Source organism: Curtobacterium sp. MCBA15_005 (assembly GCF_001864855.1).
In the GTDB taxonomy this organism is placed as follows: Bacteria; Actinomycetota; Actinomycetes; order Actinomycetales; family Microbacteriaceae; genus Curtobacterium; species Curtobacterium flaccumfaciens.
This window is the reverse complement of record NZ_MJGL01000045.1, coordinates 1-57,671: the sequence shown is the minus strand read 5'-3', so window position 1 is coordinate 57,671 and position 57,671 is coordinate 1. Positions and strand designations below refer to the sequence as shown.

General features: G+C 69.3%; 46 protein-coding genes. 25 read left to right on the top strand and 21 right to left on the bottom strand.

What is annotated here, in order from left to right; translation table 11 throughout:
* The first annotated feature begins 253 nt into the window (after positions 1-253).
* Positions 254-3,700 (top strand): DEAD/DEAH box helicase, encoded by a 3,447-nt coding sequence (locus BIU89_RS13275; RefSeq protein WP_139179177.1) that lies wholly within the window; start codon positions 254-256, stop codon positions 3,698-3,700.
* A gap of 75 nt (positions 3,701-3,775) precedes the next feature.
* Positions 3,776-4,567: an HNH endonuclease family protein gene (locus BIU89_RS13270; protein ID WP_254791644.1), complete on the top strand. Its 792-nt coding sequence runs from the start codon at positions 3,776-3,778 to the stop codon at positions 4,565-4,567.
* A gap of 27 nt (positions 4,568-4,594) precedes the next feature.
* On the opposite strand, the gene BIU89_RS13265 is transcribed toward BIU89_RS13270, so the two are convergent.
* Entirely contained in the window at positions 4,595-5,329 is a 735-nt protein-coding gene (locus BIU89_RS13265; protein ID WP_027465179.1) for a hypothetical protein, read from the bottom strand.
* A 141-nt stretch (positions 5,330-5,470) separates the two neighbouring features.
* Here BIU89_RS13265 and BIU89_RS13260 point away from each other — a divergent pair, with 141 nt between their 5' ends.
* From BIU89_RS13260 to BIU89_RS13250, 3 genes are all read left to right on the top strand, one after another.
* Complete coding sequence (locus tag BIU89_RS13260) at positions 5,471-6,136, top strand: GOLPH3/VPS74 family protein (protein WP_071247202.1); 666 nt, start codon at positions 5,471-5,473, stop codon at positions 6,134-6,136.
* Positions 6,137-6,295: 159 nt separating this feature from the next.
* On the top strand, positions 6,296-7,099 hold the full coding sequence (locus BIU89_RS13255; protein WP_071247200.1) for a glucose 1-dehydrogenase: 804 nt from the start codon (positions 6,296-6,298) through the stop codon (positions 7,097-7,099).
* Positions 7,100-7,203: 104 nt separating this feature from the next.
* Positions 7,204-7,620 carry an SseB family protein gene (locus BIU89_RS13250; RefSeq protein WP_175475031.1) on the top strand — a complete coding sequence of 139 codons (417 nt, stop codon included), beginning with the start codon at positions 7,204-7,206 and terminating at the stop codon, positions 7,618-7,620.
* A gap of 108 nt (positions 7,621-7,728) precedes the next feature.
* Here the strand turns inward: BIU89_RS13250 and BIU89_RS13245 are convergent, their stop codons facing one another.
* Positions 7,729-8,103, bottom strand: coding sequence for a hypothetical protein (locus BIU89_RS13245; RefSeq protein ID WP_071247196.1), 375 nt, complete (start codon positions 8,101-8,103; stop codon positions 7,729-7,731).
* A 104-nt stretch (positions 8,104-8,207) separates the two neighbouring features.
* A complete protein-coding gene (locus tag BIU89_RS13240; RefSeq protein ID WP_071247194.1) occupies positions 8,208-11,702 on the bottom strand; it encodes a TM0106 family RecB-like putative nuclease in 3,495 nt (1,164 codons plus the stop codon).
* Positions 11,703-12,029: 327 nt separating this feature from the next.
* On the opposite strand from BIU89_RS13240, the gene BIU89_RS13235 reads away from it, so the two are divergent.
* Entirely contained in the window at positions 12,030-14,093 is a 2,064-nt protein-coding gene (locus BIU89_RS13235) for a nuclease-related domain-containing DEAD/DEAH box helicase (protein WP_071247192.1), read from the top strand.
* Positions 14,094-14,111: 18 nt separating this feature from the next.
* Here the strand turns inward: BIU89_RS13235 and BIU89_RS13230 are convergent, their stop codons facing one another.
* Positions 14,112-14,339 (bottom strand): DUF1653 domain-containing protein, encoded by a 228-nt coding sequence (locus BIU89_RS13230; RefSeq protein WP_027465172.1) that lies wholly within the window; start codon positions 14,337-14,339, stop codon positions 14,112-14,114.
* Between the two features lie 91 nt (positions 14,340-14,430).
* Here BIU89_RS13230 and BIU89_RS18795 point away from each other — a divergent pair, with 91 nt between their 5' ends.
* The 12 genes from BIU89_RS18795 (at position 14,431) to BIU89_RS13175 (ending at position 29,197) form a co-directional block, all read left to right on the top strand.
* Positions 14,431-15,183: a hypothetical protein gene (locus BIU89_RS18795; protein WP_217642834.1), complete on the top strand. Its 753-nt coding sequence runs from the start codon at positions 14,431-14,433 to the stop codon at positions 15,181-15,183.
* 91 nt (positions 15,184-15,274) lie between these two features.
* Entirely contained in the window at positions 15,275-15,781 is a 507-nt protein-coding gene (locus BIU89_RS13220; RefSeq protein ID WP_071247188.1) for a thioredoxin family protein, read from the top strand.
* Positions 15,778-16,257, top strand: coding sequence for a DUF4395 domain-containing protein (locus BIU89_RS13215; RefSeq protein WP_071247186.1), 480 nt, complete (start codon positions 15,778-15,780; stop codon positions 16,255-16,257). Before BIU89_RS13220 ends, BIU89_RS13215 begins: the two co-directional genes overlap by 4 nt.
* Positions 16,258-16,439: 182 nt before the next feature.
* Positions 16,440-17,327: a MurR/RpiR family transcriptional regulator gene (locus tag BIU89_RS13210; protein WP_083404369.1), complete on the top strand. Its 888-nt coding sequence runs from the start codon at positions 16,440-16,442 to the stop codon at positions 17,325-17,327.
* An 8-nt stretch (positions 17,328-17,335) separates the two neighbouring features.
* Complete coding sequence (murQ, locus tag BIU89_RS13205) at positions 17,336-18,259, top strand: N-acetylmuramic acid 6-phosphate etherase (RefSeq protein WP_071247184.1); 924 nt, start codon at positions 17,336-17,338, stop codon at positions 18,257-18,259.
* 42 nt (positions 18,260-18,301) lie between these two features.
* Positions 18,302-19,855 (top strand): PTS transporter subunit EIIC, encoded by a 1,554-nt coding sequence (locus tag BIU89_RS13200; RefSeq protein ID WP_071247183.1) that lies wholly within the window; start codon positions 18,302-18,304, stop codon positions 19,853-19,855.
* Entirely contained in the window at positions 19,855-20,103 is a 249-nt protein-coding gene (locus tag BIU89_RS17810) for an Lsr2 family DNA-binding protein (RefSeq protein ID WP_139179165.1), read from the top strand. Before BIU89_RS13200 ends, BIU89_RS17810 begins: the two co-directional genes overlap by 1 nt.
* A 341-nt stretch (positions 20,104-20,444) precedes the next feature.
* Entirely contained in the window at positions 20,445-21,092 is a 648-nt protein-coding gene (locus BIU89_RS13195; protein ID WP_139179162.1) for a methylase, read from the top strand.
* Positions 21,085-24,396, top strand: a complete 3,312-nt coding sequence (locus tag BIU89_RS13190) for a DEAD/DEAH box helicase (protein ID WP_071247181.1) — start codon at positions 21,085-21,087, stop codon at positions 24,394-24,396. Before BIU89_RS13195 ends, BIU89_RS13190 begins: the two co-directional genes overlap by 8 nt.
* A 2-nt stretch (positions 24,397-24,398) precedes the next feature.
* Complete coding sequence (locus BIU89_RS13185; protein WP_071247178.1) at positions 24,399-25,433, top strand: Eco57I restriction-modification methylase domain-containing protein; 1,035 nt, start codon at positions 24,399-24,401, stop codon at positions 25,431-25,433.
* A 400-nt stretch (positions 25,434-25,833) separates the two neighbouring features.
* Positions 25,834-27,933: a GmrSD restriction endonuclease domain-containing protein gene (locus BIU89_RS13180; protein WP_071247177.1), complete on the top strand. Its 2,100-nt coding sequence runs from the start codon at positions 25,834-25,836 to the stop codon at positions 27,931-27,933.
* A gap of 58 nt (positions 27,934-27,991) precedes the next feature.
* Entirely contained in the window at positions 27,992-29,197 is a 1,206-nt protein-coding gene (locus BIU89_RS13175) for a DUF697 domain-containing protein (protein ID WP_071247283.1), read from the top strand.
* On the opposite strand, the gene BIU89_RS18200 is transcribed toward BIU89_RS13175, so the two are convergent.
* The 3 genes from BIU89_RS18200 to BIU89_RS13165 form a co-directional block, all read right to left on the bottom strand.
* A complete protein-coding gene (locus tag BIU89_RS18200) occupies positions 29,134-29,679 on the bottom strand; it encodes a DUF6998 domain-containing protein (RefSeq protein ID WP_139179153.1) in 546 nt (181 codons plus the stop codon). The genes BIU89_RS13175 and BIU89_RS18200 overlap by 64 nt on opposite strands.
* 232 nt (positions 29,680-29,911) lie before the next feature.
* Positions 29,912-30,403, bottom strand: a complete 492-nt coding sequence (locus BIU89_RS13170; protein WP_071247175.1) for a hypothetical protein — start codon at positions 30,401-30,403, stop codon at positions 29,912-29,914.
* A gap of 258 nt (positions 30,404-30,661) precedes the next feature.
* Positions 30,662-31,594, bottom strand: a complete 933-nt coding sequence (locus BIU89_RS13165; RefSeq protein WP_071247173.1) for an NADP-dependent oxidoreductase — start codon at positions 31,592-31,594, stop codon at positions 30,662-30,664.
* A gap of 138 nt (positions 31,595-31,732) precedes the next feature.
* Between BIU89_RS13165 and BIU89_RS13160 the strand changes: the two genes are divergently transcribed.
* The 5 genes from BIU89_RS13160 (at position 31,733) to BIU89_RS13140 (ending at position 35,962) form a co-directional block, all read left to right on the top strand.
* Entirely contained in the window at positions 31,733-32,305 is a 573-nt protein-coding gene (locus BIU89_RS13160) for a hypothetical protein (protein WP_071247171.1), read from the top strand.
* A 162-nt stretch (positions 32,306-32,467) separates the two neighbouring features.
* Positions 32,468-33,307, top strand: a complete 840-nt coding sequence (locus BIU89_RS13155) for an ABC transporter ATP-binding protein (protein ID WP_071247169.1) — start codon at positions 32,468-32,470, stop codon at positions 33,305-33,307.
* Positions 33,304-34,101, top strand: a complete 798-nt coding sequence (locus BIU89_RS13150; RefSeq protein ID WP_071247167.1) for an ABC transporter permease — start codon at positions 33,304-33,306, stop codon at positions 34,099-34,101. The genes BIU89_RS13155 and BIU89_RS13150 overlap by 4 nt, the downstream gene beginning before the upstream one ends.
* Positions 34,102-34,130: 29 nt before the next feature.
* Positions 34,131-35,333 (top strand): sensor histidine kinase, encoded by a 1,203-nt coding sequence (locus BIU89_RS13145; RefSeq protein WP_139179150.1) that lies wholly within the window; start codon positions 34,131-34,133, stop codon positions 35,331-35,333.
* Positions 35,330-35,962 carry a response regulator transcription factor gene (locus BIU89_RS13140; RefSeq protein WP_071247163.1) on the top strand — a complete coding sequence of 211 codons (633 nt, stop codon included), beginning with the start codon at positions 35,330-35,332 and terminating at the stop codon, positions 35,960-35,962. Before BIU89_RS13145 ends, BIU89_RS13140 begins: the two co-directional genes overlap by 4 nt.
* Positions 35,963-36,023: 61 nt before the next feature.
* Here the strand turns inward: BIU89_RS13140 and BIU89_RS13135 are convergent, their stop codons facing one another.
* The 5 genes from BIU89_RS13135 to BIU89_RS13115 form a co-directional block, all read right to left on the bottom strand.
* Positions 36,024-37,352, bottom strand: a complete 1,329-nt coding sequence (locus BIU89_RS13135; RefSeq protein ID WP_071247161.1) for a hypothetical protein — start codon at positions 37,350-37,352, stop codon at positions 36,024-36,026.
* Positions 37,349-37,669, bottom strand: a complete 321-nt coding sequence (locus BIU89_RS13130; RefSeq protein WP_071247159.1) for a hypothetical protein — start codon at positions 37,667-37,669, stop codon at positions 37,349-37,351. The genes BIU89_RS13135 and BIU89_RS13130 overlap by 4 nt, the downstream gene beginning before the upstream one ends.
* The gene (locus BIU89_RS13125) at positions 37,666-38,949 is read right to left on the bottom strand and encodes a hypothetical protein (protein WP_071247157.1); all 1,284 of its coding nucleotides are present in this window, start codon (positions 38,947-38,949) and stop codon (positions 37,666-37,668) included. Before BIU89_RS13125 ends, BIU89_RS13130 begins: the two co-directional genes overlap by 4 nt.
* Complete coding sequence (locus tag BIU89_RS13120) at positions 38,946-39,263, bottom strand: hypothetical protein (RefSeq protein WP_071247155.1); 318 nt, start codon at positions 39,261-39,263, stop codon at positions 38,946-38,948. Before BIU89_RS13120 ends, BIU89_RS13125 begins: the two co-directional genes overlap by 4 nt.
* A 70-nt stretch (positions 39,264-39,333) precedes the next feature.
* Positions 39,334-39,672, bottom strand: coding sequence for a hypothetical protein (locus BIU89_RS13115; protein WP_071247153.1), 339 nt, complete (start codon positions 39,670-39,672; stop codon positions 39,334-39,336).
* A gap of 242 nt (positions 39,673-39,914) precedes the next feature.
* On the opposite strand from BIU89_RS13115, the gene BIU89_RS13110 reads away from it, so the two are divergent.
* Positions 39,915-41,519 (top strand): DHA2 family efflux MFS transporter permease subunit, encoded by a 1,605-nt coding sequence (locus BIU89_RS13110; RefSeq protein WP_071247151.1) that lies wholly within the window; start codon positions 39,915-39,917, stop codon positions 41,517-41,519.
* A 205-nt stretch (positions 41,520-41,724) separates the two neighbouring features.
* On the opposite strand, the gene BIU89_RS13105 is transcribed toward BIU89_RS13110, so the two are convergent.
* The 6 genes from BIU89_RS13105 to BIU89_RS13080 are packed head-to-tail and all read right to left on the bottom strand — an operon-like array spanning position 41,725 to position 49,437.
* The gene (locus tag BIU89_RS13105) at positions 41,725-43,833 is read right to left on the bottom strand and encodes a glycoside hydrolase family 36 protein (RefSeq protein ID WP_071247149.1); all 2,109 of its coding nucleotides are present in this window, start codon (positions 43,831-43,833) and stop codon (positions 41,725-41,727) included.
* Positions 43,830-44,723, bottom strand: a complete 894-nt coding sequence (locus BIU89_RS13100) for an ABC transporter ATP-binding protein (protein WP_027465156.1) — start codon at positions 44,721-44,723, stop codon at positions 43,830-43,832. The genes BIU89_RS13105 and BIU89_RS13100 overlap by 4 nt, the downstream gene beginning before the upstream one ends.
* The gene (locus tag BIU89_RS13095; RefSeq protein ID WP_071247147.1) at positions 44,720-45,676 is read right to left on the bottom strand and encodes an ABC transporter ATP-binding protein; all 957 of its coding nucleotides are present in this window, start codon (positions 45,674-45,676) and stop codon (positions 44,720-44,722) included. Before BIU89_RS13095 ends, BIU89_RS13100 begins: the two co-directional genes overlap by 4 nt.
* Positions 45,673-46,713, bottom strand: a complete 1,041-nt coding sequence (locus BIU89_RS13090) for an ABC transporter permease (protein WP_071247142.1) — start codon at positions 46,711-46,713, stop codon at positions 45,673-45,675. Before BIU89_RS13090 ends, BIU89_RS13095 begins: the two co-directional genes overlap by 4 nt.
* Positions 46,714-46,727: 14 nt before the next feature.
* Positions 46,728-47,717, bottom strand: a complete 990-nt coding sequence (locus tag BIU89_RS13085) for an ABC transporter permease (RefSeq protein WP_071247140.1) — start codon at positions 47,715-47,717, stop codon at positions 46,728-46,730.
* 34 nt (positions 47,718-47,751) lie between these two features.
* Entirely contained in the window at positions 47,752-49,437 is a 1,686-nt protein-coding gene (locus BIU89_RS13080) for an ABC transporter substrate-binding protein (protein WP_071247137.1), read from the bottom strand.
* Between the two features lie 116 nt (positions 49,438-49,553).
* Between BIU89_RS13080 and BIU89_RS13075 the strand changes: the two genes are divergently transcribed.
* Positions 49,554-52,088 (top strand): beta-mannosidase, encoded by a 2,535-nt coding sequence (locus tag BIU89_RS13075; RefSeq protein WP_071247134.1) that lies wholly within the window; start codon positions 49,554-49,556, stop codon positions 52,086-52,088.
* 73 nt (positions 52,089-52,161) lie between these two features.
* Here BIU89_RS13075 and BIU89_RS13070 read toward each other — a convergent pair whose 3' ends face one another.
* The 3 genes from BIU89_RS13070 to BIU89_RS13060 form a co-directional block, all read right to left on the bottom strand.
* Positions 52,162-54,333: an alpha-galactosidase gene (locus BIU89_RS13070; protein ID WP_254791640.1), complete on the bottom strand. Its 2,172-nt coding sequence runs from the start codon at positions 54,331-54,333 to the stop codon at positions 52,162-52,164.
* The gene (locus BIU89_RS13065; protein ID WP_071247132.1) at positions 54,330-56,345 is read right to left on the bottom strand and encodes a beta-galactosidase; all 2,016 of its coding nucleotides are present in this window, start codon (positions 56,343-56,345) and stop codon (positions 54,330-54,332) included. The genes BIU89_RS13070 and BIU89_RS13065 overlap by 4 nt, the downstream gene beginning before the upstream one ends.
* 105 nt (positions 56,346-56,450) lie before the next feature.
* The gene (locus tag BIU89_RS13060; protein ID WP_071247131.1) at positions 56,451-57,581 is read right to left on the bottom strand and encodes an ROK family transcriptional regulator; all 1,131 of its coding nucleotides are present in this window, start codon (positions 57,579-57,581) and stop codon (positions 56,451-56,453) included.
* Between the last annotated feature and the right edge of the window lie 90 nt (positions 57,582-57,671).

Here is a 57,671-nt window from a genome sequence, read left to right as displayed (position 1 = left end):
CCGGTCAACGAGTGGTCCGGGGAATCGACGGTGTACGTGTCGGTCCGGGTGATGTCGCACACGACCTCGGCGTCGATCCACCCGTTCCAGTGGTCTGCTGAGTCGCGTACCCACCGCAGTCGGTCCGGCATGAGGTTCCAATCGATTCCGTGGACCGCTGTCGTCGCGCTCCGCGTTGGACGGTAGTCCTGTCAGATGTCCGTCGCACAGGGTGGCGGCGGGGATCGTCGGTGGTGACTGGCACGATGGTCCCGTGCCTGCTGCCCCGATGATCGACGCCGTCGACGTCATCCGCTTCGTCGGGCCGCAGACCTTCGGCCGAGCGCGCGACGTCGTCCGCGCCGGCCTCGTCGACGACGCCACCTGGCACGACGACGACGGCACGGTCACTGCGGTCGTGTCCGGCACCGCAGACGACCCGTACGAACTCCGCGTCGACACCACCCCGGCGCGCGGCGACTTCGTCCGCCCGGTCCGCAGCACCTGCAGCTGCCCGCTCGGCGGCGACTGCAAGCACGTCGCGGCCGCGCTCCTCACCATCAACGCCCGCGCCCTCGCCGCGAACGCCGGCCCACGTCCGGAAACGCCGGCTCCGCCGCCCTCGGACTGGAGGCACGACCTCGCCCGCCTCGCCGGTGACGACGAGCGGGCGCCCACTCCGCAGGGCACCCGGATGGGGCTGCAGTTCGAGTTGCGTGACGCGGTCCCCGCCAAGCTCGCCTCGCGAGCCCGTGCCGCCGGCCGCGCCCTGCCCGCGCCGTCCCGCGGCGTTCGGCTGGGGGTCCGGCCGGTGACCCGCAGCGACGCCGGCAACTGGGTGCGCGGGCAGCTGACCTGGGGCACGCTCCCCTACTCGCAGAACCGGCTCGGCGTCGGTGCCGAGCAGCACGCCTGGTTCCTGCAGCTCGCCGCCCTGCACCGCGCCGGGCAGCTCGCGGGCCTGCCCGGTGAGAGCGACTGGCTGCACCTCGACGACTTCCGGAGCCCCCTGCTCTGGCCGCTCCTGCAGCAGGCCGCGGCGCTCGACATCGCGTTCGTCACCGGCAAGCGCGAGGGCGGTGCGGTGCTCGGCACGCAGGCCCAGGTGCTGCTCGACGTCGCCCGGCACGACGACGCCGTGGTGATCGGTGCGAGTGCCGTGCTCGACGGCCGGCCCGTGGTACCCGGAGCAGCGCGGATGATCGGCGACCACGGCGTCTACGTGTTCCGCGAGAGCCCCGAGTTCACGGTCGCCGTCGCCCCGACCCCGGCACCGGTGCCCGAGGACCAGCGCCGCATGCTCGTCGAGGGCACCCGGATCACCGTGCCGACCGCCGAGGTCGACGAGTTCCTGGCCGACTGGTCGCCCCGTTTGCGCGGCGCCCTCGGCCTGGTCAGCTCCGACGGCTCGGTGGAGCTGCCGGAGCGCACCCCGCCCGAGCTCGTGCTCACCGCGACGTTCGAGCCGGCCCGGGCGCCGCGCACCGACGACCGCGTGCACCTGCACTGGCGCTGGCACGTCGACGGGCGGAAGGACCCGGTGTCCCTGCACGGCCCGCTCCCCGACCTGTCCGGGCTCCGTGCCGCCGACGATCCTGCCGGCACCGACGTTCCTGCCAGTACCGATGACGCCTCCGTGGCGGACCCGGCCCCGGCGGTGGAGCCGGCCACGGCGACGACGCTTGCCGAGGACGCGACACAGGCCGGGCCTCCCGTCCGCCCTGCCGGACCCGGTGGCGGGCTGGACTGGTTCCAGGACGGCACCATCGACGGGGCCGACGTCGCGGTGTTCGCGAACGAGTTCCTGCCCGAGCTGCCGTCGCTCGGCATCCGCACGGTCGTGCAGGGCGAGCGCCTCGACTACGAGCGGTTGAGCGGGCGGCCGCACATCAGTGTCACGACGATGCCGTCGGACAAGCACGACTGGTTCGACCTCGGCATCATCGTCAGCGTCAACGGCAAGCAGATCCCCTTCACGCCGCTGCTCACCGCGCTCGCGGGTCGGCAGCGACGGCTCAAGCTCGTCGACAACTCGTACCTGTCGCTGGCCGACCCCGCGTTCGATCGGCTCAAGGAACTCATCGACGAGGCCCGCGACCTGGACGAGTGGGAGCCCGACCAGCCGATCGCCGTCACGCCCCTGCACGCCGGGCTGTGGTCGGAGTTCGACCTGCTGGCCGACGAGACCTCGCACGACGAGCGGTGGCAGGCGATCGCCTCGGGGCTGCTCGGGGCGACTCCCCCGGGTGACGTCCCCGTGCCGGACACCGTGCACGCCGACCTGCGGCCGTACCAGCACGCCGGGTACGCGTGGCTGTCGTTCCTGGTGACGCACGGCATCGGCGGGGTGCTCGCCGACGACATGGGCCTCGGCAAGACCCTGCAGGTGCTCGCGATGGTCGCCGCCCGTCGTGCCACGGAGCCCGACGCGCCCCCGTTCCTGGTCGTCGCACCGACCTCGGTCGTCGGCAACTGGGCCGCCGAGGCCGCCAAGTTCGTGCCATCGCTGCGGGTCGCGACGGTGACCTCGACGTCGCTGAAGGACCCGGGGCTCGTCGCCCGGACCGCCGCCGCGTCGGACGTCGTCGTCACCTCGTACGCGCTGCTCCGGCTCGACGCCCGCGCCTGGACCGACCTGCCGTGGTCGGCGCTGGTGCTCGACGAGGCCCAGTTCGTGAAGAACCCGCAGTCCCAGACCCACCGTGTGGCCTCGGAGCTGCAGGCACCGGTGAAGTTCGCGATCACCGGCACCCCGCTCGAGAACGGGCTGACCGACCTGTGGGCACTGTTCCACATCGTCGCGCCCGGGCTGCTGTCCACCTGGACCCGGTTCGGCGACGACTACGTGAAGCCCCTCGCCTCCCCCGAGCTCCGCGGCGAGGCCCGACAGGAACTCACCGGGCGGCTCCGCCGACGGATCCGGCCGCTCATGCTCCGCCGCACCAAGGAAGCCGTCGCGGCCGACCTGCCCCCGAAGCAGGAGCAGGTCGTCCGGGTCACGCTCGACCCCGCGCACCGGGAGCTGTACGAGCGCACCCTGAACCGGGAGCGCCTGAAGGTCCTCGACCTGATCGACGACCTGTCGAAGAACCGGATGATCGTGTTCCGGTCGCTGACCCTGCTGCGGATGCTCGCGCTGTCGCCGGCGCTGGTGTCGTCCGGGTCGTCCGGGTCGTCGTCGGACTCGGACGTCACGTCGGGATCGACCCCGATCCCCTCGGCCAAGCTCGACCTGCTGCTGGACGAACTCGAACAGCTCGCGGCAGAGGGCCGTCGCGCCCTGGTGTTCAGCCAGTTCACCTCGTTCCTGCGGATGGTGTCCGACGCCCTCGACGCCCGCGGCATCGGCTACGAGTACCTCGACGGCTCCACCCGCAAGCGCCCGGAGGTCATCGAGCGCTTCCGGCAGGGCACCGCCCCGGCGTTCCTCATCTCGTTGAAGGCCGGCGGGTTCGGGCTCACCCTGACCGAGGCGGACACCGTGTTCGTGCTCGACCCGTGGTGGAACCCCGCCGCCGAGTCCCAGGCCGTCGACCGCACGCACCGCATCGGGCAGACCCGGTCGGTCAGCGTCCAACGGTTCATCGCCGAGGACACCATCGAGGAGAAGGTCCTCGCCCTCGCCGCCCGCAAGGCCGAGCTGTTCGCCACGATGATCGACGACGACGCCCTGTTCGCCGACGACCTGACCGCCGACGACATCCGCTCCCTGCTGACCTGACCCGCTGCGCACACCGCCGCGGCACCGTCCCACCCCGCACCGCCGTTCCGCCCGCACCACCTGGAGTCCCACCGCATGACGTCCCGCCGACGCCGCAGCCGCATCACCCTGACCTCCGTCCTCGTCGTCCTGGCCCTCGCCGTCGGCGGCTACGCGCTCGACGCGTCCCGCGTCCTCGGGCCGGACGCCGACGCGGCGGGCACGACCGAGGCGGGCGGTCCCACGGCCGGGGAGACGACCACCATCGGACCGCAGCAGGCGTCGTCGGGGGCGACCCCCGCCTCCAGTCCGACCGTCAGCCGCGGAACCGACGCCGACGCGGTCCGCGCACGCACCCAGCTCGCCGACCTGCCCGTCAAGGGCAAGGCAGCCGGCACCGGCTACGACCGCACCGGTGACTTCGGCAGCGCCTGGCTCGACGTCGACCACAACGGGTGCGACACCCGGAACGACGTCCTCGCCCGCGACCTCGCCGGCGTCACCCGCGAGGGCCGCTGCAAGGTCCTCACGGGCACCCTCGTCTCGCCGTACACCGGCGCGACGGTGGACTTCGTGCGCGGCAACACGACGTCGACGCTCGTGCAGATCGACCACGTCGTCGCGCTCGAGAACGCCTGGCGCACCGGAGCCCAGCGGCTCACCGAGACCGACCGGCAGGCGCTGGCGAACGACCCGGTGAACCTGTTCGCCGTCGACGGCCGGTCCAACTCGCAGAAGGGCTCCGGCGACGCGGCGACCTGGCTGCCCGCGAACAAGGCGTTCCGCTGCACCTACATCGAGCACCAGGTCACGGTGAAGGCGAAGTACCGCCTGTGGGTGGCTCCGGCGGAGCGGGACGCGATGGTGCGGGTGCTGGACGCCTGCTGACGTCGGGCGGTCCGGCCACGCTGGGTTTCAGCGCGGCCGGCGCGGGCGGTCTCCCCGGGCGTGACGAAGCACGCGCCCCTCACGCACCAGCCAGGTGATCGACAGGACGAGCAGCACGAGCGCGAGACGGGCGAGCCAGAGGAGCGCGGGGTTCGCGGCGTCGCGGAACGGCAGACCGGCGAGGACCCCCATGGCCTCGAGGAACCTCCCGGCCCGCCCGAGGTACCCGTGGTCGGTGCTCGGGACGGCGACGGTGACCGCGACGGCGAACACCAGGACGGACAGGAACACCGCCCCGGCCGACGCCGCGGTCCTGCTCGATCCCTTCGCGCCGATCAGAGCGCCGACCATCGACACGATCGGCAGCACGACGAACATGTCGACCAGCCAGGCCAGCAGCAACGCGATCGCGGACAGGAAGCCGAACACCAGCGAGAGGAACCACGCGCTCGGGTCGCCCTCGCGGATCGCGAGCACGCCGCCGAAAGGCAAGCCGAGCACGATGAGGACCAGGTCGAGCACCAGCAAGTCGAGGAACGAGCGGCGCGACTCCCGCGACGTCCGCTCCTGCGCGGACCGACGGTTCCGGGTCGCGATGTCGTTCAGCGGGTTGTAGCGCACGCCCACGACGAGCCCGGCGACGGTCATCGCCGCCACCACTCCGGTGATGCCGCGGCCCCAGTCCGGGTCGTGGGACAGCGTCAGCGCAGCCGTCTCCGCGACCGCAGCGAGCACCGGCGCCAGGGCGATCGCGAGCAGCACGCCGTGTCGTCGCGTCCCGTCCCACATCAAACCGCGCATGCCCACGGGACAGCACCTTATCCAGGCATCGAGCGGTCCGGCGCCGCTGGGTGTCGGCTCGGAGGCCCGGCGCCCCTCCGCCCCGCGTGGCAGGCTGCGGGCATGGCTGAGCAACTCACGGTCCCACAGGCGTACGCGCTCCTGCAGGTCGAGCCCGACGGACGCCACGCGCTCGATGGTTCGACGCTCGACACCGGTCTCGCGGGGGCGGTCCTCGCCGACCTCGCGCTGCGCGGTGCCGTCTCGCTGCAGGACGGACTCGTCACCGTGGTGAACGGCGCCGCAACGGGCGACCCCGTGCTCGACGGCGTGGTCGGCTCCATCGCGGCGGCCGGTGCACCGCGCAAGGCGAAGTGGTGGGTGAGTCGACTCGGCAAGCGCCAGCTGCGCGACGACGTATTCGCCGGACTCGTCGAGCTCGGCGTCATCAGCGTCGAGCAGGGCAAGGTGCTCGGCCTCTTCCCCACCACGAAGCACCCGGAGCGGGACGGAGCCCCGGAGGCGCTGCTGCGATCCGGCATCGCGGACGTGCTGGCTGGCCGGGCAGGACCCACGCCGTTCTCCGCCGCGGTCATCGGCCTGCTCGACGCGACGAACACCCTGCGCAAGCAGTTCGGCGCCGTCGACAAGGACCTGGTCAAGGAGATCACCTCGGGCTCCTGGGCGAGCCCGGCGGTGAAGGCGGTACTCGAGGAGATCGAGGCCGCGACGATGGTCGTGATCATGGCGGCGACCATGGCAACGACGACCTCGATCGTCACGAGCTGAGGCAGGCAGCGCGATGGTGCGGGTGCTGGACACCTGCTGACCGCGTCGTTAAACGACAGGTGTAGTCTAGAAATCTCGATGCAGATGCATCGATCGGACTCGCTGCCCCACCGCGGACCCCGAGCCCTTCACCGTCGAAGACCTCAGGAGGCCACCCCCATGCCCGAAACCAGCACCGTCACCACCCGCTTCGCCGACCGCGTCGTCCTCATCACCGGCGGCGGCTCCGGCCTCGGTCGCGCAACCGCCGTCCGCCTGGCCGCCGAGGGCGCTGCACTCTCCCTCGTCGACGTCTCCGAGCAGGGACTCGAGGCGACGAAGACCGCCGTGCTCGAATCCACCCCGGACGCACAGGTCCTGACCACCGTCGCCGACGTGTCCGAGGAGGCCCAGGTCGACGCCTACGTCGCCGCCACGACCGAGCGCTTCGGCCGCATCGACGGCTTCTTCAACAACGCCGGCATCGAGGGCAAGCAGAACCCCACCGAGTCGTTCACCGCCGCCGAGTTCGACCGCGTCGTGTCGATCAACCTGCGCGGCGTGTTCCTCGGGCTCGAGAAGGTGCTCAAGGTCATGCGCGAGCGGGGCTCCGGCATGGTCGTGAACACGGCGAGCGTCGGCGGCATCCGCGGCATCGGCAACCAGTCCGGGTACGCGGCAGCCAAGCACGGCGTCGTCGGCCTCACCCGCAACTCGGCCGTCGAGTACGGCCGCTACGGCATCCGCATCAACGCCATCGCCCCCGGGGCCATCTGGACGCCCATGGTCGAGAACTCGATGAAGCAGCTCGACGCGGAGAACCCGCGCAAGGCCGCCGAGGAGTTCATCCAGGTCAACCCGACGAAGCGCTACGGCGAGGCCCCCGAGATCGCCGCTGTCGTCGCCTTCCTGCTGTCCGACGACGCGTCCTACGTCAACGCGACGGTCGTCCCGATCGACGGCGGGCAGTCGGCCGCGTACTGAGACCGGCACCTCCGATGCCCGGCCCACGTCCGCGTGCGCCGGGCATCGGCCTGGAGGCGCGGCTCGGCCCAGCCGTGTCCGCCGGCCGTGACAGCATGGTTGGCGTGAGTACCGATGAGACGAACGGATCAGCCTTCGGCCGAGGCGTCGACAAGGCCCCGCCGACCGCCGCTGCCGAACTCCGACGGAGGATGGCAGCCTCGCCCGCGGGCTTCCTGCGCAGCGCGGCGTGGGTCCCCTGGAAGGCGGCGGGTACCCCGGAGGCCGGCAGCGTCGCCCACGTCATGATCCGGGACAAGCCGTTCGTGCCCGTGTTCACCGACCCGGGCGAACTCGCCGCCGGGCTGCCCGACGCCGAGGGACGTCCGGTGCCGATGTCCGAGCTCGTGTCCGCGCTCCCCGAGGAGTTCGGCATCGTGGTCGACCCCACGAGTGCGGCCGAGGCGAACTTCCTGCACGCTGATGTCCTCGCCGAGATGCGGGCGCAGATGCAGGGCGGCGTCCCGACCAGCGACGACTGACCCGCTCCGTCTCACCGTCCGCTCCGGGCGAGTGCGGAGCATTTCCGCTGGGTGATGGTTATGGTTCGCGATCCTCGGGATTCGTGAACCGAAACCGACAGGCGGGAGTCAGGAACCCGACGACGCCCCGATCACCGCGAGCGTCAGTGCGAGAGCAATCGCTACCGCTGCAGCCGTCCCGAGTGCGACGAGCCACCCGAGCGGCCGCTTCCGACGGACCTTCGCTGCGAGGACTCCGCCTCCCGTGCACACGACGATGAGGACGATCGCCTCGACCACTGCGGTCTGGACCCCCATCGATCGGTTGCACACGCGCGTCGAGGACTCCCAGTCGCACCCGTACTGCGACATCGTCCCGAGGACCCAGCCGAACAGCACCGCGAAGCCGCTGAGCATCGCGATGACCACGAACAGGGCGATGGTGACGACGAGGTCGACCGTCCACGCCGCGTTCGGCTTCGGTGCCTCGACCGGGTCCGGCACTGGTCTTCCGGCCGGCAGCGGTCCTTGCGCTCCTGCAGACATCGTCCCCCACTCCTCTGGCCCCCTCGGCCGCCTGCAGCCTAGAGGACTCGGCGTCGCCTCGGTCAGCGAGCCGGTTCGACGAGCTCGATGAAGCGGGACAACAGGGACAAGCCCGCGATCGACGGGGGCAGCCCCGTGGTCAGCGCCGGTGAGTGCACGAGGTACGCCGCCCACTTCGCCCGCGAGATCGCCACGTTCAACCGGTTCGGCATGAGCAGGAAGTCGAGGCCGCGCGGGATGTCCGCCGCACTCGACGCTGCCAGGGACACGATCGACACGACGGCCTCTCGGCCCTGGAACAGGTCGACCGTGCCGACCTGGGTGCCGGTGAAGCCCGCGCGGTCGAGCTCCTGCCGGATCAGTGCCCCCTGTGCGTTGTACGGCGCCACCACGATGACGTCCTCGTCGGTCAGGGCGCGGGTGTCGGAACCGTCGGTCCAGGTGCGGCCGACGACGTCACCGACGAGTGCGACGACCCGGGCGGCCTCTTCAGCAGCGGACGTCGTGTTGCCCGCGTGCACGACCGGCACGGGGTGCACACCCGCGGCGATGCCGTCGAGGTGCCGGCCGGAGACCATCGAGGCGAGCTGCCTGTCGTAGGACAGGGCCGAGACGGATTCGGTCAGCGCGGGCTCCATGCGGCGGGTGCGGGCGAGGAAGTACCCGAACTCGGGCGGCAGGACGTGCTGGCCGTCGGCGAGCCAGCCGAGCGCGGACTCGTCGACGGGCTCGGGGTGCGAGCCCTGCGACACCTGGGGCAGCTGCTGGGGGTCCCCGAGCAGCAGGAGCCGGGTCGCGGCGACCGACGACGCGATGGTCGGGGCGAGGGAGAACTGTCCGGCCTCGTCGACCACGAGCAGGTCGAGGGACCGGCGCTCGATCGTCGACTCGTTCGCGAACGTCCACGCAGTGCCACCGACGACACCGCCGGTGCCCGAGGACTCACACGAGGACAGGAACGCGGCGACCGCGGCACCGTTCTTCACGGGGGTCCAGGCTGCGGCGTCGAGCTCGTCCTCGGTCGCGCCGGACTTCGGCACCTTCACGACCCGGTCCGCGGGGACGCCGGCGTTCACGACCGAGGTCAGGAAGTTCTCCGACGTCGCGTGCGACTGTCCGACGACCCCGACGCGCCAGCCGTACTCGCGGACGAGTCGGGCGACGACGTTCGAGCCGACGTAGGTCTTGCCCGTGCCGGGAGGGCCCTGGATCGCCAGGTACGACCGGTCGAGGTCGAGCAGGGTCGAGACGACGGCCGACACCGCGTCGTCGCCCTGCACCGGCACGATCGGGCCACGCGGGGGCACCCGTCGCAGCAGGTCGAGCGCGGGGTCGGGCAGCATCGCCGGCAGGTCGTCGAGTACGGCCTGACCCCACCACGCGATCGCCTCGGGCTGGGGCTTCGCGCGGGGCGGCGCCGACGGGGCAAGGGCCACGGGGAACTGGTGGTGCGGCTCGCCGCCGACGGGCAGTCCTTCTTTCACGAGGACCTCGACGGCATCGCCGTTGTCCCGGACGTCCACGATCACGGCGCGCGACGAAGCGCCCTTCGACCCGGGGCCCGGGGAGGCGATCGATGGCGGAAGTGGGTCGTCGTAGACCAGGTGGGGCGTGCCTCCAGGCCGGAGCCGCGAGCCGGGCGCGAGCGTCCCTGACAACCGGAGTTCCCGCGACTGCGACCGGGCACGCGGCAGCATGTCCCAGTCGCGCTCGACGGACGCACGCTCCACGACCAGGACGTCACGCGTGTCGGCCCAGTCGTCGACCGGGTTCCGCAGGCGGTCGAAGTGGTCCTGCCAGAAGGTCTTGGCCTCGCGGCGGTGGTAGTCGATCGCGGCCGCGGCGAGCGCCAACGCGGTCTGGTCAGGGGTGCGGTCGAGGGCGTCGACGTCCTCGAGTTGCGCAGCCAGCGCGACGGACACCGGATTGGGCTCGCGCTCGACGGGGATCGGTGGGACCTCGAGCTCGAGCGCCGGGTCGGCCGCATCGGGGTCGTCGGTTCGCAGCGAGCGGAGCCAGTCGCGCAGGCGCAGGGTCGAGCGGCAGTCGTAGGCGTTGTAGTCGGCGACCTGGTCGAGCATCCGCTGTCCCTCGGCCGCGTCGCCGTTCCGGAGCTCGTCGATCGCGTCGACGTAGGCGGTGATGCTGTCCGCGGCGTTCGTGACGTCGCTCTCGCGCAGGTCCGCTCCCATGTACAGCGGTTCGAGCTTCTTGATGGAGTAACTGTGGCTGCCGACGACCAGGGCCTTGCGGACGATCGGGTACAGGTCGACCAGGACCCCGGCTCGCAGCAGGTCGTCGACGGCGTCCTCGCCCACACCGTGCCGGGCGGCGAGCGACAGTAGGTGCGTCCGCTCGTAGGCCGCGTAGTGGTAGATGTGCATGCCCGGGTACTGCTGCCGCCGGGCCTCGATGAACGCGAGGAACTGCTCCAGCGCAACTCGTTCGTCGCGGATGGTGTGCGCCCAGAACGTGGTGAACTCGGCGCGGTCGTCGACCAGGCCGAACAGGTAGTCGAGGCCCCAGTGCACGCCGTCCTCGGTGTGCAGCGGGTCGCCCTCGAAGTCGAAGAACACGTCGCCCGGGTCCGGTGCCGGGATCGCGTCGAGCGCGCGGGCGTCGAGTACCTCGAAGCGCGGCTTGACGGGCTGGTCCGGCCCGTCGGCGCCCTTCCGTCGGGCGTCTTCCGACTCGATCTGGAGGCTCGCCTGACGCACCAGCCGATCCTGCGTCGCGCGGGACAAGCCCGGCACTGCCCGGGTGCGGACCGCCAGGTCGTCGATCGTCCGCACCTCGTGCTTGATCAGCCTCGCCCGTTGGTCGAGGCGCATGCCCGCGACGAGGACGAGGTCGCGGTGCTCGGCGACCTGGGTCGAGCAGACGGCGCATCGGCCACAGGATGAGTAGCGCGGGTCGCCCCACTGCAGTGACTCGTCGGCGGCGATGCGCTCGGCGATGACCCGCTGCAGTTCGGCGCGCTGCGTGCGGTACACCGGCGCGATGTCGGCGAGGTCGTGTGTGGTCGTCGTCCGGTCGCCGAGCACCAGGTGCACCTGCTGTCCGGTGGGGATGCCGTGCGCCTGCATCTGCTCGGCGTACGCGGCGAGCTGCAGCAGGGCGCTGATCTTGGCGTGGCGGGCGAGCTTGGTGTCGTAGACCTCGTACTCGCCGCGGTCGTTGCGGATGATGAAGTCCGCGAAGCCGATGAACCCGGGCTCGTCGGCCGTCGGTGCTGCGTGGAACGTCGGCTGGTACAGCACGTCGGCACCGTCGGCGAAGGCCTGTCGTGCTTCGGCTGCGGCGCGTGCGTAGTCCGGCGGGGCGGGGCGGTCGAACTCGACGACGTCGCGGGTCTGCTTGAGGATGTCGAGGTAGTCGAGCTCGTGCTGGTCCCCGAGCCGAGCCGTGCGTTCGAGCATGTCGTCGTGCACGTCCGGCAGGGCGTCCCCGCGACCGAGCTTGGCGTCGAGGCGGCGGAGGAACGCCCACTCGCAGGCCGACCACGTGCTCAGGTCACTCGGGCTGAGCAGCACGTGCCCGTCGACGCCGATCTGCATGCGCTCCCCCTTGCTCTCCGGTGCGCTGAAAGCCTAGGGGCGAGCGCCGACGTTCACGCTTCACCCTTGCTCGGCAGCCGATCATCTGACATGTTGGTGTGCATCTTCGGTCCGGAGGTCGCTCAACGGAGGCAGCATGATCATCGAGCACGCCGTCGTCCCGAAACGGTCCGCGCCGCGGTGCATGACGCACTCTCGTATCGAATCGCGTCGCCCGAATGGGTGCCTGTTGCGAGCACGCCTCACCCGCAAGACTGGCTCGTGGCTGATCAGGGACGGGGACCCGGCTGGCCATCGAGCTGTTCGCCCCGTGGAGGGACTGTCAGCATGAGCGTCGCGGGCGCATCGGCCGGAGCACGAGCACGGCACTTGTTGGCGGAAGCGGCTGCCGATCCGGCGGGCGCGCTCGCACTCCGAGCAGAGGCTGCTCGCTTTGCGGTGGCGGAACGCACGGAGGCACAGACCCTGCAGCTCCTCTCGGACTTGACCGCCGACGGTTTCCACTTCCTGACTGATCGACGTTGGCCCGGTTCGAAGAACGCTCAGGTCGACCTCATCCTGGTCGGTCGTGCCGGCGTCTTCATCGTCGACACCAAGGCCTGGCGGGAGTTCTCGATCGAGAACGGTCGGCCACACCGCGGCGATGAAGACGTGGCTGACACCTTCGACTCACTCGGCTCGCTTCTCGACGGGGCTCAGGAGGCGTTCGCCGAGGTCGGCCTTCCTCCGAGCGAGGTGCACTGCATCGCGGCGATGACCCTCCAGCCGACAATCACCGCGCAGGTCGGCGTCATCGAGGTCATCGGTGTCGATCGACTGGTGGACAACATCCGCCGGCGCGGCGCGCGGCTCACGCCGGCCGACGCAGAACGAGTCGCTGCCGTCGCACGCGATTACTTCGCGCTCCTTCCGAGCCCGGACCCCACTCCCTCGGCGCTCCTCATCGAAGAACGACCGGAACAAGCTCCACTCTTCGACCTCGCGACGTTCCACCAAGGCCTCCTTCACCTGGACGATGCACCCATCGAGACGTGGATGTCGTACCTCGATCCGGCCCAAGCACGGATCGCCCGGCGGAGCTTCAACGGACCTGCGCGGATCCGCGGCGCGGCAGGGACGGGCAAGACAGTCGTCGGCTTACACCGCACCGCCCACCTTGCGCGCCGGAGCCGGAAGAGGGTCCTGGTCACGACCTACGTCAGAACGTTCCCGGCCGTGCTCGAATCTCTCCTGCAGCGGCTCGAACCGGCACACGCAGCGAAGGTCGAGTTCGCGGGAGTCCACGCATTCGCGCACGGGATCCTGACCGAGCGCAAAGTCCCGTTCCGGGTCGATCAGGGCCTCGTCAACAGCGCTTGGTGGCGCGCCTGGCGAGATCTTCCAGAGTCCCATCCCCTCCGAAGTTCCAAGTTCTCCGTCGGCTACTGGCGCGACGAGGTCGACCACGTGATCAAGGGTCGCGGACTGCTCGACTTCGACCAGTACGCAACCGTCGCCAGGGTCGGCCGCAAGTACCGGCTGCCGGTCGAGCTCAGGCAGCACGTCTGGGAGCTCGCGGAGGCGTACGACCGAAACCTGCGAAGCCTTCGGGTCATGGACTGGGCCGACCTCATCCGAACAGCACGAGATGAGCTTCTCGAGCGGCCGCTCGACCGGTACGACGCTGTCCTGATCGATGAAGCGCAGGACCTCACATCCCTCTCCGTCGGCATGCTGCACGCCCTTGTCGGTGATCGTCAGGACGGCCTCACCCTCATCGGCGACGGGCAACAGTCCATCTACCCCGGCGGCTACACGCTCAGCGAGGTCGGGATCTCATTGGCGGGCCGCGGCGTCGTCCTCGACGTCAATCACCGGAACACACGAGAGATTGCGGAGTTCGCGCGCCGCTTGGTCGCCGACGACATCGTCACCGACATCGAGGGTACAGACGCTCCCGGGGACACCGTGGCGGCGATCACCCGGTCGGGGCCGAAGCCGGTGCTCCGCCGGTCGTCGGACCACCATGAGCTCGACCGGCTCCTGCTCGAGGCGCTCCGTGCAGCGATCGATCGTGGTCGGGCGCGCACCGGCGACATCGGCATCCTGACACCGAGCAACGCCAGCGCCGATCGGCTCCTCAAGATGCTTCGCCGCGACAAATTCGCCGCGATTTCCGTCGAGTCCTACCGCGGGCAGACCTCAGGTGCGATCAAGGTCGGCACGATCAAACGCGCGAAGGGCTTGGAGTTCAAGCACGTGTTCCTCACCGACATCCCCTCGGCGCTGCTGGTCGACCCTCCCGAGGACGCTCCGGACAGCGCGCTCGAACGACGGCGCCTCGATCTCCGGGAGCTCTACGTCGGGATGACCAGGGCACGTGATGAGTTGTGGGTCGGCGTCAGCAACTGAACGCCTTCTCGGCGACGATCACTCGTGTGATGACGGGCGGTGCACGAACCGGGGCCCGTCGTACCCGTCGCGGGTGACGTGCGCGGTGAAGTCGGCGAGCGAGCGCACCCAGTGCCCGCGTTCGCCGTACAGCGCCTGGTACACGACCACGGGCTCCTCGGTTTCCACGTCACGAGCGACGAGCAGCACCTCGTAGTCGTTGCCCTTGAAGTGTCGGTAGCGGCCCGCGGTCACGTCGTCAGTCACCCGACCGAGGGTACGGCCCGAGCGGCGGGACCATGACCGCGCGTTCTGCTTGACTGAGCAGCACGGGGAACGAGCACCACGGGGGAACGACATGACCACATTGAGCACGCGCGAGCGGGACCGTCGCGCACAGCGCGTCTTCTTCGTCGTGATGGCGGTCGTCATGGCGGGGGTGGACGTCTGGCTGCACTTCCACGCCGGCGTCATCCGCCCCTCGGCCTTCTGGGTCCCCACGGTCGTCGGACTCGTGTACGGCGCCGTGGTGTGGCCGCTCGGCCTGCGTCAGGAGTCGAGGTGGTGGCCGAATCTGGTCGGGGCGGGGTTCCTCGGTGGCTTCCTCGTCCTCATCGCGACGAAGACGTTCTCGCCGTACGCCTGGTTCCTCGCGGTCGTGATCGGGACGTTGCTGTTCCAGGCCGCCCTCCCGCCGAAACGACCCGCGGCGCGGGTCGCCGCCAGGCTCCCCCTGACCGACGTGCGACCGTGGACCGGCTCGGGAGTCACGGCCACGGCCGTCGAGCGCCCCTTCGGCAAGAGTCGGACGAAGCCGGCCGTCGCCCTCACCACGCAGGACGGGGCCACCGCGTTCCTGGTGATGGAGCTCGCCTCGTTCTTCGACGGTGATGCGGCGATCGCAGAATCGGCGAACGGCGAACAGCTGACCTTCCTCACCAGGAAGGGCGTCGCGGCGAGGTCGTCCGTCCTCGATGACGCGACGCCGGGGATGGCCGACGGCACGCTGTTCCTGCACTCGGCGAAGGACGAGTCGCGGCCTTCCGCCGTCTTCCGCGACGACGACGCCGCCGCGTTCGAGCAGTGGGTCCGCACGCTCCCCGAGGACTGAGTCCCCGCCGAGCCCGGCGCGACGCGCACAGCTCGGCGTCACATCCGGTCACGTTCGACAGCAGTTCGTCGGCTGCGCGTACCGTCGCCGTGTGACCTTCGGAACCGCAGTGGCCGTGCTCGTGGGGGTCCTCGCGCTCGCGACGGTCCTCGGTCTCCTGCTCCGCCACCGGACCGGTCGAGCCCGGTCGGCGGGCAGCGCCGCGTCGACGAGGCAGAACGCAGACGGCCTCGCGCTCGACACCGATTACGGCACCGCCGCCACGTTCGTCCAGTTCTCCACGCCGACCTGTGCGCGGTGCCCGGCCACCCGGCGCCAGCTCGCCTCCGTCGCCGATCAACACGAGGGCGTCCGACGCATCGAGATCGACCTCGCCGAGCACCCCGAACTCGCTCGCCGCTTCGACGTGATGCAGACGCCGACGGTCCTGCTGCTCGACGCCGACCGCTCGGTCCACACCCGCTTCGGAGGCCCACCCCGCCCACCCGAGCTCGCCGCAGCCCTCGACGCCGTCCTGACCGCAGGCAGCACGGACACCACACGCAGCACAGGCACCTCAGGCACCTCAGGCACCACCGGCACCCAGGAGTCCCGATGACCACCACCACCGACACCGAACGCGGCGTCGACCCGCGCTCCCCCCGCTTCGGCGCCGCCATCACCACGGTGCTCCTCGCCGCGACGATCGTCCTCACGCTGATCCCCGAGACGTGGGTCGCCGGCATCGTGCTGCTCGCGGTCATCGTCGTGCTGTTCGCCGTCGGAGGCATAGCCGGCATCCGCCGCCACCCCTACGGCGCACTCTTCCGACGGGTCGTCCGCCCACGCCTCGCCCCGCCCGCCGAACTCGAGGCCCCGGAACCCCCGACCTTCGCCCAGCAGGTCGGCCTGTTCGTGACCGCGGTCGCGCTGCTCCTCGCACTGCTCGGCGTGCCGTACGCCGCCCCCATCGGAGCCGCGGTCGCACTGGTCGCGGCGTTCCTCAACGCCGTCTTCGACGTCTGCATCGGCTGCCTGCTCTACGTGTGGCTGGTCCGCGCAGGGGTCTTTCGTCCGCGACGCGGCGTCGCCTGACGGCGTCCAGCCTGGAGGCCCGCCGCCGCGCGCACAACCAAAGCGCAACTGTGCCACGCACCTCCGCGGCGCGGACGCACTTTGGTTGCGCGAAACCGAGTCGCACCGACAGCCCACAGCCCGTAACACGCAATTTACTTTCGGCACTGGCGCTCGCTCACGAAAGACGCTTTCATGGCGGGATGACGATCACCGAGCGGTCCGAACGCGCCGACGCCTTCGCCCTCGTCCGCACCCAGTCGGCGAGCATGCCGTCGAGCATGCGCGCCATCGCCGACGCCGTCCTCGGCGACCCGGCAGCCGCGGCCACCACGAACGCCACCGACCTCGCCGGCCGAGCCGGGGTGTCCCCCGCCACGGTCTCCCGGTTCGCCCAGCACCTGGGCTTCGCGAACTTCGCCGCCCTGCAGCGCAGCATGACCCGGGCCGTCGAACGCGAGATCCACGAGCGTGAGTCCACCGAGATCCACGCCGGGGTCGCGGTCGACGACGACGTCGCCACCGTGATCGCGAAGGTCACCGAGGACGTCCGAGCGGTGATGGCCGACACCCGTGCCGCGCTCGACCCGCACGCACTTGAGGCAGCTGCAGCCGCCGTGAGCGACGCCCGACGCGTCGTCCTGTACGGCGTGGGAGCGAGCGGCATCGTCGCCCGCGACCTGCACCTCAAGCTCGAACGCATCGGCATCGTGAGCTCCATCGCCGACGACCCGCACAACGCCCTGACACTGGCGAGCGTCATCGGCGAGCACGACGTCCTGGTGCTCGTCAGCCACTCGGGCTCCACCGTCGAGACCCTCGAGGTCGCCCACGCCGCCCGAGCACAGCACGCCACGATCATCGCGATCACCGGCCACGCCGCCGCCCCGCTCGGCACCACCGCCGACCACGTCCTGCTCGGTGTCGCCGGTGCCGAGAGTGCCCTGCGCCCCGCGGCCATGGGCAGCCGGATGAGCCAGCTCGCCATCGTCGACACCCTGTTCATCGTCGTCGCGCAGCGCACCGACGAGCGCTCCCAGCCGCTCCTCGCCCGCAGCCGCGACGCCGTCCGCACCCACCACCGGAACTGAGCACCACCATGAACCAGACGCACGAAACCCACGACGCCCTCCGCGACGAACTCGCCGCCCTCACCACCGAGGCGACCGACCACGCGCTGGACGACATCGACACGATCTCCACGCTGGAAGCCGCCCAGCGTATGAACGCCGGAGACCGCAGCGTGCCTGCGGCACTGGAGCCGTGCCTCCCGGCCATCGCACTGGCGGCAGACTCGATCGCCGCAGCGTTCGCGCGTGGTGGCCGACTCGTCTACGTCGGCGCCGGCACGCCGGGCCGGCTCGGCGTCCTCGACGCCAGCGAATGCCCGCCCACCTTCGGTACCGACCCGAGCCAGGTGGTTGGCGTGATCGCCGGCGGCGACCCCGCCTTGACCACCGCGGTGGAGGGCGCGGAGGACGACGAAGCAGCGGCCGTCCGCGACCTCGACGCGCTCGGTCTGACGGCCGACGACGTGGTCGTCGGGATCAGCGCGTCCGGCAGGACGCCCTACGTGATCGCAGCCATCCTGGAGGCCCGTCGCCGCTCCGCCCTGTCGGTCTCCGTCGCGTGCAACCTCGACTCGGCCGCGGGGCGGGAGGCGGACATCGCCATCGACGTCGTTGTCGGCCCCGAGTTCATCGCCGGGTCGACCCGCCTGAAGGCGGGCACCGCGCAGAAGCTCGTCCTCAACATGCTCACCACGCTCGCGATGGTGCGCAGTCACAAGACGTACGGCAACCGCATGGTCGACGTGCGGGCGACGAACGCGAAGCTCGTCGCCCGGGCGTTCTCGCTCGTCCAGGACGTCACCGGCGCGCCCCCCGCCGAGGTCCAGGCGGCACTCGACGCCTCGGACGGCGAGGTGAAGACCGCCATCGCCGTGATCCTGACCGGCGCCTCGGCTGCCGATGCCCGCGAGCGCCTCGATGCTGCTGCTGGCTCGTTGCGCGCCGTGCTGTAGACCCCGTTTCCCCGTTCGTTTCCTTTCCCCGAGGAGCACGCCATGCCCGATGCACAGCAACTCGCCCAGCAGATCCTCGACGCCGTCGGCGGTTCCGCGAACATCGCCGACGTCGAGAACTGCATGACCCGCCTGCGGGTCGAGGTCGTGTCCGACTCCGCAGTCGCGCTCGAGGATCTGAAGGCCACCGACGGCGTCATGGCCGCCATCGCGGCCGGCGCGAACCTGCAGATCGTGCTCGGCCCGGGTCTCGTCGACCGCGTGGCCGACGGCCTGGAGGCCCTGCGCGCGGCCGCCCCGCCGGCTGCGGCTGGTGGGTCTGGTGCGTCGCCCGAGGAGCTCGCTGCTCGCGGTGCGTCCATCAAGGCGACCGCGCGGTCCCGTTCTGACGGCCGCACCATGCGCGCGATCCGGAAGATCTCCGCGATCTTCATCCCGCTCATCCCCGCACTGATCGCCTGCGGGCTCATCGCCGGGATCAACGGCATCCTGACGAACCTGGGGTGGGTGCCCGGGGTCACGCCGTTCCTCGGCGTGCTCTCGTCCGGGTTCCTGTCGCTGCTCGCCGTGTTCGTCGGGATGAACGCCGCGAAGGAGTTCGGCGGCACGCCCATCCTCGGTGGCGCGGTCGGCGGCATCATCGTCGCGGCCGGCGTCGCGAACGTCACGGTGTTCGGCGAGACCCTGGCTCCCGGGCAGGGCGGTGTGCTCGGAGCGCTGGCCGGTGGCATACTCGCCGCCTACGTCGAGCGGTTCATGCGCCGGGTCACGCCGGACGTCATCGCGCTCATCGTCGTGCCGACCGTCACCGTGCTCGTCGCCGGTTCGATCAGCCTCGGCGTGCTCATGTCCGTCGCCGGTGTCGTCTCCGTCGCGATCGGGACCGCGGCGACCTGGTTGCTCGCGAACGGCGGGGCGTTCGCCGGCTTCGTGCTCGGAGGCCTGTTCCTGCCGCTCGTCATGACCGGCATGCACCAGGGACTCATCCCGATCCACACCACCCTGATCGACCAGACCGGGTGGACCGTGCTGTTGCCCGTCCTGGCGATGGGTGGTGCCGGGCAGATCGGTGCGTGCATCGCGCTGTGGGTGCGGTTCCGGTCGAACGCCTCGCTGGTGCGGACCATCCGCGGTGCGCTACCGGCCGGCTTCCTCGGCGTCGGCGAGCCCCTGATCTACGGCGTGACCCTCCCCCTCGGCCGGCCGTTCATCACTGCGTGGATCGGTGGGGCGTTCGGCGGCGGTGTCGTCGGGTTGTTCGACCAGCTCGGGCACTCCGTCGGGGCGATCGCCATCGGGGCCTCGGACCTGTCGCTCATCCCGCTGCTGAACGGATCGTCCGGGTACGGGTGGGCGTTGCTCGGGTACGGGTCGGGCCTCGTGGTGGCCTATGTCGTGGGGTTCGTGGCGACGTTGTTGTTCGGGGTGTCCGCGTCGGTGAAGGCCGACCTCGAGGAGCAGTCTGCTCCCGGGGCGCCGCTCGACGTGGTGTCGTCGGCCGTGCCGGCTGATGCGACCAATGCGCCTCCTGTAGCCGGTGCCGCGGGTCCTGCCACGGCGGGTGCCGGTTTCGCTCGGGCGGCGGCTTCGCGCTGATGCGGTTGGGCGCGAGCGCGTACATGGCGCATGCCCCACGCGATGCGCGAAGCGTTCTCCGACTACGTCGCCGCCGCCCGAAAGGTCAGCGGCTGCTCTGGTGGCGCAGGCGCCGGCAGGGCGCCAAGCGTGGCAACTCCGACGAGCTCGCGAAGACTCGCGAGTGGGCGGACGCGAACGGCCACGAAGTCTCCTCACGCGGCCGCATCAGCCACGCCGTCCGCGACCCGTACGAATCCGCGCACTGACGCCACTCCCCACACAGAATAGCCAAAATAGCCGACCGCCCCGTGGTGGTCGGCTGTTCTCGTTCGCGCCCGCATGGTGCTCCTCTGTCGCTTCTGGCCCTGCCCCCCCCCGAATATGATGTAGAGGCTTTGAGCACAGACACGACGTCTGGCACCCCCCCTGACGAAGAGGTTTCATGACTCCTACCGCCCCCGCGACATCTCTCCCTGCGGCGGAACCGGGTCACGAGTCGCGCCGCAGCGCCAACCCTCTCGTAATCTTCGAGGAAGCCACACGAGACGGTTCTCCCTTGCGCGACGACGCTTCGGGGTCCCTGACCTCCTACCGACGGAAGATCGCCATGAGCAAACACGACGCCGACCGCCTGTTCGTCAAGTCGCGGCACCGCGTCAAGACCTACGGCGAGGTGTTCACCCCGCGCTCAATGGTGGATCAGATGCTCGATCTCGTGAGCGACGATCTCGAGCGCGGTGAGGGTTTCATCGACAGGACCTTCCTCGAACCAGCGGCCGGCGACGGAAATTTCCTCGTCGCGATCCTGCAGCGCAAGCTCGCCGCGGTCGAAGAGCATCTGGCCCCGTCAACCTGGCAAAGGGAATCGCTGTTCGCGCTCGCGTCCATCTATGCGATCGAGCTCCTTGAGGACAACCACCGGGACGCGCAGGCTGCGCTGGTGGGCGAATTCGTGAAGTTCCACACCTCGTGCGGCACGCCCTGCTCACCGCGCACCGACCTCTTCCGCGCTGCAGTCTTCCTCGTTGAGACGAACGTCCTGCGCGGCAACACCCTGACTGGCCGCACGGCCGACGGCGACGAAATCGAGTTCTCATGGTGGACCCGCCAGGCGGACGACCCCTCGAAGGTCAAGAGAGAGCCGTTCACTTTCAACTCGCTGCGCGAGGACGGTGCTTTCGACTTCACCGTGTACGCCGCCTACGAGCCTTGCCCGGTCCACCACGTTCACAAGAAAGCGAACGCACATGCCTAACCCGACGATCAGTACGTTCCGGGAGATCACGCCGCAGATCTACTCGTGGAGCACGACCGACCTGCCCAAGTACGGCGGCTGGGAAAAGATCGGCTACACGGAGCAGGAGGGTGGCGCACAGGCGCGCATCGCTCAGCAGGCCTCGCAGCTGTCGATCAGCAAAAAGATCGAGTGGGTATTCAAGGCGACCTACATGACGCCCGACGGCGGGAGGTTCACCGATCACGACTTCCACGCATTCCTCAAGCAGCAGGGCATTGAGCGTGACGGCGTCCCGGCGACCGAAGGCCGGCCGAAGCGCACCGAGTGGCACCGTTTCAACGATGCTCCGAAGAGCTCGCGCGAGTACTTCCTCGACTTCGCCTCGGGCAACTTCGAGATCGACACCTCGGGCGTCGTGGCGCAGGACTACGAGCTCCGCCCGGAGCAGAAGGACGCTGTTGCCCAGACGCTCGAGGCGTTCGGTGCCGGGAAGGCCGAGGTGCTATGGAACGCCAAACCGCGCTTCGGCAAAACCCTCACGACATATGAACTCATGCGCGAGCTCGACGCGCGCCGGGTGCTCATCGTGACGAATCGTCCGGCGGTCGCGAACTCGTGGCTCGACGACTTCCTACGCTTCGTCGGCCACCAGACGACCTACCACTTCGTGTCCGAGTCTCCGTCACTGAACGGCCGTCCGACGATGACGAGAGAGCAATGGCGCTCCTACGCTCGCGAGCACCTCGATCAGGACCCGCGCATCGTTGAGTTCCTCTCGCTGCAGGACCTGAAGGGTTCGATGTACTTCGGCGGAAGCTTCGACAAGCTCAAGCACATCGCGCAGTTTGATTGGGACCTGCTGGTCATCGATGAGGCTCACGAAGGTGTCGACACAACAAAGACCGACGTCGCTTTCGACCAGGTCACGCGTAAGTGGACGCTGCACCTGTCAGGCACGCCGTTCAAGGCTCTCGCTTCGGGAAGGTTCGACCAGGACCAGATCTTTAACTGGACCTACGAGGACGAGCAGGCCGCACGCGCCAGGTGGGATAACCCGAACCAAGAGAATCCCTACGAGGCGCTACCTACGCTTAACTTGCTCACCTACCAGGTTTCGCGGATGATTAGCGACCGTCTCGCTGAGGGCGTGGCGATAGCTGAGGACGAGGCGAACATCGACTATGCCTTCGACCTGGGCGAGTTCTTCCGCACAAAGGACAACGGATTCTTTGAGCACGAGGCGGACGTGCAAGTGTTCCTCGACCGGCTCTCTGCAAATGAAAAGTACCCGTTCTCAACGCCCGAGCTGCGCGACGAGATCCGGCACTCGTTCTGGCTGCTGGACCGCGTGGCGTCGGCGAAGGCGCTGCAGCGTCTACTGAACAAGCACCCGGTGTTCAAGGACTACAAAGTCGTCCTGGCCGCCGGCGACGGGCATGGTGGGGAAGACGACAGCGACCTCGTGGTTTCGAAGGCATCTCTGACGAAGGTCCGCGAGGCCATCGCCGAGGCCGAGAAGACCGGCGGCAGGACGATCACGCTGTCGGTCGGTCAGCTCACCACGGGCGTGACCATCCCCGAGTGGACGGCGGTCGTAATGCTCTCGAACGTGACCTCGCCGGCCGTCTACATGCAGGCGGCGTTCCGGGCGCAAAACCCGTGCACCTTCGAGCGCGGCGACAAGGTCTTTCAGAAGAAGAACTCCTACATCTTCGACTTTGCTCCCGAGCGCACGCTCACAATCGTCGACGAGTTCGCGAACAACCTTCACCCGAATCCTTCGGGCGACCCGGTATCGCGGCAGGAGAACATTCGCACGCTGCTGAACTTCTTCCCCGTGATCGGCGAGGACGCCGAGGGTCGGATGGTCGAGCTCGACGCCGCGCAAGTCCTCACGTTCCCGAAGGTGTTCAAGGCTCGCGAGGTAGTGCGCCGTGGGTTCCTGTCGAACCTGCTGTTCGCGAACGTCGCCGGGATCTTCCGCTACTCCGAGCACGTGAAGCAGATCCTCGACAAGCTCCCGACGGCAGAGCAGGGCAAGCTCAAAAGGAAGGAGCTCGACCTGCCCGAGCCGTTGCCGAACGTCGACCGCGACGGCATCGCCGAGGTCGACATCGAGACCGTTATCAATCCCAAGATCGCCGAGCTGGGCGCTCCCTTGTGGCGCGTCGAGGAAATCCCGACGGCCGATGCGCAGGCTCCTACGGCCGAGGTGGCGACTAAGCTCGCGAAGCTCGTCACCGGGAAGACGCGCGACACCCGCGACAAGCTCCGGGCCGAATATGGCCTGACGAACAAGCAGGTCGAGCGCGATGAGAAGGCCACCGAGTCAGAGGTCGTTCGCAAGTATGAACGCGTGCGTGTCGAGCACGAGATCACCTCGAAGCACCTCGCCGACGAGCTGGCCGAGGCCCCCACGGAGGCCGACGCCGCCGTGCTCGTCGCAAAGAAAGCCGAGCAGGAGAAGGCCTTCCAAGAAAGCATCGCAAACATCCTGATGGAGACGACCGAGGCGGTCACCCGGACCGTCGTCGAGCGCGAGGAGAGGAAGAAGGAGCAGAGGCGCGCCGACCAAACCATGGACGACGCACGTTCACACCTCCGTGGCTTCGCTCGCACGATCCCGATGTTCCTCATGGCCTATGGCGACCGGGATATCCGCCTGTCGAACTTCGAGGACTACACCCCCGACCACGTCTTCGAGGAGATCACCGGCATCAGCGAGACAGAGTTCCGCCTGCTGCGCGACGGGCAGGAGGTGACCGAGGAAGACGGCACCGTTTCCAGGATCCCCGGGCTCTTCGATCAGGCGGTGTTTGACCAGTCGATCCAGGAGTTCCTCGACAAAAAAGAAGTCCTCGCAGACTACTTTGACGACGTGCAGACGGAGAGCATCTTCGCCTACATCCCGCAGCAGAATACCTCGCTCGTTTTCACTCCGCAGCTGGTCGTCAAGCAGATGGTCGACATTCTCGAGGCCGAGAACCCCGGGATCTTCGCGGACCCCGAGAAGACCTTCGCCGACTTGTTCTCCACTGCAGGGCTTTTCCTGATGGAGCTCGTGCGCCGCCTGGACACCGGTCTTTCGCACCAGATCCAGGACCAGGATGAGCGGCTCAAGCACATCCTGACCTCGCAGCTCTTCGAGATGAGCCACAACGAGATCCTCCACGAGATCACCCTCGAGGCCGTCTCCGGCGGGGTGCCCGAGCGCAAGAAGTGGCTCAAGGAGTCCGGCCACTTCAGAGTCGGCAACCTCGCGAGGATGACCAACGCACAGCGCAAGCAGACGATCAACGACATGCTGACGGAAGGCAACTGACCGTGGGGAAGAAGTTCGATGTAGTGATTGGTAACCCTCCTTACCAGGAGGAAGCGCAGGGCGACGGCACCCGTGACACGCCCGTATACCACCAGTTCATGAATGCCGCGTACGAGGTCGCCAGTAAGGCCGTGCTTATCACGCCGGCGCGCTTCCTCTTCAACGCCGGATTCACTCCGAAGGTGTGGAACGAGAAGATGCTCGCGGACCGGCATCTAAGCGTCCCGCACTACGTCCCCAACAGCAACGATCTCTTCCCAGGCACTGACATCAAGGGTGGGATCGCGGTCACGTACTGGGACGAAGAGCGTGATGTCGAGCCGATCGACACGTTCACCAGTTATCCAGAGCTGAACGAGATTCTCCACAAGGTGAACGAGGCGCACAACGCGTCGATCGCTCCCTCCATCACGAGCTCGCGGTCGTTTCGATATACCGACGCGCTGTACAACGAGCACCCGGAAGCGCGAGCACTCCGCCCCGACGGCAATGCAGCACTCGTAAACACGAACACGTTCGAACAGTTCTCCTTCCTCTATCACACGGAACACCCCGACGACGGGCAGGATTACGTACGCGTTCTTGGACTGATCAAAAACCGTCGGCTATCGCGGTGGATTCGTAGGAACTACGTTGCTGGGCCGGCGAGCTTCAACAAGTACAAGGTGGTTGTGGCGGCAGCGAATGGTTCCGGCGCTCTTGGCGAAGTGCTCTCCAGTCCGCTTGTAGCCGAGCCCGAGGTCGCCGTCACCCAAACCTTCATCACAATCGGGGCGTTCAATGACGCGGCGCATGCTCAGGCTTGCCTCAAGTACGTGAAGACTAAGTTCGCGCGCGCCATGCTCGGCATTCTCAAGATCACCCAGCACAACCCGGCGAAGGTCTGGACGCACGTTCCACTTCAGGATTTCACGGGGAAGTCGGACATCGACTGGGCCAAGTCGATCCCCGAGATTGACCAGCAGCTGTACATCAAGTACGACCTTGGTGACTTTGCGATCAAATTCATCGAGGCGCGGGTGAAGCCGATGGCTTGACTTTTGCCGACGGCTCAAAGCCTGACGACCTTCAGTAGTTTCGTCACGTTTAGGTGAACCCCAGCGCCACAGTCGCGGCTGGCTGTGCGCCTGTGATTCTAGGATCCTCCTCGGGCCTCTGCCACACATCTGTGCGCTGGGCCACATCCTCAGTGGCGTAAAGCAGTGGCGAGGCCCGTTATCGGAGACTAACGTGAGGGCCCCTGCTTCGCTGTGCATACTCGAGGGGCAGGTGAGGGTGCCCAGGACACCGGGTCGGACGAACTCTGGCTGACCACGCTGTCTAGGAGGAGGTAGCCACGGTGCGGCGATCGAGCGATCGTTGCCGCAACTATCGTGGCGCGAAGCCGCGATCCGTACACGAAAGTCGCCAGGCTGGCATTTCGTAAGGACTACGATCGTGGCTAGCGTGCGCCGAGAGCCCGCGTTCATGAAGTTGAAGGGGAACAGCTTGGCCCAGCTCAGTGCGCACGAAATGTCCGTCTCGAAGATTTTCAGCTCTGATTATCAGTTTCAAATTCCGGAGTATCAGCGGCCGTACTCGTGGGGAGGAGCGCAGGCTCGTCAGCTGCTCGACGATCTCAGCGATGCGCTCGCTCGAGAGACCGCAACCGAGCCGTACTTCCTCGGGTCGCTCGTTCTTATCAAGAGCGATGATTCGCCGTTCGCCGAAGTGATCGACGGCCAGCAGCGACTCACGACACTAACGATCTTGCTGTCGGTGCTCCGTGCACTGTCAACTGGGGACTTCCGATCTGCACTGAGCGCCCTAGTGATCGAACCGGGAAACAGCTTGCTCGACCTCGAGCCGAAGCCCCGGCTGCGTATTCGCGACCGCGACGCCGAATTCTTCCAAACCAGGGTCCAGCAGGCCTCCGATCTCGCAGGACTGATGTCCGCACCAGATGGAGCCCTTGCCACCGACGCGCAGAAAAACATCCGTGACAACGCGCGTCTCTTTCACGAGGCCCTCCGGGATTGGGAGGATGAGCGTCGTATGGCGCTCTCGAAGCTCATCAGCTCCCGCACCTACCTCGTCGTCGTAACGACCCCAGACATCGCGAGTGCGCACCGGATTTTCAGTGTGATGAACTCACGCGGTCTTGACCTGTCGGCTGCTGACATTTTCAAATCAGACGTGATCGGCAGTCTTCCGCCCGAGTCGAGAAGCGTCTTCGCCAACAAGTGGGAAGAGGCGGAGATCGACCTCGGTCGCGCATCGTTCCAAGACCTCTTCGCACACATTCGAACGATCTATTCGATGACGCGGCCCACCAGAGAGCTACTTCAGGAGTTTCCGGAGCAGGTCCTTCGGCGGTTCCTGCCCGGCGACGGGTCGACGTTCATCGACGACGTTCTGCTGCCCTATGCAGACGCCTCCGCGATCATCGACAACGAGAACTACTCCTGGCCCCACGACGCCGAAGTCGTCAATAACTGGCTTCGTACCCTCAACCAACTCGACACTGGCGACTGGCGCCCTGTCGCTCTGTGGCTGTTGAAGCAGCACTCGGAGGACCCCATACAGCTTATCGAGCATTTCTCACGGCTCGAACGACTGGCTGCCTCGATGCTCATCCGCCGGGAGTACGCGACACCGCGCGGGACCCGATATGCCAACCTCCTCCGGAGCCTCACCGCTGGGCTCGGGATCGACTCCCCGGAGTACGAACTTTCGGACGACGAGCGGCGAGAGACTCTTGCTCAACTGCGCGGACCGATCTACAAGTCTGCGCCGGTCCGTCGCTATGTTCTGCTCCGCCTGAACGACCTGCTCAGTAGCACGAGCATGCAATTCAATCCGAAGATCATCACGGTCGAGCATGTTCTTCCGCAGTCGCCGGCAGAGGGCTCGATATGGAGTGAGCTGTTCGACGACGAGCTCCGCGACCACTGGACGCATCGGCTTGCGAACCTGGTGCTCCTCGACCGCAAGAAGAACTCTGAGGCGCAGAACTACGAGTTCGAGACCAAGAAGCAGCGGTATTTCAAGTCAGCAAGCGGTGTCACGACCTTTGCAATCACGGTCGGGGTCTTGAATGAGTCCGTTTGGACGCCCGAGCGGTTGGAGGAACGCCAGAGAGAATTGCTCCTCAAGCTCGCGGCTGCCTGGGACATAGAGCGCACTGAAGACGGCACGTCGCTCGTCGACCTCGACGAGTTCGCCCTCTCTGCCCCGACCGTCCGCACAGGCCCAGGACGGCCGAGGACAACCGTTCGTGATCTCATCTCCGCAGGGCTAATCGAAGCTGGTGCGACCCTCGTGTGGGAACGTCCGAGAGTCGGCGACCAGTACAGCGCCGTTGTTCAGGCAGACGGCTCCTTCGAGCTGCCTGACGGTCGGACGTTCGACACTCCCTCCCGGGCGGCTCGTGAGGCAGCCCAGGTTCCCACCGTGGATGGTTGGCGTAAGTGGACTCTTCCCGACGGCCGCAGGCTTGACGATCTTTGGCGTCTGCACGAGGGGCGTCGAACACAAGAGTCTTTCAGCGAGCACTAGATTCGCACTAGACCAAAACTCCGGCCACGACCCCGCTGGATCGAAAGGACACATGTTCATGCTCCCGAAGTCCCCAGGCGATGCCGACCACGAGCGGGCGATCGATAGTGAACCGTTCCTGACAGCAAATGCGAAAGCGAAGGGTCGGTACGGACGGTTCAACCTCGCCGTGGTCGGGGGCACTGGCGTAGGCAAATCTTCCCTTGTAAACGCGATCTTCGGCCGTGATCTCGCGAAAGTCGGCAAAGGGCTCCCAGTCACAGAGGGTGTGCACTACTACTCTGATGAGGCGCTCGGGGTATGGGACTTCGAGGGGTTCGAGATCGGCTCGTTCAAGTCGCCGGCAGGTTCACTGCGTGACCACCTCAAGATCGTTGCCAGCAAGCCCACCAAGGAACAAATCTCAGTAGTGTGGTTCTGCATAAATTCAACCGCGGACCGTCTCACACACGCGGACATCGAGATCATCCGTGAGCTGGACAACGCTGGCCTCCCAGTCGTACTGGTGCTGACGAAGGTCGACTGGGAGAAAACGGTCACTGGCAAATTTAAAGCACCGGAAGGTGTGCAGGAGTTCCAGGCATGGCTCGAAGCGCCTACTGACGCGAACGGGCGAGCGGTTGATTTGCCGGTAAGGAGCGTCGTACTTACGTCCGTTGTCGGGAAGCACGGGAAGGGAACGGGTCATGGGCTTGGTGATCTGCTCGTCGAGACGCTCGCACTTTCACCCGATGACACCAAGGATGCGTTTCGTGTCGCTCAGCGGCTCAATCTTCCGTGGAAACGCCAGCTGGCCCGACCGGTTATCGCCGCGTCTGCCTCCGCTGCTGCTGCGGCGGCCGCGGTCCCGATCCCAATAGCTGACGCGCTCACACTCGCGCCGATTCAGCTCACGATGATGGGCCGGATCGCCGCGATCTACGATCTGGATTTCAAGACGATGATGTCGGTTTCCACTGTGGCTCAGCTCAGCGCGCAACTCGCTGGACGCGCATTGGCGCGCAGCTTCATCAAGCTCCTACCGGGAGCGGGAACGGTGGTCAGCGCATCCGTCGCCGCAGCACTCACGGCCGCAGCCGGTGAAGGATGGATGCGGCTGTGCGAGGGCGTCCATACCGGCAAGGTCGATATCTCAAGGATCGACGAGACCTGGCAGGACTACAGCCCGACGCTCGTTAAGGTCATCCGGAATCTGGTCAATCAGCGAGCGTCGAGGGTCGAACCCGGAGTTGATCCCGACGCTGGCTCGTCTATGCGCTCGTAGGCATCTCGAATTAGGTCTGTCACGTCTAGGCCAGCGCGCAGCACATCGCGAACAGCCACCGTGGAGGAATTGGTGTGCTCCACTCTGCGCCCGATGCTAACGGTCGCGTCGCGACTCAATTCTCGCGCCCAGATCAGGTCGTAGGTCGCGGCGTCGAAGAGCAGGAAGAGCGCTTCTTCGAACTCCCATGACCGAAACGCGGAGAATGCTTGCGTTCGTCTATCGAGAGGATTGACAACTCTTGCCTTCACTTGAACACGGTGCCCGTCAGGTCGTCGCAGGTCGTAACTCTTCTCCGAGTTCGGCGCGAGCGCACCGCCGTACGCGCGCAGCGCGAGTGACTCGGCGAGGTCACCGAGCGGGGAATTACGAGTTCTGACGAGTCCCCGGCGGAGGAGCTCGTCGAGGACGCCAACGTACGAAGCGAGCAGCTGGCGGACGGTGAGCTCTGAGGGCTCGAACGGTAGCTGCGTTGCTGGCATGCGCTCAGCCTATGGAAGGGCATCGCAATCGCAGCCAATGGTGACGACGCGATCCACGAGAACGAGTACTCCTGGCGCACGTCGATCCGTGACACTTGAATGCAACTCCGGCCCACCCATCCGGAACCGAACAAGAGCGAGGGCGCCGGGAGCTCCACGTCGGGATGACCCGGGCACGCAACGGCCTGTGGGTTGGCGCGCTTAGCGGAGTAATGCGCGGCGCTGAGCACGGTCAGACCGGTCCCTGCAGCGTCTGCAGGGCACACTCCGCCGTCGCCGGCTCCTTGAACGCGACGACGAACGTTCGCCCATCCCGCACCTCGATCCTCACAGCCCTCTCCCCGCCCACCGAGTACAGCCGTCCCTTCGAGTTCCGGGCCGAACCCTTGATCCCCCATCCGCCGAATTCGGCGTAGGTGTCGATCCGGACGACGGCGACCCGAATGACCTCACGACGAAGCAGTCGTGTCCTCCAGAACGGCACCAACCCCACCGTGATCCACTCAGGCGAGCACTCGACGAACGCAGCCGCTCGCGTGACGAGCACCATCGCCCAGAGAACTCCAGCGAGGACGAGACCGAGAACGATGAGCGACCCGGCGTCGAACCCATGCGCCGCAGCCCCCGCAGCACACATCACCCCGACTGGGGTAAAGATGAAGAGCGCCCCGATCGCGGCAGCGCGGTCCGCCGGGCTGCGGAACGCCTTGTCAGTCTCGCCCACTTCGCCTCCTCGTTGACCATGACATGTACTGATGTTTCAGGGGTCACACAAAAATGTATCGCTTTGCCGAACAGCGTTCCGTCCTCGTCGGGAACAATCACAACCTGAGCGAACCGAGTCGTGAAGAGCCGATCGAACGAGCGGTGGGTGTACGAAGTCGGACGCAGCGTCCAGCCAATCTGACAGGTCGAGGCCAGACGGACGAAAGGCGCGGCACCAACCGGCACCGCGCCTCCCGTCCATCACCACGTCATCAACTCACCAACTGAGCACGAACCGCCCCCGCGTCCCCCCAGCCTCCAACCGCTCATGCGCCTCCACAGCCCGAGCAGCCGGCAGCACCTCGGCGACCCGCGGCGTCAACGTCCCACTCTCCACCGCGTGCCGCAGCTGCTCGAGCTTGTCGAACGACCGGTACTCCGAGAACACCATCACCTGCACGAACTCGATCCCCCGAGCCCCGTTGCCCTGCCACCCCCGCACGTCGAAGAAGACTCCCCCGTCGCGAACGGCGTCCACGACCTCGTCGCGCTGCACGGCAGCGTCGGCGAGCGCGTCGACCCCGTCCGGCACGAGCTCCCGGACAGCGGAAGCGAAGGAAGCACCCCTTGGCACCACGTGGTCCGGCCCGAGCGACCGGACGAGTGCTTCGTCGGCCGGAGCAGCATCCGCGATAACGATCAGCCCGGCGGCCTTCGCCAGCTGCACCACGTAGTTCCCGAGCAGCCCAGCAGCCCCGGTCACGGCGAGCGTCTGCCCCGGCGCGAGCGAGGCGTGCGACAGGATCTGCAACGCCGTCAGCCCGTTCATCGGCACGGTCGCCGCAGCCTCGATCGACGTCCCGCGAGGGATCCGCGTGAACGACCCCACCGGCGCAACGAGCTCCTGCACGTAGGCGCCACCGTGGGCGCTGAGCGGCAGCGCCATCGCCATGACCTCGTCGCCGACCTGCCATCCGGTGACGTCGGGCCCGACTTCGTCGATGACGCCGGCGGCGTCCATCCCCGGCACGTACGGCGGTGAGGCCTGCGAGCTGTCCCGCTGCCCGGCGCGCACCCCCGTGTCGGTCGGGTTCACGGCGAACGCGTGCATCCGGATCCGCACGGATCCCGCACCGGCGTGCGGCTCCGGCACCTCGTGGACGGCGAGGGCCTCGGGCCCTCCGAACTGTTCGACTCCGACGACCTGCATCCTCCCGGTCTACGCGCACGTTGCTTGACGCAACCTGACGCGACCACCCCACGGCCTGGAGGCCCTGCACCACCCCGCCCCGCGCCTCCCGCCCGTCGGGGGTGCGGTCCACGGCACGTGGTGCGCCATGCTGGCACGATGCGTTTCGACGAACTCCTCACCCGGTCCGACGGTCCCGCGATCGCCGAGGAGCTCGCCGCCCTCCGCCGACCCGCACGGTACGTCCTCGAGGGCATCCACCAGGAGTCCCGGCAGAAGTCCTGGCAGTTCCGCGTCGACATCGACGAGCCCGCGCAGACCTGGACCTTGGTCCGACAGCGTGCCAAGCCGGTCTCCTACCGCGACGGCGTGCTGCACGAGCCCGACGACGGCCCGATCGAGGTGTCGTTCGTCCGGGGCATGGTCCCGTCCCCCGTCGTCCGGATGGCCGTGCCCGATCTGATGCTCCGGTGGGGCCGCGCCACGGACGACGTCCACCCGATCTTGATCCAGCACGTCGGCGAGCGCTCGATCCTGGTGACCTTCGAGCACGGCGAGGACCCGGCGTTCCGCTCGACACTGGTGATCGACGAGCACGACGGCATCGCCCGCCGTTCGTACGAGCACGGCGAGGCCACGATCATCACGAGCGTGCGGACCGCCGAGCCGGACGAGGCCCTGCCCCGCGCCCGCTTCGTGCCACCGAAGGACTGGATCCGCCCGCAGTACTGAGGCGTGACGGTTCCGGTTCACGATCCGCGACGATCGCGAACCAGAACCGTCACGGCCGGAAACCGAACCACCTTCCCCGCCGGCACCATCCCCCGATCGGATGATGCCGACACCACCGCCCCGGTCGATCCCCCACGGCGACCCGGCGGCGAAGCTGGACCCATGCCCGAGTCCCCCGCCATCGAGGTCCAGCACCTCGGCAAGCAGTACGCCACCGGCAAACGTGCCGTGGACGACGTCTCCTTCACGATCGATCGGGGCGAGACCTTCGCCCTCCTCGGCCCCAACGGCGCCGGCAAGTCCACAACGGTCGAGATCCTCGAGGGGTACCGCTCCCGCACCGCCGGAGAGGTCCGCGTCCTCGGTCACGACCCGGCACGGACGAGCCGCAGCCACAACGCACGCATCGGCATCGTCCTGCAGACCAGCGCGGAGTCCCCGAACGTCACCGTCGCCGAGCAGCTGAACCACTTCGCGACGCTGTACCCGAAGCACCGCAGCGTCGAGGAGCTCCTCACCGCGACGGGGCTCGAGACGCAGCGCAACGCCCGCATCAGCCGCTTGTCGGGTGGCCAGCGCCGCCGCGTCGATGTCGCCCTCGGCATCATCGGTCGCCCGGAGGTCCTGTTCCTCGACGAACCGACCACGGGCTTCGACCCCGAGGCCCGTCGGCAGTTCTGGGACCTCCTGCGCCGGGTGCAGCACGAGGGCACGACGATCCTGCTCACCACGCACTACCTCGACGAAGCCGCCCAGCTCGCCGACCGGGCGGCGGTCATCGCCGACGGGAAGCTCCTCGACCTGGCACCGATCGACGAGATCGGCGGCGCCGAGGCCCGCACGCCCCGGGTCCGCTGGCGTGACGACGACGGCGGACACCACGACGAGCGCACGAGCGACCCGACGGCGCTCATCCGCAGCAGCACCTCGCCCATGCACGACCTCGAAGTCATCCGTCCGTCCCTCGAGGACGTCTACCTCGACATGGTGGGACAGAAATGAAGACAGCGACCAGCCGCATCTCGTACGAGATCCGCACCTACTTCCGCGCCCCCGACGCGGTCTTCTTCACCTTCCTGTTCCCGATCATCATGCTGGCGCTGTTCTCGGTGGCGTTCTCCGGCGCCGCCGACATCCAGGCCGGCCCCGACGTCAGCGTCGACTACGCCACCTACTACCTGCCCGGCCTGGTCGCGACGGGCATCCTGCTCTCCGGCACGCAGTCCCTCGGCGTCGACATCGCCACCGAGCGCAGCGACGGCACGTTGAAGCGCCTCGGCGGCACACCGCTGCCCGTCCTGTCGTACTTCGTCGGCAAGATCGGCATGGTCCTCGTCACCACGCTCGTGCAGACCGCACTGCTGCTGGCGATCGCGAGCCTGGTGTTCGGCGTCGACCTGCCGACCGACGCGAGCAACTGGGGTGTCTTCGCCGGGGTGATGGTCCTCGGCATCGCCACCAGCTGCGTCCTCGGCATCGCGGTCTCGGCGCTCCCCCGCGAGGGCCGGCGCGCCACCGCCACCATCGTCCCGATCGTCCTGGTGCTGCAGTTCATCTCCGGCGTCTACCTGCCCTTCACGCAGCTCCCCACCTGGTTGCAGGACGTCGCCTCCGTCTTCCCCCTGCGCTGGATGGCGTCCGGCATGCGGTCCGTCTTCCTGCCCGGTGCGTTCGAGTCGGGTGAGCCGGGAGGCGCGTGGCACCTCGCCCTCGGAGCCCTCGTGTTGGCAGCGTGGCTGGTCCTGGGCACGGTGGCCTGCCTGCTGACGTTCCGGTGGAACCGCAAGGACGCCTGATGGCGCCCCGCTGGTGGGATGCTGGGCACATGAGCGGCGAGACGTGGATGCGCAACCGGTGGTTGCACGTCTTCTTCGCGGGCACGATGCTCCTCACCGCCGTGATCACCGTGTTCGGGTGGTCCCCGTGGGGTGCCCGCTGGCCGGCGTTCACCGCGGTCGTCGTGCTCGTCGTCGCCTACGCCGTGTTCGGGCACCGCGGCTACGACAGCCCCCGTGCCGCAGCGGCCTTCCTGCCGCTGGTCCTCGTCGCCGCCCTGGTGCTGCCCGCCGTCGTGCCGAGCACCGCGTTCGTGCAGTGCATCGCGTTCCCGCTCGTCTGGGTGCAGTCCGAACGGGTCCGCACCGCCGTCCTGCTCTCGGTCGCGGTCGGCGTCGCGAGCGGCATCGGCCTGCAGGTCTCCGGCGGCCCGGACGCCCTCGTCAGCACCGTGCTCATCGAGGGCATCAGCGTGATCGGCGCCTGCGCGATGGGCGTGTGGATCTCGAGTGTCGCCGGCCTGTCCGAGGAGCGCCGTCAGCTCCTCGACGAACTCCGCGCCACCCAGCAGTCCCTCGCCGATGCCCACCGCAGCGCGGGCGTCGCGAGCGAACGGGAGCGCCTGGCCCGCGAGATCCACGACACCGTCGCGCAGAACCTCGCCGGCATCGTCATGCTCACCGAACGTGCCCGCAAGGACCTGGCGAACGACCGCGGTGCCGCGCTCGACGAACGGCTGGCGGTCCTCGAGGAGTCGGCACGAGCGGCGCTCGAGGACTCCCGCGCCCTCATCGCCGCCGGGGTCGCCGGTGCCACGAGCGGCAGCCTGGCCGGGGCCCTGCACCGTCTGGCGGAGCGCTACACCCGCGAGACCGGCACGCCCGTGACCGTGGACGCGACCGACGGCCCGCTCGACCGCGACGCCCAGGTCGTGCTGCTCCGGGTCGTCCAGGAGTCCCTCGCGAACATCCGTGCGCACGCCGATGCCGGCTCCGTCCGCATCGTCCTGCAGCACGCGCCCGAACAGGTCGGCGTCCGTGTGACCGACGACGGCGTAGGGTTCGACACCGGCGTCCCGACAGCCGGGCACGGTCTCCGGGGCCTCCACGAACGGTTGGCGCTCTCCGGCGGTGCCTGCACGATCACGAGCACCCCGGGCCGGGGCACCGTCGTCGACGCGAGCCTGCCCACCGGACCCGAGCCGGGCCTCCTGGCCGTCGACCGTGACCCCGTGGCGGAGGTGACCCGGTGATCCGCGTCGTGGTCGCCGACGACCACCCGATCGTCCGGTCGGGCATCGTGGCCCTGCTGCAGGACGCCGACGACGTCGAGGTCGTCGGCCAGGCCAGCGACGGCCGCGCCGCGGTGACGGTGGCGCTGGCCGAACGCCCCGACGTCGTGCTCATGGACCTCCGGATGCCCGTGCTCGACGGCGATGCGGCGACGGCGCAGATCCTCGCCGCCGACCCCGGCGTCCGCGTCCTGATCCTGACCACGTACGAGTCCGACGACCAGATCCTCGCGGCCATCGAGGCCGGCGCCACCGGCTACCTGCTCAAGGCCGCCCCGGAGTCCGAGATCCTCGCCGGCGTCCGGGCGACCGCACGGGGTGAGACCGCGCTCGCGCCCTCCGCGGCCGCAGCGCTCGTCCGCCGAGCGACAGGCGCGCTCCCCGCGGCCGCCGGCCCGTCGCTGACCCCGCGCGAACTCGACGTCCTGCGCCTCGTCGCCCAGGGCAACAGCAACCCGGCGATCGGCCGCGCGCTGTTCCTCAGCGAGGCCACGGTGAAGACGCACCTCGGCCACGTGTTCGAGAAGCTCGGCGTGAACGACCGCACGCGCGCGGTGACCCGCGCGATGGAGCTCGGTCTGCTCCGCTGACACCTCGTCGATCTATTCGCTCTTGACGAAGCTGAGTTCGAATGGCGAGGATCCGCCCGGACTACTGAGCCTTCGACCCGTCCGGCGCGCGGAAGACCGCCAGCACGGATCGGAGGACGGACCCGGACGGCATCGGCTCCAGCCGCACCCGTCCGTCGTCCAGCACGTCGCGGCGGAACCATCCGGCAGCACCGGCAGCGATGACGTCCAGCCCGTACGGCGTCCGGTCTCCCCACACACGGAGGCGGATCCAGACGGGCTCGCGCCACAGGCGATCTGCCACGAACCCGGAGATCGGGGCGGCACCGTTGGGCATCCCGACTGATGCGATCCGTGCGTCGACGACCTCCGCCGGCAGGACGAGTTCGTCGTCGCTGGCGATCGCCCAGGCCGGCGATACCCGCGCCCAGGTGAGAAGGTGCCCGACGGCGCGGCCCGCGGGCACCACGTCGTACTGCGCGATGGTGTCGTCGCGCAGCCGGTCGTCGACCAGGTCGGCGACGTTGCCTCGTGCGCGCACCAGCGCGGTGTCGCCGCCGAGCCACATGCTCCACTCGACCGACCGACCAGCGTGGTCCGCCGCGGCTCCGTACCGGTAGCCGGGTCGTTCGAGCAGGTTCGCGATCCGCTGCCCGTCGCCGGCGAGCGCACCGAGCGCGCCGGTGAGACCTGCCTCGGCGAGTTCGACGCCCTCGGGCGACCGGCGCTTCCCGCGCGAGATGATGCCCCGGCCCCGCAGCGACCACAGGTGCTGGAGCGCTTCGTCGCTGAGCATCCAGCGGCCCACCGGGCGGGGCTGGGCGAGGACGACACCGTCGAGGGCTTCGAGTGTCGCGCCGATCCGGTCCGATGCGCCCGGATCGATCCGTGGCGACGCCGACGGGTTGTCGTCGGGGACGTCGGAGTGGACGATGCGTCCGGTCGAGGGGTTGTCGTTGGCCCCGGTGTCGGCGATCGATGCCGCCGCCAGCACACTCCGGAAGAACGGGATGAAGTCGATGAACTCCTCGACCGCACAGCTGCCGGTGACGTGCACTTGGTGTCGACCGATCACGGCGATCCACTGGCGCACCAGCACCGTGGTGTGCTCCGCTTCGTAGCCCCACTCGACGGTCCGGGACGGCACGCCGAGCACGTCGTCGAGGTCGTTCGGTTCGACCGCGAACACCTGTGCGCGAGGCTGCAGCGCGAGGATCGACGCGATCGCGTTCGACGACACCACGTGGAGGGGCGCCTCGGCGAGCGCCGTGGTCAGCACGATGTTGGGGCGGAACCTCGCATCGGGGACCTCGGGCGCGGCGAGGACGACGACGTTGTCGGACGACTCGATCCGTTCCCAGTTCGAGGGCAGCGGCAGGCTCATCGGTCCGACCTCGGTCGGGGCGCTCACCGTTCACGCTCCACTCGGTACCAGCGGGGCTGGAGCCGTCGCGGAACGCCGGACAGCAGGATCCACAGGCCGAGCGCACCGGTCACGGCGGCGGCGACAGCGAACACGAAGGAGAACCCGAAGACCGGCGTCCGGATGAAGCTCGCCGCGAGTCCCATCGACAGCACCGCGAGTCCCAACCAGAACCACCCGAAGACGACGTTCTGGTGGAGCCGACCGATCCACGAACGCCAGACGCCGGCGTAGGCCAGCGCTCCGAGGCCGCCGAAGAGGAGCCCGATGGCGAACAGCACGACGACGAACCCGAGCGGGGTCATCCGAACACCTTCTTCCACGTGTCTCGCACCCATCGCTGGGCTTCGGACCCATCGTAGAAGTTCTCCTTGCCCCAGGTGCCGAGTGCTTCGCCTGCTTCGCCGCCCGCCCAACCTCCGGCAGCACCGCCGACGACCCCGCCGACGGCTCCACCGAGTGCGCCGACGCCGATCGTCCCGATGACCGGCAGGACGACCGTGCCCCCGCCCGCTCCCACTGCCGCACCGGCAGCGGCACCGAACGACGCGCCGACGGACGCGCCGATGGTTCCGAGGATGACCGAGGACCCGCCGACGATGACGACGTTCTCGAGGCTGCTCTCGATGCGCTGTGAGGTCGACCACTCCGGGTGTTCTTCCTCGTCCTCGACCCACTGCTCCTGGCCGGCGGAGTAGAGGGTGAGCGCGGCGCCCCCGATGCCGAGCGCTTTTCCGAGGTGCTTCGCCCAGGTCGGGAGCGCTCCGCGCGACACCTCGGGATCGGTGACGACCGTGCTGTGACTCGACGTCGGTCCGGTGAGCCGGAGTTCGGGCGGCGTCGGAGGATGCGGCGACAGCACACCGCTCGGCGTCTTCCAGTACTTGACGCCGTTCTCCATCTCGTCCCACATGGGGATCGTCAGCTGCACGTTGATCGACGATTCCGGCACGATGTGGATGCGTCGCCACCGCTCGAGCGCGCCCTCCGCGACCGACGATCCGACACCGACACCGGTGCCGACGACACCGGATCCGCCGACGACGTCGACGAAGGACTGCACGGCGGTCTTGCTGTACTTCTCGAGCCGACCGAGTGCGTCGGCGCAGTCCTGGTCGGCCTGCTGCGCGTTCGCGTTGAAGGTCGCGATGAGCTCTCGGACGTGACTCGACGACGTCGCGGGATCCGGGCCGGGGGTCGGGGACGGTGTGGGTTCCGTGCTGTTCGAATCGGGCTGCTGCGCCACTTGCCGCTCCGCCTCGTTGGCATCGGCGATGTTCGTGAGGATCGAGGCCCGTCGGGTCTGCAGCCCGGACACGGTCGACGCGTAGGTCTGCAACGCCGTCGCCGCGAAGTCCGCGTTCTGCTTGATCATCTCGGCGATGAGTGCAGGGGTGTTCATCGCGTCGAGCACGATGTCACGTTCGGGCGTCTGGTAGACGTCGGCGGCGGCGAGTCCCTTCCACTCGGTCGACACCGCCTCGACCCGCGCGACGACGTGTGATCCGAAGGTACCGAGCGCGGTGGCCGCCGATTCGAGTGCAGCAGGGTCGGGCAGTTCCTGCAGGTCGCTCGTGGAGATCACTGCGGGATACCGTTCTCGTAGGTCGCCGCCATCTGCTCGTCGCCGGCCTCGTAGGCGCCGATCGCTTGTCGCGTGGCACTGATCGCCCGCTCGATGTGCTGCTGGGCGGCGAGCAGGTCGATCTCGAACGGGTTCGACTGGATCGACGCGAGCTTCGCCGCGGTCGAGGGCCCGTGTCCGCCGAGCGCCGCGAGGGCGTCGCTCAAGGCCGACACGAGGTCCGTCTCGAGGGTCGGGAACTCCTGGGTCTCCCCTTCCGCGTTGTCGATGGCACCGCGCGCGGGTCCCGGGTCGATTCGCCAACCATCAGTCACGTCCTGCTCCCCCTGTCGTGATGCCCGTCCACGATAACGAGTCCGGCGCGCGCGGGCGAGTTTCTGTCGCTCACCGCTGGTCGAGCACGTCGCGGTACCAGCGGGGTGTCATCCACCGTGGCACCCCGAGCACGAAGAGGAAGACCGACGTGACGATGAGGACGAACGCGAGCACGATGGCGACCGCTGTCACGACGAACAGCCCGGTCTCCAGCAGCGCGGCGAACGTCGCCAGGAGCATCCCGCCGACGCCGAGGAACAGCGTCGGGAAGACCCGGTCCGCACTCCACGCTCGCTGGTGCACCCACGTTCGCCAGAGGCCGAGGTAGGCAAGACCGCCGACCACGGTGAAGCCGGCCGAGACTGCAGCGATCCCCGTGATCATCCAGAGGACACCGTCCGCGTTCACGTGACCCCCCGTCTTGCAACGCCGATGTCCTCCATCGTACGGTCGATCGGAATCCGGCATCGTCCTCGTGCGCATTGTCCTCGCGCTGCCCGCCCCGCTCGAGCTGGCTCTTCTGGATCCCGGCGGCGATACCCGGGCGATGGAGCTCCAGCTCCTGCCGCGAGTCCCCGGTCCGCCCGTCACCGGAAGCGGGTGTACCGTCAGGTCGTCAGCATGCTGATCATCTGAGAGGAACCACCGGAATGAGCGCTCCCGCCGCAGCACCACCCACCACGCCGGACCGTCGTCGCTGGCTCGGCCTGGTCGTGGTCAGCCTCGCCGTGGCGCTCATCATCGTCGACTCCACGATCGTCAACGTCGCGATCCCGAGCATCGTCGCCGACCTCGACATCGGCTCGACCCTGGTGCAGTGGGTGCAGGAGAGCTACACGCTCGTGTTCGCCGCCCTGCTGCTCGTCTTCGGGTCCGTGGCCGACCGGTTCGGCCGCCGACGCCTGCTCACCACCGGCGTCATCGTGTTCGCGGTGGCGTCGGTGCTCGCCGCGCTCTCGCCGACCGGTGAGCTCCTCGTCGTGTCCCGCGTGCTGCAGGGCATCGGCGGCGCGATGGTCCTCCCCACCACGCTCTCGATCCTCAACGCGACGTTCACCGGCCGGGAGCGTGGCATCGCCTTCGCCGTGTGGGGCTCGACGATCGGCGGCATGGTCGCGGTCGGCCCCCTGCTCGGCGGCTGGCTGACGACGGACTTCTCGTGGCGGTGGGCCTTCGGCATCAACGTCCCGATCGTCGCGGTCATCCTCGTCGGGCTCGCCGTCGCCGTACGGGAGTCGCGAGACGCCCGGCACACCGGCCGCATCGACCTCGTCGGAGCGCTGCTGTCCGTGATCGCGAGTGCCGCCCTGGTGTTCGGGCTCATCGAGGGCCGCACCTACGGCTGGTGGACCCCGTCGTCGACGTCGCTCACCATCGGCTCGTGGTCGTGGGACGGCCCGATCTCCCCGATCCCCGTCGCGTTCGTCGTGGCCGTCCTCGCCGGAGTCGCCTTCGTGGTCCGTTCCCTGCGCCGGCAGCGGGCCGGACGCTCGACCCTGATCGCACTCGACCTGTTCCGCATCGGCTCGTTCCGGAACGGTTCCGTCGCAGCGCTCATCGTGTCGCTCGGCGAGTTCGGCATCATCCTGTCGCTGCCGCTCTGGCTGCAGAACGTGCTCGGGTACTCCGCCCTGCAGACCGGCTTCGTGCTGCTCGCACTGGCGATCGGGTCGTTCGTCGCGAGTGGGTTCGCCGCCACGGTCGGGCAACGCGTCGGAGCACTGCCGATCGTCCGGATGGGCATCGGCGCCGAGATCGTCGGGGTCGCCGCGATCGGGTTCATCGTGACGTCGTCGACGCCGTGGTGGGCGATCGTGCCGTGCCTGTTCGTCTACGGGTTCGGCGTCGGGCTCGCGACGGCCCAGCTCACCGGTGTCGTACTGCAGGACGTCCCGGTCGAACGCAGCGGTGAGGCGTCCGGGGCCCAGAGCACCGCGCGCCAGATCGGCTCAGCGCTCGGCATCGCCGTCCTCGGCACCGTCCTGTTCACCTCGACCGGCAGCATCCTGGAGCACCGTCTGCAGGACGCGGGCACCCCGGCCGCCACCGCGACGAAGATCGCCGACGCCGTGGTGCAGTCCTCCGGCGGAGCCATCTCCGGCCTCGACGGGGCCACCCGTGCCGACGCCGCCGACGCGTTCTCCGACGGCACCCGCGCCGCCGCGTTCTCCGCCGCCGGCTTCCTGGTCATCGGCCTCGGCGCCACCCTGCGCCTCCGCGCTCCGCGACGCCCCGACGACGAGGAGCAGGCGTGACCCGAGACCCCGTCCTGCAGCGCTCCTGACGGTTCTGGTTCACGATCCCCGAGGGTCCTGAACCGGAACCGTCACCGCGCGGACACGAACCCGCGTGCCCCGCGCCGTGGACGCGACCACCGACGAAACGGGAGGCACGGTGCCTGCCCGCACCGTGCCTCCCGTCCGCTCCGGCGCGCGCCCTGCCATCGCGACGCGCGCCCGCTCAGGCCCCCGCGTCCGCCTCCTGCGACCGGACGCGGAGCACCCGCGCTGTGGGGGTCGATCCTCCGTTCGCGACCTCGAGCGAGCCCGAAGCGGCGTCCCACGCCACGGACCATGACCCGAGTGCCGTCGGGAACAGCGGCTCGACGACCACCGTCTGCCCGGCGAACGCCGGCAGCGGCAACGACACCGACGCCGACGCACCGGGTAGCGACCACACCGACAGGTACAGGTCGCCCGAGGCGGCGTGCAGGCCGAGCGCGACCCACGGGTCCTCCCAGGCGGGCAGCCCGAGGGGCCAGACCGGGACTGACGCCTCGACGACGTCCAGGACCTGCCGGTGCGCAGTGATGGCGTCACCGACCACCGCGCGCTGCGACGACGTCATCTCGTTGAGGTACCCGGACAGGTACATCCGCCCGAGCACCCCGTTCACGAGCGACAGCGTGAACAGCTCGGGGTCCATCGTCGGCGCCGGGTACGCCCAGTTCCCCGCCTGCTCTGGCAGCATCGCGGCGGGAGCGGCGGCGGCGATCGTGGCGGACAACACCGGGTCCTGCTGGTCCGACGTCGACTGCATGTGCAGGCGGGACAACACGGCCCAGTCGGCGCGCATCGCTCCCGAGGCGCAGTTCTCGATGAGCAGCGCCGGGTACCGCTCCTGCACCGCGTCGAGCCAGTCGAGCAGCGCCCGCTGGTGGTCGAGCATCCCGGCGAACGGCCCCGTCATGGTGTTGTTGTCCATCTTGAAGAACGTCACCCCGAGCTCCCCGACGAGCCGGTCGACCACCGCGTCGAGGTGTGCGCGGGCCTCCGGCGAGCGCAGGTCGAGCAGGTGCCGCCCGTGCTCCGCGACCCGGACCCCGTGGTGCTCGACGAACGCGGACGGCGGCAGGGTCGAAGCCAGCGGCGAGTGGATGCCGATGACCTCGGGCTCGAGCCAGAGGCCGGCTTGCATGCCGCGCGCACGGATGTGGTCGATGACGGCCCCGAGCCCCGTCGGGAACCGCGATGCCGCTTCCTCCCACGCTCCGACGGTGTCCCACCAGTGCCCCTCGGCGTACCAGCCGGCGTCGATGCAGAACAGGTCCGCTCCGGCGTCGGCGGCCGCGTCGATGAGCGGCAGGAGCTTCTCGGTGGTCGGGTCGCCCATGAGCGTGTTCATGTAGTCGTTGAACACCAGGGGCAGGGCGCGGTCGGCCTCCCGCACGTGCCGGAACGCCCGACGCTGCCGGGTGAGCACCCCGAAGGCGTCGTCGATCGACGCGGCGATGCCGACGGACACCGGCACCGAGGTGAACGGCTGCTCGGGTGTGACGACGGTGGTCCACTGGTGTTCCTGGTCGGTGGGGCCGCTCAGCAGCAGGTACGCGTGCCGCCGGGTCTCCCCGAGCTCGTACAGCCACGGCCCGTTGTGCTCGACCTGCCAGACGAGCGCGTACGGAAGCGACACAGCGTCCTCCGCCCGCAGCACCCCGATCGGCAGCGCCTCGCCCGTCGACCACGAGCCGCGGTTCTGCACGACGGCGCGGCTGCGGGGCGGGTGGTGCTGGGCCTCCCGGTCGATCGCCGCGAGCCCGATCGACCGCAGCGGATCGGTCCGCCAACGGCTCTCCGCTGCCCAGTCGTTGTCGGCGTGCACGAGGGCGAGCTCGTCGACGGTGGCGCCCGAGTCGGTCAGGAACGCCCCGGTCGCGAACGACGAGACGAAGTCGACGACGTGCTCACCGTGCTCGGCCGACACCTCGGTCCACGTCTGGAACGCGGGCACGCCGGCGCGCGCCCGGAACACCGACTCGGCCTGGAGGCACGTGGCCGCGTCCGCCTGCACGATCCGGAACCACAGGTCGGTCCCGTCGTCGTGCCCGTGGTGCGACACGGGGCGCAGTCGCGCCCCGATCGTGGAGTCCACGTGCCGGAACCCGCCCGGGAACCGCCCGTGCCCGATCGTCGTCAGCTCGACGAGCGGCTGCGGGTCGTCCGGCCCGTCGGCGAGCGCTCCGCCGCCGGCCACGAACGACACCAGGGCGACAGGCTGGTCGGGATGGACCCGGAACCGTGCCGCGAACCGGTCGGTGACCCAGTCGACGAACGTCGGCCCGTTGCTCATCGCGCCCCGACCGGTGCGGCCTCGCTCGACACCCAGTCCCCGATCGTGTGGTCGTAGCAGGTGGTGTTGTCGATCTTCGTCCGGTCGAGCGGCGGCCCCGCGGTGATCCGGCGCTCGGTGCGCTCCGGGTCGGGGGCGGCCTCGGCGAGCAGCCGGGTGTAGTCGTGGTGCGGGTCGAGGATGACGGCGTCCGACGGCCCGCGCTCGACGACCCGGCCGCGGTAGAGCACGAGGATCTCGTCGGAGAAGTGCCGCGCGGTCGCCAGGTCGTGCGTGATGTAGAGCACGGCGAGCTCGTCCTCGCGCTGCAGCCGGCCGAGCAGGTTGAGCACGCTCAGGCGGATCGAGACGTCGAGCATCGACACGGGTTCGTCGGCGATGAGCACCTGGGCGCCGGGGGCGAGTGCGCGGGCGATGGCGACGCGCTGCCGCTGTCCGCCGGAGAGCTCGTGCGGCCGCCGCGACGCGAAGTCCTCGTCGAGGTTCACCCGGCCGAGCAGTTCGCGCACCTTGTCGGCGGTCTCGTCGGCGCCGCGGGCCCGGTGGTGCAGCTGCAGCGGCCGGGCGATGTGGTGCTCGATCGAGTGGAACGGGTTGAGGGAGGCGAACGGGTCCTGGAACACCATCTGCACGTGCCGCCGGTACATGCTGCCCTCGACGGGGGTGCCGTCCTCGAGCCGCACGTCGATCGAGCCGCGCGTCCTGGTCTCGAGCTTGGCGAGCATCCGCGCGATGGTGGACTTGCCCGAGCCGGACTCCCCCACGAGCGCGACGGTCCGGCCGGGCAGCAGGTCGAACGACACGTCGTCGACGGCCCGCAGGGTGGTGCGCTTCAGGCCCTTGCGGGTGTGGAAGTCCTTGCCGAGGTGGCTGACGGTCACACTGGTCATCGGTCCGTCTCCTGTGCTGCCTGGACCACGACGGCCCGGGTGTCGGTCTCGGGTTCGGCGCCGTCCTCGACCCCGGTGCGGATGAACGCGCCGCGGGCTCCGGACAGGCTCGGGAACGACTGCAGCAGCTTCCGCGTGTACGGGTGCTGCTGGTCGTGCTGGATCACGCTGGCACGGTCGCACTCGACGACCTCGCCGCGGAGCATGATCGCGATCCGGTCGCTGATCTCGAGCAGCAGCGGCAGGTCATGGGTGATGAACACGACGGCGAACCCGAGTTCGTCGCGCAGCCGGACGATCTCGCGCAGGATCTCCCGCTGCACCACGACGTCGAGTGCGGTGGTCGGCTCGTCCATGATCATGATCTGCGGTTCGAGCAGCATCGCCATCGCGATCATCACGCGCTGCCGCATGCCGCCCGACAGTTCGTGCGGGTACGCGGTGATGCGGGACGGGTCGACGCCGACGCGGCGCAGGGCGTCCTCGGCGATCGCCCGACGTTCCTTGCGGGGCAGGCCCTTCCGGTGTTCGACCAGGGCGTCGTCGAGCTGGGCGCGGATCGTGGTGACCGGGTTGAGCGCGTTCATCGCCCCCTGGAACACCATCGACAGCTTCGACCACCGCACGGCCCGGAGCTGCTCGTGCGGCAGGCCGAGCAGGTCGACGTCGGTGCCGTCCCGGTCGTGGAACGTGATGCTGCCCGACGTGACCTTCGCCGGCGGCCGGTGCAGCCGGGTGATGGCGTACGCCAGGGTCGTCTTGCCGCAGCCCGACTCCCCCGCGAGCCCGAGGATCTCGCCGGGCGCCAGGGTGAGCGAGACGTCCTTGACGGCGTGCACGGGGTGCTCGGTCTCGTAGACGACGTCGAGGTGGTCGATGGTCAGCACGGCCGGCCGGCGGCCGTCGCCCGTGGCGTCGGAGGTGACCGGTCGTGCGGTGTCGGTGGCGCTCATCGGGCGACCCCCTTCGTGTCGTGACCGGCGGTGGCGACGCGGGCCGGGCCTCCCGAGCGGGCCGCACGCTTCGCACGACGGTCGCGCCGTCGCTGCGCACGCACGTTCGCGAGTCGCGGGTTGATGACCTCGTCGATCGAGAAGTTCACCAGGGACAGGCCCATGCCGAGCAGGGCGATGAGCAGGCCCGGTGGCACGAACCACCACCAGGCGCCGTTCGCCAGCGCGAAGCCGTTCTGGGCGTAGAAGAGCATGGTGCCGAGCGTCGTGGAGTTCGACGCCCCGAGCCCGAGGAACGACAGCCCCGCCTCCCCGAGGATCGCGGCGATCACCGCGAACACGAACTGCGACGCGAGCACCGGCAGCAGGTTCGGCAGGATCTCGACGGCGATGACCCGCCAGGGCCGTTCGCCGGCGACCCGGGCGGCGGACACGTAGTCGCGGTTGCGGATCGACATCGTCTGCGCCCGCAGCACCCGGGCGGACCCGGCCCACGACGTGATCGCCAGGACGACCGCGATGGTCCACAGCCCGCGGGCCTCACGCGGCACCAGGCCGGAGATGACGATGACGAGCGGCAGGCCGGGGATGACGAGGAACACGTTCGAGAACAGCGAGAACGCCTCGTCCATGATCCCACCCAGGTAGGCGCCGAGGATGCCGAAGAACGCGGACAGCACCGTGGCGAGGACGCCGACGATGAGCCCGATCTGCAGGCTGCCCCGGGTGGCGAAGGCGAGCTGCGCCAGGACGTCCTGACCGGTCTGGGTGGTGCCGAGGACGTTCGAGCCGCTCGGTCCCTGCAGCCCGGTGTCGCGGATGGTGGTCGGGTCGCCGACGAGCAGCGGTCCGATCACCCCGAACAGCGTGACGCCGGCGACGAGCGCGATGCCCGTGACGAGCCAGGGGGTGAGGGTGGGCAAGAACCTGCGGATGCCGCCCTTCGACGCGCGCCGGGTGGCGATCGACGTGGTGCTGTCGGCTTCCTCGGTCAGCGCGCCGATGGTGGGCTCGGTCTCCTGCTGGATGTTGGTCATGGTCGTCTCCTCCCCTAGCTCCGGGCCCGCGTGCGCGGGTCGATCAGTCCGTACAGCAGGTCGACGACGAGGTTCGCGCCGAGGACCGCCAGGGTGATGAACAGGAAGATGCCCTGCATGAGCGCGTAGTCGTTGTTCGTCACGGCGGACAGCAGCTTCGACCCGATGCCCGGGTACGAGAACACCTGCTCGGTGACGACGGAGCCGGACACGATGAACCCGAGGGAGATCGCGAACCCGGCGACGGACGGCAGCACGGCGTTCCGGGCGGCGTAGTTCCGCAGGATCTTGCCGTCGGACAGGCCCTTCGCCTGCGCGGTGGTGATGTAGTCCTCGGACAGCGTCGACACCATCATGTTGCGCATGCCGAGCAACCAGCCGCCGAGCGATGCGAGCACGATCGTCACCGCCGGCAGCACCCCGTACTGCACCGCCGAGACGATGAAGTCCCAGTTGAACCCGGGCGTCAGGATGACGTCGTAGCCGCCCTGCGCCGGGAACAGGTGGAGCCCGGTGGCGAAGAAGTACACCAGGATCAGCGCGAGCCAGAAGTACGGCACCGCGGCGAGCAGGGTGGTGGCCGGCACGAACGAGTCGAGCCAGGTGCCGGGCCGCCACCCGACGAAGGCCCCGAGGCCGACGCCGATGATCGCGGCCACGATGGTGGCGATCCCGACCAGGGCGATGGTCCACGGCAGCGAACTGCCGATCACCTCGGTGACGGGTGCCGGGAAGTAACTGACGGACACGCCGAGGTCACCGCGGAACACGTTGACCAGGTAGTGGCCGTACTGGGAGATGAGCGGCTCCGAGGAATCGCCACCGAGGAGCAGCTCGTACGCCTCCCGGGTCGCCGGGGTCACCTGCCCGCCGCGCTGCTGGAGCTTGGCGAGCAGGATGTCCACCGGGTTGCCGGGCAGGAGCCTGGGGATGATGAAGTTCAGCGTCAGGGCCGCCCACAGTGCGACGACGTAGAAGCCGATCTTGCGCAGGAAGTAGGTCATCGTCGAGTGCCCCTCGGTCGCGATCCCATCGGTGTCAGCCCTTCGCCGGCTTGAGCGCCTTGAAGATCTCGGCGTTGTCCGGGCTCGCCCAGACCGCCGGGAACGCGTACAGGTCGTCCTTCGTCGGCCAGCCGGTGAACTTCGCCGCGTGGAACTCGCTCGTCGTGCCGCCCGTCATCACGGGGATGTAGGGCAGGTCCTCGACGATGTGCTCCTGGATCGTGTCGAGCTCGGGCTGGGTCGCCGCGGTGTCCTCGGGGTTGATCGTGGCGAGCTTCGCGATGGCCTCGTCGACGTCGGGGTTGCTGTACCGCGAGATGTTCATCGGGGCCGCTTCACCGACCTTCGCGGTGTTGGCCGTCGTGAAGTAGTTGTTGTACAGGTAGTACGGGTTCGCCGTCGGGCCCTGGCCGAGCGAGTCGATCGCGAGCTCGAAGTTGCCCTTGGTCTTCTTGTCGGTCCACTCGTTCCACGACGACTGCTGCGCCTTGAGCTCGATGCCAGCGGCCTTGAGCTGCTGCGTCATCGTGTCGATCGCGGTGATGTAGTCGGTCCACCCGGTGACGACCTCGACCGTCAGGGACAGCTTCTTGCCGTCCTTGGCGTAGATGCCGTCGGAGCCCTTCTTCCACCCGGCGTCCTCGAGGGTCGAGGCGGCCGCGTCGGTGTCGGCGGTCTCCGGCATCACGGCCGGCTCGATGTCCTTCGAGATGGTGTCCTTCTGCGTCGTGGTGAGCGCGAAGGTCGGCGAGATCTCGCTCGCCGTGTTCTCGAACGCCAGCGAGTTGAGCTGCTTGCGGTTGATGGCGTCGGCGATCGCGTGGCGGACGGCCGGGTCGGTCTGCGGGCCGGCGCAGCCCAGGTCGGTGTTCGCGCAGGTCAGCAGGGCCATCTGGTTCTGACCGACGGTGATGCCGTCGTAGCCGTTGTAGTTGGCGGGGATGTCGTCCATGTTCGGCACCGGGCCGGTCTGCCAGTCGATCGACCCCTGCTTCAGTGCGTCGGCGCCGGCGGTGTTGCCGGAGAGCGACAGGTAGCGGATGGTCTTCACGGCCGGGGCGCCGTCCCAGTACTTCTTGTTCGCCTCGAGGGTGAACGCCTGCGCCTTGAAGGTGCCGAGCGTGTACGGGCCGGTGCCGACGGGCTCGCGCACGACGTCGGTGGTCGGGTCGATGTCCTTCCACAGGTGCTCGGGCACGATCCAGGTCTTGCCGAGCAGGTTCGGGCCGAGCACGAACGACGGCTTGTCGAACGAGACGACCACCTTGTCGTCGCCGTCGGCCTTCGCGGTGCCGTCGTAGCCGATCGAGTTCAGGGCCTTCTGCTTCTTGAGCATGTCGAGCGTGAACACGACGTCCTTCGAGGTGAAGGGCTCGCCGTCGCTCCAGGTGGCCCCGTCGCGCAGCGTGATGGTGAGCTGCGTGCCGTCGTCGTTCCACTCGTACGACTTGCCGAGCAGCGGCTTCGGGTCCTCCGTGTTGACGTTGGTGATGAAGAAGAGCGACTCGTAGATCGTGCCGACGCCGCCGATGTTGGACGGCGACCACGGGTTGAAGTTGATCTGGTAGTCGCCGGACTGGCCGGTGTACGCCACCAGGGTCGAGGCAGCGGCGTCGTTCGTGCTGGCGGTGCCGCTGGAGCTGCAGCCGCTGAGCGCGAGGCCGGCTGCGAGGAGAACGGCGCCGCCGATGGCGAGCCGTGAACGGGTTGGGTTGAACATCGTTGTCCTCTCGGTCTGCGTCGTCGCAGGGTCCACGTTGTGAGCGTGATTGTTACACGCGTAAACTAAGGCGGTCAAGGGGTCGGGTCACGGCCCCGTAACGATGAGGAGACGCAATGGAGCGGACCACCCTGGACGGCACGTGGACCCTCGAGGCGGTGACCGGGCCCGAGCAGTCGGCGGAGCACCGCGAACCGGTCGAGGCGCAGGTCCCCGGCTGCGTGCACACCGACCTGCTGCGGGCCGGCCGGATCCCCGACCCGTTCGACGGCGACGGCGAGGCCGCCACCCAGTGGATCGGCGACACCGTCTGGCGCTACCGCCGCACGTTCGAGTGGACCGCGCCGGACGAGACCCGCCACGACCTCGTCGCCGAGGGCCTCGACACCCTCGCCACGATCGAGCTCAACGGCATCGTCGTCGCGACCACCGCCAACCAGCACCGCTCGTACCGGTTCCCCGTCGGGCACCTGCTCCGACCGGGCACGAACGAGCTCGTCGTCACGTTCGACGCGCCCGTCCCCGCAGCCGAGCGTCTGTCCGCACTGCACGGCGGCGAGCTGCCCCACGTCAACCACCACCCCTACAACGCGCTCCGCAAGAACGCGTCGAACTTCGGGTGGGACTGGGGCGTCGACGTCGCCACGAGCGGCGTCTGGAAGTCGATCGGCATCGAGTCGTGGAGCGGCGTCCGCATCGCGGCCGTCCGCCCGCTCGTCGACCTCGACGGCACCACCGGGGTGCTGACAGCCCACGTCGACGTCGAGCACGCCGGCTCCACCGGCTCCTTCTCGCAGGCGATCGGCAGCGCGCCCGTCGCGTCCGCGGACGGTTCCGCGGGCAGCGGCCTGGAGGCCCGGATCACCCTGGCCCCGCACCCCGCGTCCGCAGGGCACCCGGGTTCCGACACCGCCGGCCGGGTGGTCGGCGCGCGCCCCGTCGTCGAGGGCGCGGCGACCGTCCGCCTCGAGGTCCCCGACGTCGCCGTCTGGTGGCCCCGCGGTGAGGGCGACCAGCCGCTGTACGACGTCCGGGTCGAGGTCGGCGACGACCTGTGGACCGGCCGCGTGGGCTTCCGCACCGTCACGCTCGACACCGCTGCCGACGCCGGCGGGGCACCGTTCCTGCTCCGCGTCAACGGCCGTCCGGTCATGGTGCGCGGGGCGAACTGGATCCCCGACCACGCCTACCTGACCGAGATGACACCCGAGCGGTACGCGGACCGGATCCAGGACGCGATCGACGCGAACATGAACCTGCTCCGCATCTGGGGCGGCGGCATCTACGAGTCCGACGACCTGTACGACCGGTGCGACGAGCTCGGCGTCCTGGTGTGGCAGGACTTCCTGTTCGCCTGTGCCGCCTACGCCGAAGAGCCCTGGCTCGCCGACGAGGTCGAGCCCGAGGTCCGCGAGGCCGTCACCCGCCTCAGCCCGCACCCGTCGCTCGTGGTGTGGAACGGCAACAACGAGAACCTCGTCGCCTACGCCGAGTGGGGCTGGCGGCCGTCGCTCGTCGGCCGGACCTGGGGCAACGGCTACTACCGTTCCCTGCTGCCGTCGGTCGTGGCCGAGCTGGACCCGACCCGGCCGTACACGCCGGGCAGCCCGTTCTCGTTCGACGAGTACCTGACGCCGAACGGCCAGCGGAACGGCACCGTGCACATCTGGGACGTCTGGAACCGCCTCGACTACCGCGCCTACGCCGACTGGGAGCCGCGGTTCGTGGCCGAGTTCGGGTTCCAGGGCCCGCCGGCGTGGTCGACCCTGACCGCGGTGGTGCACGACGAGCCCCTCGACCCGGACGGCCACGAGATGCTCGTGCACCAGAAGGCCGACCAGGGCAACCGGAAGCTCGCCGACGGCATGCGCGGCCACCTGCCCGAGCCGGCCTCGATCGAGGACTGGCACTTCGCCGCGCAGCTCAACCAGGCGCACGCGATCCGCTTCGGCATGGAGTGGTTCCGCTCCCGCACGCCCGACAACACCGGCATGGTCGTCTGGCAGCTCAACGACGACTGGCCCGTGGTGTCCTGGGCCCTCGTCGACCACGCCGGCATCCGGAAGCCCGTCTGGTACGCCGTCCGGCAGGCCTACCAGCCCGTGCTGCTCACCGTGCAGCCGTCGTCCGGCGGCCAGGGTGGGCTCGACGTCGTCCTCGTCAACGCGTCCGGGGCGTCGGTCGCCGACGAGGTCACGGTCTCCCGCGTCGCCTTCGACGGCACCGTGCTCGAGTCGTCGTCGTTCACGCTCGCGGCCGACCCCGCCGATGCCGCCCGGGTGCAGCTGCCGTCGTCGCTCGCGGTACCGGGCGACCCCGGTTCCGAGGTCCTCGTCGTCACGGGAGCCGGCACCCGCACGGTGCACGACTTCGCCGAGGTCGTCGACCAGGCGCTCGAGCCCTCGCCCCTGTCCACGGTCGTCTCGGCGACGGACGACGGCGCGGCGGTCACTGTGACGGCGACGGCGTACGCGCGTGACGTCTCGCTGTTCCCCGACCGCGTGGATGCGGCCGCCCGCGTCGACGACGGGTTGGTGTCCCTGCTCCCCGGCGAGTCGGTGACCTTCACGGTGACGGGAGCGCCGGGCATCGCTGCACAGGAGCTCGACCACCGGCTCGTCCTCCGCCACGCGGGTTCGCTCCTGCCCTGACCGGGGCGTCGCGCTGACGGTTCCGGTTCACGATCCCCCGGGTTCGCGAACCGGAACCGTCGGTCGAACGTGCTCAGTCGAGGGCGCGGAGCTCCAGCACGATCGCGGTCGCGGGGGCGAGCAGCGGGAGCCGTGCGCCGACGTCCTCGAACACGGCACCGGTCAGTTCCAGGTGTCCGCGCGCGAGCCACTCCGGCGGCACCATGTCGAGCCCGTGCGGCACGGCGAGCCCGGCCACCGGGGCGAGCCGGTAGCGCCGCGACCGGTCGAGTCCGCGCACCCGGAGCGGCACCGGCAACGACCTCGGCCCCGTCTCCGTCCGCGCCACCCGCACCAGCGCCCGCGAACGGTCGGTGGCCACGACCGACGTCGCCACCGTTCCCGGGTCCCCGAGGTCCAGGTGCCGCAGCCGCCCGGAGTGCAGCAGCCCGCGCTCCCGTCGGTACAGCGCCGTCCAGGCCCGGAGCCGGTCGAGCTCCTCGGGTGGCAGCTTGGTGATGTCGGTCTCGATGCCGGCCGAGCCGAACAGCGACACCGCCATCCGGAAGTCCAGGTCGAGGTGCCGGCCCGTGGTGTGCGAGACCTCCGGCCCGACGTGCGAACCGATCAGCTCGAGCGGGAGCAGCGCCTCGGTCCAGCGCTGGATCGGCAGTCGCTCGAAGGCGTCGTTCGAGTCCGACGGCCACACCCGGTCGGTCCGCTCGAGTACGCCGAGGTCGATCCGGGCACCGCCGCTCGCGCACGCCTCGATCTCGAGCCACGGGTGCCGCGCACGCAGCTCGTCCATCAAGGCGTACACGCCGCGGGTGTGCGCGTCGATGCCGGCGCGACCCGCGTGCACCGCGTGCACGATGTCCCGGTTCTGGTCCCACTTCACGAAGTCGACGTGGTGCACACCGATCACGCGGGACATGCTCTCGAGCACGTGGTGCCGGGCCAGTGGGTTCGCCATGTCGAGCACGTACTGGTTCCGCCACGTGCGGACGTCGTCCTCGGGGCGCTGCAGCATCCACTCGGGGTGAGCCTCCGCCAGCTCGGACACCGGGCTGACCATCTCGGGCTCGAACCACAGGCCGAACTCCATGCCGAGCGCACGCACCCGGTCGACGAGCGGTGCCAGCCCGTCCGGCCACACCGTCGGGTCGACGCGCCAGTCCCCGAGCGAGGTCGAGTCCGACCGCCGGCCGAGGAACCACCCGTCGTCGAGCACGAACCGCTCGACGCCGATGTCGGCCGCCATCTCCGCCAGTGCCACCAGGGGCTCGAGCTCCTGCCGGTAGTAGACGGCCTCCCACGTGTTCAGCACCACGGGCCGGGGTCGTCGCGGGTGCCCCGGACGGCTGCGCAACGAGTCGTGCAGGCGGTCGGACAGCCCGTCGATCCCGGTGTCGCTCCACACGAACACGGCGTCGGGGGCGGTGAACGACTCCCCCTCGCCGAGCACGACCTCGCCGGCGCGCAGCAGTTCCCCGGCACCGAGCAGCGGTCGCGCCTCGGCGAGCTGGTCGTACCGGTACACGGAGTCGGCGCTCCAGGCCAGGTGCACCGCCCACAGCTCGCCCTCGGCATCCGAGAACCCGGGCGTCCCGAGCACGAGCAACGTCGGCGAGTCGTGGCCGGTCCGCCCGCGACGGCTCTCGCGCGCGTGGCTCCCGGCGGTCGCTGCCCGGCGCTGCGGTGTGCGCTCGCGGGTCCACCGTCCGCCCAGGTCGAGCACCTCGGTGATCCGCTCCCCCACCGGCAGCGTCGCCTCGAGCGCCTGCACGTGCACGGGGTCGGCGTGCGTGTTCGTCACCGTGTGCCGCACCCGCAGCACCCCGGCGGTGTCGAGCGCGAACTCGCTCCGGAGCGCCACCGAGTCCGACTCGGCGGTCACGACGATCCGCTGTTCGTCCGCGACGGAGACGACAGCCATGGCGACGTCGCGCCACCGCGGCACGAGCGGCAGTCCGTCCACGTGCCCCGCGATCCCCGGTCGACCCTCCCACCCGTCGCGCTCGGTCGGCAGCACCGTGAGGGGCCACCGCGCGTCGAGCGCACTCGGTCCGAGCGGCCGGCCGAGTGCGAGCAGCAGGTCGGCCGTGTCGTCCGGCGCGACGGGCCCGACGTCCCGACCCCAGTGCAGCACCTCGGGCAGCCCGTCCGCCGCGGAGGCCAGCACCAGCGACACCCCGGCTGATCGCAGCACCTGCACCCGTCGATCGCCTGCACCGACGGCCGTCGACTCGCGCTCCACGACGGTCACGAGGCCCGCTCCTCGCGCAGCACGCGGACGCGTCCGGCCGGCACGACGGTGTCCGGCCCGTGGCCGGACCCGTCGAGCAGGTCCGTCCCGGACGCGCCGACCGTGACGTCGTCAGCACGGTGGTTGACGAGGAACAGGAAGGCGGAACCGTCGTCGCCGACGCGACGCACCGCCTCCAGGCCGGGAGGCCCGGTGACCATCCGCAGGATCCCCCGCTCCGCGATCACCCCGTCCACGAGCCGTTGGATGCTGTCGTCCGCGAGCATCGCGGACACGTACCAGGCGCCGCCGCCGACGGCGCGGCGCGTGACGGCGGGCCGGCCCGCGAGCGGGCCGTCGGTGTACCGGAGCACGGACTCGGCGTCCTCGAGCACGACCGCTTCGGCCCAGTCGGTGACGACCTCGCCGTCGTCGAGGGTCCAGCGTTCGTCGCGCTGCAGCGGGGTGAACTCCTCGCTCCAGGCGCCGAGCACCTGGCGGAACGCTCCCGGGTAGCCCCCGGTGCGGATGCGCGCGGTCTCGTCGGCGACGCCGGACAGGTACGTGACGATCAGGGTGGCGCCGCGGTCCACCACGGCGGACAGCCGCGCGGCGGTCGCGTCGTCGACGATGAGCATCGTCGGCACGACGACCACGTCGTAGCCGTCCAGGTCGGCGTCGGCGGGGACTACGTCCGTCAGCACCTGCCGGTCGTGGAACGCGCGGTGCCAGGCGCGGAGCTCCCGGCCGTAGCGCAGGCCCCGGTGCGGCTTGAGCCCCGACTGCACGGCCCACCCGGAGGCCTCGTCCACGACGATCGCGACCCGGGCCGGCTCGACTCGGGTGCCCTGCACGGGTGCGAGGTCCTGCAGCGCCCGGCCGAGGGCGAGCACCTCGCGCCAGATGCGTGTGCGGGTGCCGGCGTGCGGGAGCATCGCCGAGTGGAACTGCTCCGCGCCCGCGGTCGAGGCCCGCCACTGGAAGAACAGCGCCCCGTCCGACCCGTGCGCGACGTGCGCCAGGGCGTTCCGGACGAGCTCCGCGGGTTCCTTGGCGCGGTTGCGCTGCTGCCAGCTCGGGCCACCCGTCGAGTGCTCCATGAGCAGCCAAGGGCGCCGGTCCGCCGACATCCCGCGCATCCGGTCACCGGCCAGCGCGAGGTCCTGCTCGCGGCGGGCGTCGTCGACGAGCGTGTAGTGGTCGTTCGCGACGATCGCCACGTGCTTCGCCCACCCGGCATAGTCGACGACCTGCGACCCGGCGCCCACCATGAAGTTCGTCGTGACCGGCACGTCCGAGTGCTGCTCGATGACGGCCTTCTCGGCGTCGTACTGGCGGAGCAGCGCGTCGGACGAGTACCGCTCGAAGTCCAGCGCGAGCCCGGGGTTCGGTGCACCACCCACACCGCGCGGCGGCGAGACCTCGTCGAACGAGGTGTAGGTGTGCCCCCAGAAGGCCGTGCCCCACGCGTCGTTCGCGGCCTCGACGTCGCCGTACTCCGCGACGAGCCAGTGCCGGAAGTCCGCTGCCGACTCCTCGCAGTAGCACCGGCCGTTGCCGCCGCCGAGCTCGTTGCTCACGTGCCAGAGCCGCACCGCCGGGTGTCGGCCGTACCGCTCGGCCAGCGCGTCGACCATGCGGAGCGCGTGTTCCCGGAACAGCTCGGAGGCCGGGCACCACCCGAGTCGCCCACCCGGTCGTTCCCGACGCTCCGTGGCGTCCACGGGCAGGATCTCCGGGTGTGCGGTCAGCAGCCAGTTCGGTGGAGCAGCGGTCGGCGTCGCGAGGTCCACCGCGATGCCGTGCTCGTGCAGCAGCGCGAGCACGTCGTCGAGCCAATCCCACGTGAAGTCCCCCGGCGACCGCTCGAGCAGTGCCCACGAGAACACCCCGACGGTGACCAGGTTCACCCCGGCCTCCCGCATCAGTCGGACGTCCTCGAGCCAGGTCTCCCGGGGCCACTGCTCGGGGCTGTAGTCGCCGCCGAACGACAGGACGTCGGTCGGCCACGGGACGGTGGGGGCAGCGGTCACGGCATCTCCTTCGATGGTGTGGACCGCTCAAGCCTCCCGTCTGCGTCCGCGTTTGTCAACGTGTGTAACTAACGTCGCGACACCTCTACCGGCTCCCTCGGCCGATCACTCCCCCAGCAGCCGACGGATGGCGAGGACCGCCCCGGCACGTGCCCACTCCGAGAACTCGAACGGCTGAACCTCCACCGTGACCGGCTCGGTGTACGGCGCCAGGGCGGCCCGCATCGACTCGTCGACGGTCGCCCGCGCCAGGTCGTACACGGGCAGCCCGTCGCCCGTCAGCACGATCGCTGCGGGGTCGGCGATGTGCACCGCGGTGGCGAGCAGGACCCCGAGAGCACGGCCGGCATCCTCGAACGCAGCGAGGGCTGCCTCGTCGCCGTCCCGGGCGAGCTCGACCACCTGGTCGTAGGTCTTCCCCGCCTGGCCGGCGTTCCGCACGATGACCGGGCTGGGCAGGTAGCTCGAGGCGCACCCGGCGTGACCGAGGCCACAGTCCGGGCCTCCCCCGAGGACGGGAAGGTGCCCGATGCGCCCCAGTCGCCCGTGCTCCCCGGTGGAGACCTGACCGTTCGCGATGAGCCCGAGGCCCAGGCCCTCACCGACCGTCACGAGCACCATGGACCCGCGGCCGGCACCCGCACCGAACCAGTGCTCCTTCGCCGTGAGCGCGTGGACGTCGTTCGCCGTGAACGTGGCGATGCCCGTCCGCTCCTCGAGCATCCGGGCGAACGGCACCTCGTGCCACCCGAGGAACACCGACGCCGCGACGACGGACTCCCCCGCGCGGACCATGACGTCGCCGGGCAGCGAGACGCCGATCGCGCAGATGGCTGGATGCGCAGCACGGAGTCGGCCGAGCACCACCGTGATCTGCTCCGCGAGCGACTCGGCGGCGGTGTCGTCGATGCCTTCTTCGTGCAGGGCGAGGACCCGGCCGCCCAAGTCCGTGACCGCGGCGTACAGGCGGTCCTTCGTGAGCTTGATGCCGAGGAACTCCCACTGCCCGCTGCTCGCCTGCAGGAGCTCCGACGGGCGGCCGGTGGCGCCGCGCACATCAGTGCCGACCTCGACCACGAGCCGCTGTGACACGAGGATGCGCATCGCCCGCGTGAGGCTCGCCCGTGAGAGCCCGAGTGACCGAGCGATCTCGGCGCGGGAGAGCACCCCGTGGATGAGGATCTCCCGCAGAGCCAGTCGGGAGCCGTCGGGCAGGGCCGGCCAGGCTTCGGTCATCGTTCCTCCGTCGTCGGCTGATCCTACGGCCTGACCGGTCCCCGTCGACAAGGACCCAGAACGGGCCGCCGAACGCAGAAAACCCCTGAC

Coding starts and splice junctions, on each gene's coding strand:
- BIU89_RS13270 (WP_254791644.1), top strand. CDS start 3,776: ATGACGTCCCGCCGACGCCGCAGCCGCATCACCCTGACCTCCGTCCTC.
- BIU89_RS13260 (WP_071247202.1), top strand. CDS start 5,471: ATGGCTGAGCAACTCACGGTCCCACAGGCGTACGCGCTCCTGCAGGTC.
- BIU89_RS13255 (WP_071247200.1), top strand. CDS start 6,296: ATGCCCGAAACCAGCACCGTCACCACCCGCTTCGCCGACCGCGTCGTC.
- BIU89_RS13240 (WP_071247194.1), bottom strand. CDS start 11,702: ATGCAGATCGGCGTCGACGGGCACGTGCTGCTCAGCCCGAGTGACCTG.
- BIU89_RS13235 (WP_071247192.1), top strand. CDS start 12,030: ATGAGCGTCGCGGGCGCATCGGCCGGAGCACGAGCACGGCACTTGTTG.
- BIU89_RS18795 (WP_217642834.1), top strand. CDS start 14,431: ATGACCACATTGAGCACGCGCGAGCGGGACCGTCGCGCACAGCGCGTC.
- BIU89_RS13215 (WP_071247186.1), top strand. CDS start 15,778: ATGACCACCACCACCGACACCGAACGCGGCGTCGACCCGCGCTCCCCC.
- BIU89_RS13210 (WP_083404369.1), top strand. CDS start 16,440: ATGACGATCACCGAGCGGTCCGAACGCGCCGACGCCTTCGCCCTCGTC.
- murQ (WP_071247184.1), top strand. CDS start 17,336: ATGAACCAGACGCACGAAACCCACGACGCCCTCCGCGACGAACTCGCC.
- BIU89_RS13200 (WP_071247183.1), top strand. CDS start 18,302: ATGCCCGATGCACAGCAACTCGCCCAGCAGATCCTCGACGCCGTCGGC.
- BIU89_RS17810 (WP_139179165.1), top strand. CDS start 19,855: ATGCGGTTGGGCGCGAGCGCGTACATGGCGCATGCCCCACGCGATGCG.
- BIU89_RS13195 (WP_139179162.1), top strand. CDS start 20,445: ATGAGCAAACACGACGCCGACCGCCTGTTCGTCAAGTCGCGGCACCGC.
- BIU89_RS13190 (WP_071247181.1), top strand. CDS start 21,085: ATGCCTAACCCGACGATCAGTACGTTCCGGGAGATCACGCCGCAGATC.
- BIU89_RS13175 (WP_071247283.1), top strand. CDS start 27,992: ATGCTCCCGAAGTCCCCAGGCGATGCCGACCACGAGCGGGCGATCGAT.
- BIU89_RS18200 (WP_139179153.1), bottom strand. CDS start 29,679: ATGCCAGCAACGCAGCTACCGTTCGAGCCCTCAGAGCTCACCGTCCGC.
- BIU89_RS13165 (WP_071247173.1), bottom strand. CDS start 31,594: ATGCAGGTCGTCGGAGTCGAACAGTTCGGAGGGCCCGAGGCCCTCGCC.
- BIU89_RS13160 (WP_071247171.1), top strand. CDS start 31,733: ATGCGTTTCGACGAACTCCTCACCCGGTCCGACGGTCCCGCGATCGCC.
- BIU89_RS13155 (WP_071247169.1), top strand. CDS start 32,468: ATGCCCGAGTCCCCCGCCATCGAGGTCCAGCACCTCGGCAAGCAGTAC.
- BIU89_RS13150 (WP_071247167.1), top strand. CDS start 33,304: ATGAAGACAGCGACCAGCCGCATCTCGTACGAGATCCGCACCTACTTC.
- BIU89_RS13145 (WP_139179150.1), top strand. CDS start 34,131: ATGAGCGGCGAGACGTGGATGCGCAACCGGTGGTTGCACGTCTTCTTC.
- BIU89_RS13130 (WP_071247159.1), bottom strand. CDS start 37,669: ATGACCCCGCTCGGGTTCGTCGTCGTGCTGTTCGCCATCGGGCTCCTC.
- BIU89_RS13110 (WP_071247151.1), top strand. CDS start 39,915: ATGAGCGCTCCCGCCGCAGCACCACCCACCACGCCGGACCGTCGTCGC.
- BIU89_RS13105 (WP_071247149.1), bottom strand. CDS start 43,833: ATGAGCAACGGGCCGACGTTCGTCGACTGGGTCACCGACCGGTTCGCG.
- BIU89_RS13100 (WP_027465156.1), bottom strand. CDS start 44,723: ATGACCAGTGTGACCGTCAGCCACCTCGGCAAGGACTTCCACACCCGC.
- BIU89_RS13095 (WP_071247147.1), bottom strand. CDS start 45,676: ATGAGCGCCACCGACACCGCACGACCGGTCACCTCCGACGCCACGGGC.
- BIU89_RS13090 (WP_071247142.1), bottom strand. CDS start 46,713: ATGACCAACATCCAGCAGGAGACCGAGCCCACCATCGGCGCGCTGACC.
- BIU89_RS13085 (WP_071247140.1), bottom strand. CDS start 47,717: ATGACCTACTTCCTGCGCAAGATCGGCTTCTACGTCGTCGCACTGTGG.
- BIU89_RS13080 (WP_071247137.1), bottom strand. CDS start 49,437: ATGTTCAACCCAACCCGTTCACGGCTCGCCATCGGCGGCGCCGTTCTC.
- BIU89_RS13075 (WP_071247134.1), top strand. CDS start 49,554: ATGGAGCGGACCACCCTGGACGGCACGTGGACCCTCGAGGCGGTGACC.
- BIU89_RS13060 (WP_071247131.1), bottom strand. CDS start 57,581: ATGACCGAAGCCTGGCCGGCCCTGCCCGACGGCTCCCGACTGGCTCTG.